The organism is Mesorhizobium delmotii (assembly GCF_900149755.1).
GTDB classification, from domain to species: Bacteria; Pseudomonadota; Alphaproteobacteria; order Rhizobiales; family Rhizobiaceae; genus Mesorhizobium; species Mesorhizobium delmotii.
The window spans coordinates 3,329-60,999 of the sequence record NZ_FUIG01000026.1 but is presented as its reverse complement, the minus strand read 5'-3'; the positions used below and the strand labels follow the sequence as shown (position 1 = coordinate 60,999).

Annotated in this window: 44 protein-coding genes and 2 pseudogenes (1 of these 46 cut by a window edge); 33 read left to right on the top strand and 13 right to left on the bottom strand. The window is 61.3% G+C overall.

Annotated elements, in window-relative coordinates:
- The 9 genes from BQ8482_RS16940 to BQ8482_RS16895 form a co-directional block, all read left to right on the top strand.
- Window positions 1-329, top strand: partial view of a GAF domain-containing protein gene (locus BQ8482_RS16940; protein ID WP_165848601.1) — the end only. The gene continues 2,257 nt to the left of window position 1, outside the view; 329 of the gene's 2,586 nt are visible here — the last part of the coding sequence; its start codon lies beyond the left edge, outside the window; it ends in the stop codon at window positions 327-329.
- A complete protein-coding gene (locus BQ8482_RS16935) occupies window positions 326-691 on the top strand; it encodes a response regulator (RefSeq protein WP_123148693.1) in 366 nt (121 codons plus the stop codon). Before BQ8482_RS16940 ends, BQ8482_RS16935 begins: the two co-directional genes overlap by 4 nt.
- A complete protein-coding gene (locus tag BQ8482_RS16930) occupies window positions 609-1,859 on the top strand; it encodes an adenylate/guanylate cyclase domain-containing protein (RefSeq protein ID WP_244602848.1) in 1,251 nt (416 codons plus the stop codon). Before BQ8482_RS16935 ends, BQ8482_RS16930 begins: the two co-directional genes overlap by 83 nt.
- Window positions 1,860-2,601: 742 nt before the next feature.
- Window positions 2,602-3,846 carry a phosphatase PAP2 family protein gene (locus BQ8482_RS16925; protein WP_244602847.1) on the top strand — a complete coding sequence of 415 codons (1,245 nt, stop codon included), beginning with the start codon at window positions 2,602-2,604 and terminating at the stop codon, window positions 3,844-3,846.
- 519 nt (window positions 3,847-4,365) lie between these two features.
- The gene (locus BQ8482_RS16920; protein ID WP_123148924.1) at window positions 4,366-5,343 is read left to right on the top strand and encodes a GlxA family transcriptional regulator; all 978 of its coding nucleotides are present in this window, start codon (window positions 4,366-4,368) and stop codon (window positions 5,341-5,343) included.
- Window positions 5,344-5,653: 310 nt separating this feature from the next.
- A complete protein-coding gene (locus tag BQ8482_RS16910; RefSeq protein WP_123148690.1) occupies window positions 5,654-6,958 on the top strand; it encodes a M24 family metallopeptidase in 1,305 nt (434 codons plus the stop codon).
- Window positions 6,959-7,187: 229 nt separating this feature from the next.
- Complete coding sequence (locus BQ8482_RS16905) at window positions 7,188-7,868, top strand: isochorismatase family protein (RefSeq protein ID WP_123148689.1); 681 nt, start codon at window positions 7,188-7,190, stop codon at window positions 7,866-7,868.
- Between the two features lie 34 nt (window positions 7,869-7,902).
- On the top strand, window positions 7,903-8,868 hold the full coding sequence (locus BQ8482_RS16900; protein ID WP_123148688.1) for an alpha/beta hydrolase: 966 nt from the start codon (window positions 7,903-7,905) through the stop codon (window positions 8,866-8,868).
- Between the two features lie 303 nt (window positions 8,869-9,171).
- Complete coding sequence (locus BQ8482_RS16895; RefSeq protein WP_123148923.1) at window positions 9,172-10,812, top strand: ABC transporter substrate-binding protein; 1,641 nt, start codon at window positions 9,172-9,174, stop codon at window positions 10,810-10,812.
- A gap of 438 nt (window positions 10,813-11,250) precedes the next feature.
- Here BQ8482_RS16895 and BQ8482_RS16890 read toward each other — a convergent pair whose 3' ends face one another.
- Window positions 11,251-12,522 carry an aminotransferase class I/II-fold pyridoxal phosphate-dependent enzyme gene (locus tag BQ8482_RS16890; protein ID WP_123148687.1) on the bottom strand — a complete coding sequence of 424 codons (1,272 nt, stop codon included), beginning with the start codon at window positions 12,520-12,522 and terminating at the stop codon, window positions 11,251-11,253.
- Between the two features lie 20 nt (window positions 12,523-12,542).
- Window positions 12,543-13,631 (bottom strand): PLP-dependent cysteine synthase family protein, encoded by a 1,089-nt coding sequence (locus BQ8482_RS16885; protein ID WP_123148686.1) that lies wholly within the window; start codon window positions 13,629-13,631, stop codon window positions 12,543-12,545.
- A 235-nt stretch (window positions 13,632-13,866) separates the two neighbouring features.
- Between BQ8482_RS16885 and BQ8482_RS16880 the strand changes: the two genes are divergently transcribed.
- Complete coding sequence (locus BQ8482_RS16880) at window positions 13,867-15,930, top strand: BTAD domain-containing putative transcriptional regulator (RefSeq protein WP_123148685.1); 2,064 nt, start codon at window positions 13,867-13,869, stop codon at window positions 15,928-15,930.
- Between the two features lie 107 nt (window positions 15,931-16,037).
- Here the strand turns inward: BQ8482_RS16880 and BQ8482_RS16875 are convergent, their stop codons facing one another.
- From BQ8482_RS16875 to BQ8482_RS16860, 4 genes are all read right to left on the bottom strand, one after another.
- Window positions 16,038-16,277 (bottom strand): hypothetical protein, encoded by a 240-nt coding sequence (locus BQ8482_RS16875; protein ID WP_123148684.1) that lies wholly within the window; start codon window positions 16,275-16,277, stop codon window positions 16,038-16,040.
- 191 nt (window positions 16,278-16,468) lie between these two features.
- The gene (locus tag BQ8482_RS16870; protein ID WP_425294107.1) at window positions 16,469-16,687 is read right to left on the bottom strand and encodes a hypothetical protein; all 219 of its coding nucleotides are present in this window, start codon (window positions 16,685-16,687) and stop codon (window positions 16,469-16,471) included.
- Between the two features lie 164 nt (window positions 16,688-16,851).
- Window positions 16,852-17,544, bottom strand: coding sequence for a L,D-transpeptidase (locus tag BQ8482_RS16865; RefSeq protein WP_123148682.1), 693 nt, complete (start codon window positions 17,542-17,544; stop codon window positions 16,852-16,854).
- Window positions 17,541-18,506: an ABC transporter substrate-binding protein gene (locus tag BQ8482_RS16860; RefSeq protein ID WP_123148681.1), complete on the bottom strand. Its 966-nt coding sequence runs from the start codon at window positions 18,504-18,506 to the stop codon at window positions 17,541-17,543. Before BQ8482_RS16860 ends, BQ8482_RS16865 begins: the two co-directional genes overlap by 4 nt.
- 482 nt (window positions 18,507-18,988) lie before the next feature.
- Here BQ8482_RS16860 and BQ8482_RS16855 point away from each other — a divergent pair, with 482 nt between their 5' ends.
- From BQ8482_RS16855 to BQ8482_RS16845, 3 genes are read left to right on the top strand one after another with little or no spacing between them, the layout of a single operon-like run.
- Window positions 18,989-20,203: a glycosyltransferase family protein gene (locus BQ8482_RS16855; protein ID WP_123148680.1), complete on the top strand. Its 1,215-nt coding sequence runs from the start codon at window positions 18,989-18,991 to the stop codon at window positions 20,201-20,203.
- Window position 20,204: 1 nt separating this feature from the next.
- Window positions 20,205-21,449, top strand: coding sequence for a glycosyltransferase (locus tag BQ8482_RS16850; protein WP_123148679.1), 1,245 nt, complete (start codon window positions 20,205-20,207; stop codon window positions 21,447-21,449).
- Window positions 21,446-22,642 carry a glycosyltransferase family protein gene (locus tag BQ8482_RS16845; protein WP_123148678.1) on the top strand — a complete coding sequence of 399 codons (1,197 nt, stop codon included), beginning with the start codon at window positions 21,446-21,448 and terminating at the stop codon, window positions 22,640-22,642. The genes BQ8482_RS16850 and BQ8482_RS16845 overlap by 4 nt, the downstream gene beginning before the upstream one ends.
- Before the next feature lie 58 nt (window positions 22,643-22,700).
- Here BQ8482_RS16845 and BQ8482_RS16840 read toward each other — a convergent pair whose 3' ends face one another.
- Together BQ8482_RS16840 and BQ8482_RS38150 are read right to left on the bottom strand one after the other, a co-directional pair.
- Window positions 22,701-23,372: a class I SAM-dependent methyltransferase gene (locus tag BQ8482_RS16840; protein WP_123148922.1), complete on the bottom strand. Its 672-nt coding sequence runs from the start codon at window positions 23,370-23,372 to the stop codon at window positions 22,701-22,703.
- Complete coding sequence (locus BQ8482_RS38150; RefSeq protein WP_165848600.1) at window positions 23,372-23,809, bottom strand: hypothetical protein; 438 nt, start codon at window positions 23,807-23,809, stop codon at window positions 23,372-23,374. Before BQ8482_RS38150 ends, BQ8482_RS16840 begins: the two co-directional genes overlap by 1 nt.
- A gap of 21 nt (window positions 23,810-23,830) precedes the next feature.
- Between BQ8482_RS38150 and BQ8482_RS16830 the strand changes: the two genes are divergently transcribed.
- The 3 genes from BQ8482_RS16830 (at window position 23,831) to BQ8482_RS16820 (ending at window position 28,133) form a co-directional block, all read left to right on the top strand.
- A complete protein-coding gene (locus BQ8482_RS16830; protein ID WP_123148676.1) occupies window positions 23,831-26,545 on the top strand; it encodes an ABC transporter transmembrane domain-containing protein in 2,715 nt (904 codons plus the stop codon).
- 161 nt (window positions 26,546-26,706) lie between these two features.
- Entirely contained in the window at window positions 26,707-27,156 is a 450-nt protein-coding gene (locus tag BQ8482_RS16825; protein WP_123148675.1) for a cyclic nucleotide-binding domain-containing protein, read from the top strand.
- Window positions 27,157-27,278: 122 nt separating this feature from the next.
- Window positions 27,279-28,133 (top strand): MBL fold metallo-hydrolase, encoded by an 855-nt coding sequence (locus BQ8482_RS16820; protein WP_123148674.1) that lies wholly within the window; start codon window positions 27,279-27,281, stop codon window positions 28,131-28,133.
- A 1-nt stretch (window position 28,134) separates the two neighbouring features.
- On the opposite strand, the gene BQ8482_RS16815 is transcribed toward BQ8482_RS16820, so the two are convergent.
- Both BQ8482_RS16815 and BQ8482_RS16810 read right to left on the bottom strand, forming a co-directional pair.
- Window positions 28,135-28,899, bottom strand: a complete 765-nt coding sequence (locus BQ8482_RS16815) for a polysaccharide deacetylase family protein (RefSeq protein WP_123148673.1) — start codon at window positions 28,897-28,899, stop codon at window positions 28,135-28,137.
- Window positions 28,896-29,984: a glycosyltransferase family 4 protein gene (locus BQ8482_RS16810; protein ID WP_123148672.1), complete on the bottom strand. Its 1,089-nt coding sequence runs from the start codon at window positions 29,982-29,984 to the stop codon at window positions 28,896-28,898. The genes BQ8482_RS16815 and BQ8482_RS16810 overlap by 4 nt, the downstream gene beginning before the upstream one ends.
- 93 nt (window positions 29,985-30,077) lie before the next feature.
- Here BQ8482_RS16810 and BQ8482_RS16805 point away from each other — a divergent pair, with 93 nt between their 5' ends.
- From BQ8482_RS16805 to BQ8482_RS16770, 8 genes are all read left to right on the top strand, one after another.
- Entirely contained in the window at window positions 30,078-31,238 is a 1,161-nt protein-coding gene (locus BQ8482_RS16805) for a DUF3095 domain-containing protein (protein ID WP_123148921.1), read from the top strand.
- A 111-nt stretch (window positions 31,239-31,349) separates the two neighbouring features.
- Window positions 31,350-32,693, top strand: coding sequence for a nucleotide sugar dehydrogenase (locus BQ8482_RS16800; RefSeq protein ID WP_123148920.1), 1,344 nt, complete (start codon window positions 31,350-31,352; stop codon window positions 32,691-32,693).
- A 206-nt stretch (window positions 32,694-32,899) separates the two neighbouring features.
- Window positions 32,900-34,240 carry an adenylate/guanylate cyclase domain-containing protein gene (locus BQ8482_RS16795; RefSeq protein WP_123148671.1) on the top strand — a complete coding sequence of 447 codons (1,341 nt, stop codon included), beginning with the start codon at window positions 32,900-32,902 and terminating at the stop codon, window positions 34,238-34,240.
- Between the two features lie 163 nt (window positions 34,241-34,403).
- Window positions 34,404-36,299: an ABC transporter ATP-binding protein gene (locus BQ8482_RS16790; protein ID WP_123148670.1), complete on the top strand. Its 1,896-nt coding sequence runs from the start codon at window positions 34,404-34,406 to the stop codon at window positions 36,297-36,299.
- On the top strand, window positions 36,296-38,194 hold the full coding sequence (locus BQ8482_RS16785) for an ABC transporter substrate-binding protein (protein WP_123148669.1): 1,899 nt from the start codon (window positions 36,296-36,298) through the stop codon (window positions 38,192-38,194). Before BQ8482_RS16790 ends, BQ8482_RS16785 begins: the two co-directional genes overlap by 4 nt.
- A 2-nt stretch (window positions 38,195-38,196) precedes the next feature.
- Window positions 38,197-39,195, top strand: coding sequence for an ABC transporter permease (locus BQ8482_RS16780; protein ID WP_095495745.1), 999 nt, complete (start codon window positions 38,197-38,199; stop codon window positions 39,193-39,195).
- Window positions 39,192-40,373, top strand: a complete 1,182-nt coding sequence (locus BQ8482_RS16775) for an ABC transporter permease (RefSeq protein ID WP_123148668.1) — start codon at window positions 39,192-39,194, stop codon at window positions 40,371-40,373. Before BQ8482_RS16780 ends, BQ8482_RS16775 begins: the two co-directional genes overlap by 4 nt.
- A 209-nt stretch (window positions 40,374-40,582) precedes the next feature.
- The gene (locus BQ8482_RS16770) at window positions 40,583-41,062 is read left to right on the top strand and encodes a class I SAM-dependent methyltransferase (RefSeq protein ID WP_123148667.1); all 480 of its coding nucleotides are present in this window, start codon (window positions 40,583-40,585) and stop codon (window positions 41,060-41,062) included.
- Window positions 41,063-41,099: 37 nt separating this feature from the next.
- On the opposite strand, the gene BQ8482_RS16765 is transcribed toward BQ8482_RS16770, so the two are convergent.
- Entirely contained in the window at window positions 41,100-42,515 is a 1,416-nt protein-coding gene (locus tag BQ8482_RS16765) for an adenylate/guanylate cyclase domain-containing protein (protein ID WP_123148666.1), read from the bottom strand.
- Window positions 42,516-42,705: 190 nt separating this feature from the next.
- Here BQ8482_RS16765 and BQ8482_RS39325 point away from each other — a divergent pair, with 190 nt between their 5' ends.
- From BQ8482_RS39325 to BQ8482_RS16750, 4 genes are all read left to right on the top strand, one after another.
- Window positions 42,706-43,206 (top strand): hypothetical protein, encoded by a 501-nt coding sequence (locus BQ8482_RS39325; protein ID WP_244602846.1) that lies wholly within the window; start codon window positions 42,706-42,708, stop codon window positions 43,204-43,206.
- A complete protein-coding gene (locus BQ8482_RS39320) occupies window positions 43,146-43,529 on the top strand; it encodes a hypothetical protein (RefSeq protein WP_244602845.1) in 384 nt (127 codons plus the stop codon). Before BQ8482_RS39325 ends, BQ8482_RS39320 begins: the two co-directional genes overlap by 61 nt.
- A 57-nt stretch (window positions 43,530-43,586) precedes the next feature.
- A complete protein-coding gene (locus BQ8482_RS16755; RefSeq protein WP_095483612.1) occupies window positions 43,587-44,111 on the top strand; it encodes a GNAT family N-acetyltransferase in 525 nt (174 codons plus the stop codon).
- Window positions 44,112-44,319: 208 nt separating this feature from the next.
- Window positions 44,320-45,705, top strand: coding sequence for a hypothetical protein (locus tag BQ8482_RS16750; protein ID WP_123148665.1), 1,386 nt, complete (start codon window positions 44,320-44,322; stop codon window positions 45,703-45,705).
- 207 nt (window positions 45,706-45,912) lie between these two features.
- Here the strand turns inward: BQ8482_RS16750 and BQ8482_RS16745 are convergent, their stop codons facing one another.
- Window positions 45,913-47,685, bottom strand: a complete 1,773-nt coding sequence (locus tag BQ8482_RS16745; protein WP_123148664.1) for an adenylate/guanylate cyclase domain-containing protein — start codon at window positions 47,683-47,685, stop codon at window positions 45,913-45,915.
- 243 nt (window positions 47,686-47,928) lie between these two features.
- Here BQ8482_RS16745 and BQ8482_RS16740 point away from each other — a divergent pair, with 243 nt between their 5' ends.
- The gene (locus tag BQ8482_RS16740; protein WP_123148663.1) at window positions 47,929-51,228 is read left to right on the top strand and encodes an ATP-binding protein; all 3,300 of its coding nucleotides are present in this window, start codon (window positions 47,929-47,931) and stop codon (window positions 51,226-51,228) included.
- 18 nt (window positions 51,229-51,246) lie between these two features.
- Window positions 51,247-51,927 carry a redoxin domain-containing protein gene (locus BQ8482_RS16735; protein ID WP_123148662.1) on the top strand — a complete coding sequence of 227 codons (681 nt, stop codon included), beginning with the start codon at window positions 51,247-51,249 and terminating at the stop codon, window positions 51,925-51,927.
- A gap of 51 nt (window positions 51,928-51,978) precedes the next feature.
- Here the strand turns inward: BQ8482_RS16735 and BQ8482_RS16730 are convergent, their stop codons facing one another.
- On the bottom strand, window positions 51,979-54,951 hold the full coding sequence (locus tag BQ8482_RS16730) for a trifunctional glycosyltransferase/class I SAM-dependent methyltransferase/polysaccharide deacetylase (RefSeq protein WP_123148661.1): 2,973 nt from the start codon (window positions 54,949-54,951) through the stop codon (window positions 51,979-51,981).
- 160 nt (window positions 54,952-55,111) lie between these two features.
- Here BQ8482_RS16730 and BQ8482_RS39315 point away from each other — a divergent pair.
- The 3 genes and pseudogenes from BQ8482_RS39315 to BQ8482_RS39310 all read left to right on the top strand — a co-directional run.
- Window positions 55,112-55,263, top strand: a pseudogene (locus BQ8482_RS39315) (IS110 family transposase); the annotation flags it as partial.
- Window positions 55,264-55,869: 606 nt separating this feature from the next.
- The gene (locus BQ8482_RS16720) at window positions 55,870-56,535 is read left to right on the top strand and encodes a coiled-coil domain-containing protein (protein WP_123148660.1); all 666 of its coding nucleotides are present in this window, start codon (window positions 55,870-55,872) and stop codon (window positions 56,533-56,535) included.
- A gap of 7 nt (window positions 56,536-56,542) precedes the next feature.
- Window positions 56,543-57,671, top strand: a pseudogene (locus BQ8482_RS39310) (OmpA family protein); the annotation flags it as partial.

The following is a 57,671-nucleotide window of genomic DNA, read 5'->3' as shown; positions in this document are numbered from 1 at the left end:
TCAACCTTGCAGGCAATGCCGTCAAGTTCACCGAAACGGGTGCGGTCGACATTCTTGCCGATGCGGTCGACGGGCACTTCGAGGTGACCGTCCGAGACACCGGTCCCGGCATCGCGTCCAAGGACCAGGCTCTCATCTTCGAAGAATTCCAGCAGGTCGACAACAGCAGTACTAGGCAGAAGGGCGGTACGGGTCTTGGCCTGGCGATCTCGAAGCGCATCGTCGAAATGCATGGCGGAACCATAGACGTCGAGTCCGTGATCGGGTCAGGGTCGACATTCCGTCTGAAGGTACCAATCCGGGTGAATGAGGACGTGAGGGCCGCATGAGCAAACGAATCCTGATGGTGGAAGACACCGAGGACAACCGCCAGATCATCCGCGATCTCATTGCCACCACCGAATACGAATTGATCGAGGCGGCGGACGGCGCCGCCGGCATCGCTGCAGCCGGAGCGCACAAGCCAGACCTGATCCTTATGGACATTCAGCTCCCGGTGATTGACGGGTACGAAGCCGCTCGCCGCATCAAGGCCGACCCGGCGCTCCGGCACATTCCGATTATCGCCGTCACCTCCTACGCGTTGTCGGGCGACGAGGCGAAAGCCCTTGCTGCTGGGTGCGATGGTTACATTGCCAAGCCATTCAGTCCGCGCCAGCTGCTTTCCGAGATTCGCGGGTTCCTTTCTTGAGGGAGGCAGCGCCGTGCACGATCCGCCTCGCATTCTCGCGGTCGACGATACTCCGGAAAACCTCGAGATCCTGCGCATGCGCCTCGAGGCGAATGGCTACGAAGTTGCAACCGCCGCCGACGGTGAAGAGGGGCTTGCGAAAGCCCGCGAACTCACGCCGGATCTGATCCTGCTCGACATCATGATGCCGAAGCTCGACGGCATCAGTGTGGTACGCATGCTCAAGCACGATCAATCGCTGCGATCGATCCCCGTTATTCTGGTCACCGCGAAAGCCGACACGCGCGACGTGGTCGAGGGGCTGGACGCCGGTGGCGACGACTATCTGACTAAGCCCTTCGAGCACAGGGCGCTGTTAGCGCGGGTGCGCTCGATGCTGCGCCAGAAGGCGCTTCACGACACTGTCGCGAGCCAAGCCAAACGCCTTGAGGACCAAGCCACGCAACTTTCCGACTGGAATCGCTCGCTCGAGCAAACCGTGGCTGAGCAGGTGACGGAGCTCGAGCGAATGGCGCGGCTTAGGCGGTTCCTGCCCGAACAGGTCGCCGACCTCATCGTTGCGGCGGGCAATGGAGATGCGCTCTTGCAGAGCCACCGTCGAGAAGTGACCGTTGTCTTTTGCGATTTGCGCGGCTTTACAGCCTTCGCGGAGACCGCCGAACCCGAAGAAGTCATGACAGTTCTTGCCGAGTATCATTCCTGTCTTGGTGAACAAATTGTCCGCCACGAGGGGACTCTCGAGCGGTTCGTGGGCGACGGTATCGTCGTGGTTTTCAACGATCCACTGCCATGCGCCGACCACAGCGAGAGAGCTGTCTCAATGGCTGCTGCGATGCGCGACGCGATTGACGGGCACTCAGAGCGATGGCGCAAGCGGGACTATTTGCTTGGCTTTGGGATTGGCATTGCCAGGGGCCACGCAACCATCGGGCGCATCGGTTTTGATCGGCGCTCGGACTATGCCGTCATTGGCACTGTGTCGAACCATGCCGCCCGATTGTGCGAGGCCGCCAAGTCCCGCCAGATTCTCGTTAGCCAACGGGTCCTCGGCGCTGTCGAGTCGCTGGTCGAATCCGTTCTTGTTGGCGAACTGACGCTGAAGGGTTTTCGCCGCCCGATGCCTGCCTATGAAATCGTACGGTGGATCGGTCGGCCAAGCTCACGTTAGACGCACTCCGGTCTCTTTTGGACGATACGGCCCGTCGAACCGTCGGCACAAAGCATCCCCGTCATCGACCGATCTCGAAATCGCCGCAACGGGGAGAAAGCGGTCGTTCCGCGAGTAACAACCTAATGGCAGCCCTATGGCGCGACCATGACCTCCAGCATTGTCACCCGCGATGTCCGCTTCCGGGCGGAGGCAAAGGTTGCCTCTATGGTGGAGATGCGGCGCATTGCTGCTCGGCAGCCTAGGGCCGAAAGCGGACTGGCAGCTTCGGGCATCAAAAAACGATGGCAGACATTCAATCAGGTGGGATTGAAGTCTCTAACTGACCCTAGCGCGGACGTTCCCGCAATCAAACCGGAACGTCTCGAAGGGCTGGGAAGCTGACGTTGCCCTGCGGCAGAAGCCATCAAACATCGACTTTGCGCGGGATTTTCATGCCGCTGACACAGCGGCAATCGGGCCTCAAGTCAGAAAGAAAGCGGTCACCAACAACGCTGCCCTATTCGCATATTTGATCCTTTTGCCCGGCGGTGTCCGGCGCTATAATCAGCGATCGCTAAAATTAGGACGGAGCAGCTGTAGAACCAGAAAAGCGCCCGTCTTTGGGCCGGGGACCAACCATGGGAGGCAAAACATGCTCAGCGCCTTATGCAAGGCTTGCGCAGTGGTCCTTTTGTCAGGGAACTGTGCTTTCGCCCAATCGGATCTGATAGAGCCAAAGGCTGGAACGTGGAAGACGTGGGTGATCACGTCGGGCGAGGACTTTCGAGTCCCGCCCCCACCGGATACTTCCACAGCCGAGCTGGAGCGGCTCCGAGATATTATCGCAAAGAACGATGCGCAGGTCGCCGCGAAGATCACGTTCTGGGATGCCGGCTCGCCTGGCTATCGATGGATCGACCTGGTCAACGACCGCCTTCTCGAAGGCCGGCAGATTCCCAACGCGCACCGCGTCTATACCTATTTGACGATGGCGATGTACGACGCCACCATCGCCGCGTGGGATGCAAAGTACTTCTACAATCGCCCGCGCCCGAGCGAGGCGGATGCGACACTGGCGACTGCGCTGCCGCCGCCGCGGAGTCCCTCCTATCCATCCGAGCATGCCGCAGCCGCCGGAGCTGCCGCGACTGTTCTTTCTTATTTTTTTCCCGAAGAAACATCGTCGTTCAAGGCAATGGCCGAAGAAGCGGCTCAGTCGCGTGTCCTTGCCGGCGTCCAGTTCCCAAGCGATTCTTCCGCCGGCCTGGAGTTAGGGCGGAGGGTCGCAGAGCAGGTGATTGCGCGGGCAAAGGCCGATGGCTCCGATGCAGCGTGGGCCGGTACTGTTCCGACCGGGCCGTGCATGTGGGTCGGGAACAAACCCGCCAATGTAACCATGCCAAACTGGAAGCCGATCGTGCTGGCAGCACCCGATGAATTCAGGCCGCCAGCGCCGCCCGACTGCCAGTCCCCGGCCGTAAAGGCCGAGATGGATGCAATCCGGCAGTTTGAACGAAAATTCCCTAACAGCTACAAAGCGTTCTACTGGCAAAGCCCATCCGGCCTGTTCACCGACTGGTACGACTATGCCAGCAAGTGGATGTTCGAGGACAAGACGGATACGAACCCGCCGCGCGCCGCGCGGGCTTACGCGATGCTCGCAACGGTCTACTACGACGCCTACATTGCAAGCAACGACGGGAAGTACGCTTATTGGTACCTGCGCCCCCACATGCTTGATCCGAGCATCACTCCCCTGTTTGCGGTGCCGGCCCATCCCAGTTATCCGTCCAACCACTCCACTCTTTCAACTGCTCGATGCGAGGTCCTGGCATACCTGTTTCCCAGCCATGCGGAATTCATCCGCAAGGTTGGCAAAGAGGCCGGCGATTCGCGCGTCTGGGCCGGCATCCACTACGAGATGGACAACAAGGCCGGTGCCGCACTCGGCAAAGCGGTCGCGGAGAAATTCATCGAGCGGGCGAGAAAGGACGGAGCAGACTAGCGGAAGGAGAGGACACCTGCTCGACCCGTTCGGAACCTTCTTTGCCGATCGCCGGTCGAGGCCAAGGGTAGAACGGAACTTTGTTCGCCACGTATCAGAAAGTTGCGGGCCCCACGCGCCTTAATCTTCTGACGCTTTGTGGACCTGAGACGCAACAAGGCTTCCAAGTTGCCGTTCCCCTACGCCCCGATCCATAGATCCGCTTCGGAGTCGACTCGTGACATTGGCTGCGTCCGGCGCAAACGTCTGCAGGTGGCGCAACCGCGACCTCAGCGTGGCATCAGCAATATCCGCATGTGGTAGGCGGTCAAGTCGGTCGGAATGACCCGGCCATTCGCTACACGCAAGACATAGGTCGCCTCGGGGTCAAAATGGTATTCCGTTTCGAGTACCAAGCGTCAGGTTTTAACCACTAGGCGCGGTGGAATTTTCAAACTGACCCACCACCGTCCGTTGACCTGAGTGGCATCCGGCGGAATTGTGGCCTTCCCTGCAATTGCCGACAGGCCGGTTGAAGTCATGACCACTCGAGAGCGAGACCAACCGATGGCAGCCGACACTCCGCTCACCTTCGCGGTGCTGGTCTTCCCCGGCTTTCCGATGATGGCGTTCAGCTCGGTGATCGAGCCGCTGCGTGCCGCCAATGTGCTGGCAAAGCGGGACTGCTACCGCTGGATCATCGTCGGCGCCGCCGCAGGCCCGGTCGAGGCCTCGAACGGCGTCGTCATCCAGCCCGGCTTTTTTGCCGGCGATGCGCCGAAGGTCGACCGCATCGTCGTCTGCTCGGGCGGCGACGCCGACCATCTCGTCGCCGACGACGCGGTGATCTGGATCCGCAGGAGCCTGCGCGGCGGCGCTCATATCGGCGCGGTGGCGGATGCTGCCTTCTTTCTGGCCCGGGCCGGCCTGCTCGACGGCCATGCCTGCACCTTGCACTGGACGAGCCAGGCGGCGTTCACCGAGGCGTTTCCGGACATCGAGTTGAGGCGCGATCTCTACGTCATCGACCGCAAGCGCTTCACCTCGGCCGGCGGCGTCGGCAGCCTCGACATGATGCTGGAGATCATCACCAACGATTTTGGCGCCGAACTCGCGGCCGGCGTCGCCGAATGGTTCGTGCACAGCCCGCTGCGCTCCAGCGTCGACCGCAAGCTGATGCCGCTGCGTTTACGCACCGGCGTCCAGAACGAACTGGTGCTGTCGGCCATCGCCATCATGGAGGATGCGGTGGAGGAGCGGCTCGGCATGGCGGATCTGGCGGAAAAGCTCGGCGTCTCCTCCGACAAGCTCGAACGAAACTTCCGCTCCGAGCTCAGCATCTCGCCCAACGGCTATTACCGCCGCCTGCGGCTGAAACGCGCCGCCGACCTCCTGGCGCATTCGACGCTGATGGTGCGCGACGTGGCGCTCGCCTGCGGTTTTGCTTCGATGTCGAGCTTTGCCCGGGCATTTCGGGAGGAGCATGGCCATGCGCCGAAGGTGGCGCGCAGGCATTAGGGCGTGGTCGCACTAGGCGCGCCTTGCCGAGTTCCTTCCCACCCCCTCTGTCCTGCCGGACATCTCCCCCGCAAGGGGGGGAGATTGGCTGTTGCCCCCGTTTCGCCAATCTCGGACGTCGAAGAAGAGGCATAGCACGCGAAGCTGCCGATCTCCCCCCTTGCGGGTCCCTTGCGGGGGAGATGGCCGGCAGGCCAGAGGGGGGTGCTGTCCCTCCAGCGCCTCTGCGGCATCCCGCACAACATCTGCGGTATCCCGCACAGCCTCTGAACGACGCCTGGGTCATCTTCCCCGCTTCAGGAGGCACCCCATGAGCATTGTCGTGTTCGACCCCGACAGCACTGAGGACGTCGACTTCAAAGACCGCATGCGCCACCCGGCGGCGGCCGATCCGGCCGGCGGCATGTGGCTGTCCGACACCGAGCCGTCCTTCATCGATGCGGACGCGCTGCGCAAGGGGCGGCTGGCGAAGCTGCGCGACTGGATGCGCGAGGCCGGTTATGGCGCCGTCGTGCTGTTCGATCCCTATAACCAGCGCTACGCCACCGGCTCGCGCAACATGTTCGGTTATTTCCTACGCAACTCGACCCGCTACTTCTTCATCCCGACCGAAGGGCCGATCGTGCTGTTCGAATATCCGCAGAGCTATCATGTCTCGATGGTGCTCGACACGATCGACGAGGCGCGGCCGTCCAAGCTGGTGTGGTCTTCGGTGTCGGGCCGCGACGACGAAACCGCGGGTCCCTTCGCCGACGAAATCGCCGAACTGCTCAAGGCGCATGGCGGCGGCTCGATGAAGCTCGGCCTCGACCGCTGCGGCCATCTGCAGGCGCTGGCGCTGGAGAAGCGCGGCTGCGAGGTCCGGGATTGCCAGGGCGAGATCCTCGCCGTCCGGGCGGTCAAGACGCCCGAAGAAGTAAAGTGCCTGCAGGTGTCGATGGCCGGCGCCGAGGCCGCCGTCTATGCGGTGCGCGAGGCGATCAGGCCCGGCGTTTCCGAAAACGATCTGTTCGCCATCATGTATCACGAGGTGATCCGGCAAGGCGGCGAGTTCATCGAAACCCGGCTCTTGACCTCGGGCCAGCGCACCAACCCATGGTTCAACGAAGCCAGCGGCCGCAAGATCAGGCCGGGCGAACTTTTGGCGTTGGATACCGATACGATCGGCTGCTACGGCTATTATTCGGACTTCTCGCGCACCTTCCGCTGCGGCCCGGGCAAGCCGACGGATTATCAGAAATCGCTTTACCGCATGGCCCACGACCAGGTTCAGCACAACATCTCGATCGTGAAGCCGGGCATGGCGTTTCGCGAGATTGCCGAAAAGGCCTGGAAGATCCCGGACCGCTTCGTCGACCAGCGCTATACGTCTGTCATGCACGGCGTCGGCATGCACGGCGAGACGCCGTTCATCGCGCACGCCATGGACTACGAGACCTACGGCCGTGACGGTTTTGTCGTGCCCGGCATGGTGGTCAGCGTCGAGAGCTATATCGGCGAGAAAGGCGGCCGCGAGGGTGTCAAGCTCGAGGACGAGATCCTGGTCACGGAGACCGGCACCGAACTTCTGTCGCGCTTTCCCTATGAGGACGATTTTCTGGAGAAACAAGTTTGACGCTCGTTCCCTCGCACAGAAGTTTTGATAGCCGGATGCGTTTGACCGGTCGCACGCTTTGGCGACTGTCGCAAACACCCTTCGCTTCGTCATCCCAGGGTCTCCGCGACGGAGCTTCGCTCCTGCTTCGCCCTGGGATGACGAAGCTGGCTAGGCGTCAGCCAATCTCCACGGCTTGCGGTAGCCCACCGAAAGGAACAGCGTTGGCCGGGAAGGCAGGCGCGGTCGCATGAAAACGCACATTTCCATCAAACGCGGCACGGCTGCCGCGGTGTTCGTCGACCTCCAGGAGGAGCATCGGCAGGACAAGCGCTATCTGGTCGAAGGTTTCGCCGACATCCTCGCCAACGTCCAGCGCCTGCAGGCGGCGGCGCGGGCCAACGATGTGCTGCTCTACCATTCGGCCTATATCGTCGATCTCACCAGGGAGGCGCGGCGGTTCCATCCGGTCGATGCGAATGGCAGGTCGGCTTTCTCCGACAAGGACGATCCGCTGACGGCGATCTGTCCGGAAGTGGCGCCGGTCGCCGGCGAGATGATGCTGGTCAAGACCGAGGCCAGCGCCTTCGGTGCGGGCCCTGCCGCCGGCCGGCTCAAGGCCGAAGGGATCGAGTGGCTGGTCGTTGCCGGCGTATGGACCGAGGCCTGCATCGACGCCACCGTCAGGGATGCGGTGTCATCAGGCTTTCGGGTGCTGCTGGTCAAGGATGCGTGCGGCAGCGGCAGCACGGCAATGCACCAGACCGCCATCCTCAACCTTGCCAACCGGCTCTATGGCGGCGCCGTCACCACCACCGACGGCGCCTGCCGGCTGATGGCAGGCGAGACGGTCGATGCATGGCAGGTCGTGGGCTCGGTGCCTTTGCGCTTCACCTATGAAAACGCCGCCCGGCTATACGACGAACTCTGACGCTTCCAGGGTCCAGAAACAAGGGTCCGGAAGGATGGCCACGACTGTCGATCAGCCCGAAACAAAACGGGAAAAATACGCGACGCTGCTCGACCCGGCGCTGTGGACCTATATCGACCGGGTCAACGCATGGTATCCGCCCGAAATGGATCTGCCGGTCGACAAGCAGCGGGCGGTCTATGACGCGATGTGCCGGGCATTCCACGAAGGCACTCCCGCAGGTGTCGAAGCAAGCGACGGCACGGTTGTTGCCGGCGGCCATGCGGTCGCGATCCGGCACTACCAGCTGGCAGGCAAGGCGCCGCAAGCGATGGTCGTCTATTATCACGGTGGCGGCTTTGTGCTTGGCGGGCTCGACAGCCATGACGACATCTGCGCCGAGATCTGTGCCGGCACCGGCTTTGCGGTCTTATCCGCCGACTACCGGCTGGCGCCCGAACATCTGCATCCGGCCGCCTTCGACGATGCGCTGGCGGTGTTCGAATGGGCGGCGACAAGCGGGCTGCCGGTTGTGCTGTGCGGCGAGAGCGCCGGCGGCAATCTTGCCGCAGGGGTGGCGCACGCGGCGCGCCGACATCCTCGCGCCGCAATTGGCCAGGTGCTGGTCTACCCCGAGCTGGGCGGTGACGAGAGCGCCGGCTCCTATGTTGAGCACGCCGAGGCGCCGCTGCTCACCCTCAGCGACATCGAATTCTATCGCCAGGTCCGCTCCGGCAAGGCACAGTCGCCGGACGACCCGACCTTCCTGCCGCTGCACGACAGCGACTTCTCCGGCCTGCCGCCGACGGTCATCGTCACAGCGCAATGCGATCCGCTGTCATCGGACGGCGAGGCCTATCGCGACCGCATCCTTGCCGCCGGCGGCCGCGCCTGGTGGTACGAGGAGCAGCGCCTCGTGCACAGTTTCCTGCGCGCCCGCAAAACCGTGCCGCGGGCCGGCGAAGCGTTCACCCGCATCGTCGCCGCCATCGCCACGCTCGGCAAGGGCGACTGGTTGTAGGGAACCCGCGAAGGCCCCCTCATCCGGCCGCTTCGCGGCCACCTTCTCCCCGAGGGGAGAAGAGATCGCCCACGCCGGTGCCAGCCTCTTCTCCCCGCCGGGGAGAAGGTGGCCCGAAGGGCCGGATGAGGGGGCCTTACAAGCACCCCACTCCACCTCTGCGGAACAGCGCACAACAACTGCGGAAACCCGAACACTTCCCCGCTAAAACCCGCACTATCATTGCCCATGGCCAAAGGCGCCCGGCGGCCGCATCCGCCCCCGCGACGCGGTCGGCCGGGCGCCGACAGGGAGGATTCGACGATGAAGTTCATGTTGACCGACAGAGCGTTGCATCCGCAGGCCGAGCCCGTCGCCGCCGGCTTCAAAAAAGGCGGCATGAACCGGCGCGAATATCTCGCTACCATGGCAGCACTTGGCGTCAGCGCCGCCGGCGCGCTGGCGCTTGGCGGCCTCGCGCCCTCCCCGGCCCGGGCGCAGGAGCCGAAGCGCGGCGGCGTCTTGCGCGTCGCCATGAACGTCAAGGGCTGGAAGGACCCGCGCACCTTCGATGGCGTCGAAATGTCCAACGTCGCCCGCCAGTGCAACGAGTATCTGGTGCGCTGGAACCGCGATTTCACCTTCGAGCCGTGGCTGCTCGAGAGCTGGGAGACCAGCGACGACGCCCGCGTGCTGACGCTGCATGTCCGCAAGGGCATCACCTGGTCGAACGGCGACACCTTCAATGCCGACGATGTCGTCCACAATCTGACGCGCTGGTGCGATGCGAGCGTTGCCGGCAATTCGGTCGCCGAGCGCATGGGGGCGCTGGTCGACGCCGCCACCAAGAAACCCATCGACGGCGGCATCGAGCGCGTCGACGACTTTACCGTCCGGCTCAATCTGCCGAAGCCCGACATTTCGCTGATTGCCGGCATGACCGACTATCCGGCGCTGATCATGCATCGCAGCTACGATGGCGACGGCGATCCGCTGAAGGCGCTGGCGATCACCACGGGACCTTGCGAGCTGGTGGCATGGGACGCCGAAGTCGGCGCCGAGGTCCGCCGCAAGGACAAGCCGTGGTGGAAAGGCGACTTCTGGCTCGACGGCATCCAATGGGTCGACTACGGCTCCGATCCCAATGCGATGTTTTCGGCATTTGAATCGGGCGAGATCGACACCAACCACGAAACCGCCGCCGATACGGTTTCGCAAACCGATGCCATGGATCTGAGCAATTCGGAACTTGCAACCGGCTCGACCATCGTCGCGCGTTTCAACGTCGGCAATCCGCCCTATGACGACGTCAGGGTGCGGCGGGCCGCCCAGCTCGCCGTCGACAATGCCGCGATCCTGAAGATCGGCATGGACGACAGGGGCAAGCCGGCCGAGAACCACCATGTTGGGCCGATGCATACCGAATACGCCGATATCGGGCCGGCCGTCCGCGACGTCGACGAAGCCAAGGCGCTGCTTGCCGAGGCCGGCAAGTCCGACCACGAATACGACCTGATCTCCGTCGATGTCGACTGGCAGAAGAACACCGGCGACGCTATCGCCGCGCAGATGCGCGACGCCGGGCTGAAGGTCAAACGCACCGTGCTGCCGGCGGCGACGTTCTGGAACGACTGGAGCAAATATCCCTTCTCCTGCACCGAGTGGCTCGGCCGGCCGCTGGGCGTCCAGGTGCTGGCGCTGGCCTACAGATCGGGTGCTGCCTGGAACGAGGCCGCTTATGCCAATCCGGAGTTCGACGCCTTGCTCGACAAGGCGCTGGCCACACCCGACGCCGGCGAGCGCCGCGAGATCATGGCCAAGATCGAGCAGAACCTGCGCGACTCCGGCATCATCATCCAGCCCTATTGGCGCTCGGTTTACCGGACGTTCCGCAAGGGCGTGCATGGCTGCGAGCAGCACCAGTCGCTGGAGCAGCATTTCGACAAGGTTTGGCTCGAGGCGTGATAGCGGGTGCCGTCCCTCCAGCCTCTCAAGACCTGGGTTCCTCGCCCACGCGAAGCGGGGGAGAGGTGGCCGCGAAGCGGCCGGAGAGGGGGCTTTCGTAGAGCGCGGTTCCCCCCTCTCCGTCTCGGCTTCGCCGAGCCACCTCTCCCCCACTCTCGTGGGGGCGAGGAACCCAAGCTGGAATGAAGCCGCTTTCCCCCCAATCTCGGAGCATTGACGATCATCGCGCCACACGGATCAGCGAGCGGCGCCCGATTTTGAAATCTCCTGTCCGAGGCGCACCGATTCCCGCACCAGCAGGTCCGGATCCTCGCGCCGGGTGCGGTGATTGTTGATCGCCACACGCAATTTGGCATTCAGCAGTCGATTGCAACGGCCGCCAGCCATCGCTCAAGCGATGGACCAGAAGCCCTTGTGTGAGCTCCTGCTCGCCAGGAGTTAGGCTGCGACTTCCCGGATCGCTCGCGCAAAGACGGGCAAAGAGCGCTCCACCATGCCGTCGTTTGCAGTCAAACTGATCCGCAGACGTCCAGGCAATTGGGCGACGCTGCCGGGCAGCACCCAGACACCGTCAGTTGCGAGGCGTGCCGCGAAGGCCATGTCGTCCGGTATTGGGGAGCGTGGAATGAGATAGAAGGTACCTTCAGGCACCGGCAGGTCGTATCCCGCTGCCCTCAAGCCTTCGACCATGCGATCGCGGCGCCGCGCGAGGGCTGCGACATCTATGCTGAGCTTCTCGAGATCAGGCAGTGCCCGCTGCAGGGTACGGCCGGCGAAAGCCCAACCGTGCGAAACCTGCGCTATGTCGACAGCCTCGCGCAACAGTATGCGATCGGCCTCGGGCATGTCCGCCCCGAGTGCGAGCCAGCCCAGGCGCTCGCCGGGCGCGAGCAAGGTCTTGCCGAAGGAATAGGCGATCAGCGTGTGCGGGTAGCTCTCGGCCGGACTGATATGCGCATGGCCGTCAAACACCAGTCGCGCATAGGGCTCGTCGGCAAGGAGATAAATCACCTTGCCAAATCTTTCGGACGCGGCCGCGAGCTTGTCGGCGAGCGCGTCGAGTTGAGCGCGGGGAAAGATGCGGCCGGTCGGGTTGTGCGGCGTGTTGACCACCACCACGCGGGTGCGCGGGGTGATCGCTGCCTCAATCCTTTCGAGATCGAGGTCATAGGTTCCCGGTGCTAGGTCGACGGCGACGGGTGTCCCTGCCGCGCCGCGAATCTGGGCACCATAGGCGAACCAGCCGGGACGCGGATAGATGACCTCCTCTCCCACCTCGAGCACGGCGAGCAGCGCAGCCGCTATCGCGCCGAACCCTCCCGCGGTGATCGCAATGTCGTCTGGCTTGTAGTTCCGGCTTCGCGCCTGGCTGAGCGAACGGGCCACCGTTTCGCGCGCCAGCGCATCGTACTTTTTATAACCGAACCAGTGAACATCCTGTGGCTCGACGTGGCGGATCAATGCATCGACAAATCCACGCAACGGCGTTTCCTGCGGATTGCCGAACATGAAATCGCAGGCATCGGGCCCCAGGCCGTCGCCCTCCAGGACGTTTCGCGCAAAATCCATGACCGTGCGCATTTCCTCGGTGACGGCGAGCATCCGGCTGGACACGGTGGCGATTGGCACGACGCACTCCCCCTGCTGCAGGCGGCGCATGTCGAGCGTTTCTTCGAAAGCCATGCCGGAGGATCTTGACGTCGCGTCCATGGTGGTTTCTCCCTCTCCCGCTACTCGGCCGGGTACTGGCAGCCTGGCGTCGAGCGCGACAGCGCGATCTCCTCGGCGTCCATCTCGGCTTCGATGCCGTCGAACAGCGGCGTCGTCATGTAGCGTTCGCCGGTGTCGGGAAGCATGCACAGGATCACCGAGCCGGGTGTGGCTCTTTCGGCGATCTGGCGCGCCACCGCAAAACTGGCTCCGCCGGAAATGCCGGTGAAAATCCCTTCCTTTTGCGCCAGCGCCTTGGCCCATTTGATGCCCTCCGGCCCGGCAATCGGCACCACCTCGTCATAGAGGCTGGCGTCGACCGCCTCCTGCAGCACGTCCGGAATGAAATCCGGCGTCCAGCCCTGGATCGGGTGCGGCTCGAAGGCCGGATGGCTGGCGGCGGGTGCGCCGTCGGCGCCGCGCTCCTGCGCCTTGCCGCTGCCGATGAGCTGGGCATTGGCCGGCTCGGCCAGCACGATCCGGATCTCCGGACGCTCCCGGCGCAGCACGCGCCCGACACCGACGACGGTGCCGCCGGTTCCATAGCCGGTGACGAAGCAGTCGAGCCGCGATCCGGCGAAGTCGTTGATGATCTCGCGCGCCGTCGTCGCCTCGTGAATGGCGGCATTGGCTTTGGTCTCGAACTGGCGGGCCAGGAACCAGCCATTGGCCTCGGCGAGTTCCACCGCCTTGTTGTACATGCCAAAACCCTTCTGGGCGCGCGGCGTCAGCACCACCTTGGCGCCCAGCATGCGCATCAGCTTGCGGCGCTCGATGGAGAAACTGTCGGCCATCGTCACCACCAGCGGATAACCCTTCTGCGCGCAGACCATGGCCAGCCCGATGCCGGTGTTGCCGCTGGTCGCCTCGACGACGGTCTGGCCCGGCTTCAAGGCGCCGCTGCGCTCGCCCTCCTCGATGATGTTGAGCGCCAGCCGGTCTTTCACCGACGCCGCCGGATTGAAGAACTCGGCCTTCACATAGATCGTCACATGATCGGGGCCGAGATTGTTGACCCTGATCACCGGCGTATCGCCGACCGTGTCGATAATGCTGTCGAACAGGCGGCCGCGCCCGGCCGTGGTTCTGATTTTCTGTCGTTGCAACATGTCTGCTCTCCTCTTTTTGTTGTTGTCACGAGTTGTTGTTGTCACGAGCCGGTTACAAACCGGCGGCTTGGGCGGCGAGGTTTCGAGACCTTGCCGCAGTACGGTTGCTTTGCCGGCATGTGGCCCGGAAAAGGGCGATGCCAGCAGCCGGCGCGGAAATTCGTTGCCGGATGCACTCTATCGCTTTCGATGGTAGAACAGAGGACAACTGGCCAGCGTGGGAGCAAGCGTGGAAATGCACGTGGAATCCGCTCGATCGAGCCTGAACGGCGCAACGGCCGGGCTGTCCGTGCGGCTGCTCGGACCGCTGACGATCATCCGCGACGGCGCCACAGTGCAGCTGCCGGCATCGCGCAAGGTGCGCGCGCTCTTCGCCTATCTGGCGCTCGCGCCGCATGCCGTCGGCCGCAGCCGCCTGTGCGAGCTGCTGTGGGATGTGCCGAATGACCCGCGGAGCGAGCTTCGCTGGTGCCTTAGCAAGCTCAGGGGCATTCTCGACGAACCGGATCGCCATAGGATCGAAACATCAGGCGACACGATCGCCCTTGATCTAGAAGGCGTTTGCGTTGACGCCGTTGACATCGCCTCGGCCACCGCCAAGGGCATCGAGACGCTCGATCTGCAGCGGCTGCAGGCCCTGTCCGGAATGTTCGTTGGCGATTTCCTCGACGGGCTGGAGATCGACCGCAGCCCGCATTTCAACAGCTGGCTGATCGCTCAGCGCCGCCGCTTCAGCGCCTGGCATGCCGCCATCCTGGAACATCTCGTCAGCAAGCTCCCGGCGGATGCCGACGAAATGTCCGCGCATCTGGAGAAATGGGTGGAACTCGCTCCGTTCGACGAGCGTGCGCATCTGGCTCTTCTGACAAGGCTGGCGCAGCGCGGCCAGATCGCCGCGTGCGAGGAACATCTCGCTTCCGCGGCGCAACTGTTTGCCTCGGAGGATCTGGATTTCGAACCCGTTCGTGAGGCATGGCGGACGATCCGCAGCGAACGACCTGCCGCGACGCTCTGGGCGCGACCGGCACTCTTGCCCGTGGTCCCGCAAGCGGAAATTGTGCTGCCCGATTCCGGTGTTGCTGCATCGTGCAAGACCTCGCTCGCGATAATGCCGTTTGTCGAGGAGGCGGCTGTCGACCCTCGCGGCGGCCTCTCTCGCGGTGGCCCCTCTCGCGGTGGATTGGCCGACGGCCTCACCCACGACATCATCACCCGTTTGGCCAAGCTCAGGGATTTCTTCGTCATCGCGCGCGGCTCGGTCTTTGCGCTGTCGGAAAAAAACATCGCGCCGGAAGATGCCGGCCGGCGGCTCAACGTCGACTATGTCGCCACTGGCACGGTGCGCAGCCAGGCGGGCCGCGTCGTGGTCAGCGTGGAACTTGTAGAGGTCCGCACGGCCAGGATCGTCTGGGCCGAGACGTTCGAACGCAAGCCCGACGATATCTTTGCCGTCCTTGACGATATCGGCAATAGCATCGTCTCGTCGATCTCAGCCGAGATCGAGATGGTTGAGCGCAACCGCGCCATGCTTAAAGCGCCCAACTCGCTGAATGCCTGGGAGGCTTATCACCGCGGTCTCTGGCACATGTATCGCTTCACCCGCACGGAAAACGAACAGGCTCGGCATTTCTTCGACATGGCCTTGAAGCTGGATCCGACCTTCGCCCGCGCCTATGCCGGCCTATCCTTCACCCATTGGCAGAACGCCTTTCAGCGCTGGGGGGACCGCGACCAGGAAAGTGCGCTAGCCTTCGAGGCCGCCGGCCAAAGTCTTTTGGTCGACGATCACAATCCGGCCGCCCACTGGGCCATGGGCCGGGCGCTGTGGCTGCGCGGTGAGCAGGACGGCTCTCTGATCGAGCTGGAACGGGCCGTGGACCTCAGCCCCAACTTTGCGCTCGGTCACTACGCGCTTTCGTTTGTGCACTCGCAGTCGGGCGATCCAAATGCCGCGATCGGTTCATCCGACCATTCGCGGCATCTGAGCCCGTTCGATCCGCTGCTGTTCGGCATGCTCGGCGCCAGGGCGATGGCGCATGTCCGGCTCGGCCAGTTCAACGAGGCCGCCGAATGGGCGCTGAAGGCAGCCGCCCGTCCCAACGCCCATGCCATCATCCTGGCGATCGCCGCCCACTGCCTCGCGCTGGCGGGACGGCTTGACGAGGCCCGCACTTTCGCGGCCGCCATCCGCAAGACTCTGCCGAACTACTGCGCCGACGATTTCATCGGCACCTTCCGCTTCGAGCCGGACGCCACGGCCCTGTTCCGGCAAGGCGCCAAGCGCATCGGGCTGGGGTGATCCAACCCCAGCCCTGGCCTGACAGTGCTTTAACCGGTCAAGACCGCGACCCTCGCCGGCCGACAACCGACAAAAGCCCCGCAATCGCGAAGCCGCGTTAGTCGCAGCTATATGCCGAGCATCGTCTTGGCTTGGTTGAGGGCAGCCTCCGACCCTGCATGATCACCGGCGGCGTGCAATTTCTCGCCTTGGGCGCGCAGTTCCTTGACTTTGTTCATATCGGCTTCGGCGAGCGTCGCGGTCGGTAACGCTGCATCGATCGCGGCCATGATGGTCGGGCATTTATTTGCAAAGGCTGTCGCAGGAATGACCGCCAGGAAAACCGCAAGCGAAATTGATCGTAACATGGACGTTTCTCCCTCGCCGGAACACGCCACGTCGACGACCGGCGTAGGAATGGTACAGCTAATGCCCGGACGTGCCAATCACGATGATGCCGCTGAGCGTCCGTTCACCGAATCCGGCAGGCGTGACTCGAAACCCGCGCCAGGTTCGCGGCAATCGTCAGATCCTCGCAAAATTCCTTGACCAGAGCGGATCAGGTGGGCTGAACGGATTTGACATTGCCGTCCGTATCCACCAGGCAACTCGTCTTTTTGCCGCTGGCATCGAGTTCGACCTGATAGGTTTTGAGATCGATCTTGCTCGATGAAACCGGAAGTATTTTGGTGCTATCGGCGCCGCTCGCCTTGGCGACCGCGTCGGCGCAAAGCAGCTGAAGGTCCGCCGGGGCCGTCTCGACCTGGGTCCTGGACATCTGGTCCTGAGGCGGCGGCGGCGCGCTGACGCAAGCGCTCAGGGTCCCCACCAAGAATCCAATTGCTGTTGCCCGGATCGAAGTTCTCACTGCACGTTTTGCCGACATTGCCTGGTCCCTCTCCGAATGCCGCTTCACACACCCCGGTTTCACACACCCCGGCTTCACACACCCTTGTAAAGTGCCGCCCCCTGCATGAGAACGATGACCTTGGCCCCAACCTTGACGCGGGATGCGAGATCGGTGATGTCGTCGTTCCTCATCCGGATACACCCTGATGACACGTCGAGCCCGATCGTCCACGGCTCCGGCGTGCCGTGTATCCGGTAGATCGTGTCCTGGTCGCGCTCATACAGATAGAGCGCCCTGGCGCCGAGCGGATTGTCAGGCCCTCCCGGCATGCCGCCCGCATGTTTGACCGCATTCGGATCACGAGCGATCATTTCGGCCGGCGGTGTCCAGGTCGGCCACTCCGCCATGCGGCCGACGCGCACGATTCCGGCCCATCCAAACCCTTCCCGGCCCACCCCGATACCGTAGCGCATGGCGCGCTGACCCGGCTGCACAAGATAGAGGAAATGCTGGTTGCCATCGATGATGATCGTACCGGGCACTTCCGCGGTGCGGAACTTGACCATCTGCGGGCGAAACGCCTCTGGCACTTCATTATGCGCGGCATAGTATTTGCGCGCCTTGGTACGGTCGTAGTCCACCCATTTGCGGGTTTTCGGATCGAAAACCTGTGTTCCCGCAGCCAGCGCCGCCACCGCGACAAGACCGAACGCTACCGCGACAATTGCCGTAAGGGATTTCCGCTGGAGAGCGGCGCGTCCCGCGATCATCAGCTTTCCGGTCATGGATTTGCCCAACCGTGCACCCGAGCGCCCTGCGCGGCAACCCATTGTTTGGCGTATTCGTAAGGATCCTGACGCTCCACCTGAAGCGCATAACTCATCTTTGTAACGTCCTCGGGCTTGAGGTCGACCTGTTCCAGGAACTCGACCACCTTCGGATATTTCTTGCGCAATGAGGTGGCATAAGCGATGTGGAAATGCGCGATATCCCATGACACCGGCGCGCTGGACTTGGAGACCCAGAGCGGGTCCTCGGAAGGCAGCACGATCTTCCACTTTGCCGGGTCAAAAGGCGGCTCGGTAAGCCGGACAATTTCATGCAATTTAAACACGTGATGCGGCGCGTAGCAGGCAAACACCATCGGATGAGCCGTAGCGACAGCGGCATCGACAGCCGCCATTCCGACATCCTCCGGCGTCTCCAGCAAAGTCATTGTTTTGGCATAGCCATAGCTGTTGGCGCGGACACGCTCGATCGCTGTGGAGGACCAACCCTCAGCGCCAATCCAGAGTTCCCCACGTCCGTCCCGATCAGTGTCCAGAGCGGCGGTTTTGCGCGGGTCGGTGAGGTCCGAAATGTCACGAATCCCAAACTTGTCGGCAGTTTCGCGGGTAGCGCATATGCCTTGCCATGCCGGCACACCGATGGGACTGATGGCTACCGTGCCGGCACCGTCGACATACTTCTTCACCAGATTGTCGAGGTTGGGTAGCCAGATTTCGGGATGAATATCCACCTCGCCCGAATTGAGGCCGGCAAAGGCGATAAGCGTCCCCATCTCGCGCACATCGGCATCGAGCCCGAAATGTTGCTTCAGGCTGACCTTGAGAATGTTTGCCGTCGCCTGGCCCGACGGCCAGTTCGGCATTGCAATGACGAGATCAGCCGCGTGGACCGGGGCCGCCAGCATCGTCAATGCCGCCAGCGACAATCTGCGCAGGCACTGCCGAAATCGGTTGTGCATTTTCTTCCCCCTCGCTTCGGTGCTAAAACGAACCGGGACGGGAACAATCTGTCACGGCAAGCACCGGGTTGTGACAGCAGCTCCCATCTGCCGACGGCAACTGCTGAAGGTGCGGCAGTGCATTCGCCAAAGAGAGCGCCGTCACATGCCGCCCCTGCACGCTACTCGATGACATTCCGTATGGGAAGATGCTCAAAACGCGGCCGCCGGGCCCAATGTTTAGGATGTCCGCGGTGGCGGTCAAGGCCGCCGAGAATCCGAGATGGTCAATACCAGTGAAATGATGCAGGTTCTTCTGGACCACGTGGCAAGCAGGCCGCTAAGTAGACGCAGCTTCCTAGTTTCAGCATATGCACCCTCTTGGGTAATACGAATTGAAAATTGCGCCCTCATGTTTCAAAACAGGTCGGTAGATTCGCGAGGATGGTTTCGTGCGGGTCACCAACGGTCCTCAAGCCGAGAATTCTAAAAGACTTTCAACAATGACCCAGCACGCACAAAATGCTCGAATTCTCATGTACAGCCACGACACGTTCGGGCTCGGCCACTTGCAGCGCTGCCGGACGATCGCGCATTCGCTGGTTGAGGATTTCCGCGGACTTCAGGTGCTTATCATTTCGGGTGCGACTATCGCTGGCGCCTTCGACTACCGCGCCCGTGTCGACTTCGTGAAGATCCCCAGCGTCATCAAGTTGCGCAACGGCGAATACACCTCGCTGGAAAAGGATATCGATCTACATGAGACGCTAAGAATGCGCCAGTCGATCATCCGCCACACAGCCGAGACCTTCCGGCCGGATATCTTCATCGTCGACAAGGAACCGCTCGGCCTGCGCGGTGAGATCGAGGACACGCTGTCCTACCTCAAGACGCGGGGCACCACGCTCGTGCTTGGCCTGCGCGAGGTGATGGACGCGCCGCATCTGCTCGAAGCAGAATGGGCACGCAGGGATGTGATGCGCAAGATAGGCCTGTTCTACGACAAGATCTGGGCCTATGGTCCGCCGGATTTCTACGATCCGTTGACCGGCTTGGATGTGCCGCCGGCTATCAGAGCAAAGATGAAGTTCGTCGGTTTCCTGCAACGGAGCCTGCAGAAGAACGAGTTGCCCGGCCACCGGCCCGAGGGCGACTATATCCTCGTTACCACCGGTGGCGGCGGTGACGGCGCCGAACTGATCCACAGCGTCATCGATGCCTATCAGCAGGATCCGCAATTGCAGCATAGGGCGCTGATCGTGCTTGGGCCTTACATGCCGGCGCGCAAGCGCAACAAGCTGCTCAAGAAGGGGTCCAAGATCCCCTATATCAAGATCATCGAGTTCGACAACCGCATGGAAGAGCTGATTGCCGGCGCCAAGGCAGTCGTGGCGATGGGCGGTTACAACACCTATTGCGAGATACTGTCTTTCGACAAGCCGGCGCTGATCGTGCCGCGCGTCAAGCCCCGCGAGGAACAACTGATCCGAGCACGGCGCGCAGCCGAACTAGGCCTCATCGAGATGCTTTTGCCGGAAGAAGCCGAGGATTCCCAGCGGTTTGCCAATGCACTGGAGGTGCTGCCGGACCGGCCCGGCCCATCGCAGAGCCATCCGCATCTGACGCTGGAAGGGCTGCCTCACATTTCCGAAATCGTCGCGGAACTGCTCGACCGGCGGGGCGGGCATCACCTTTCGGTCATTGAAGGCATGAACTGAGTTGCAACATCGCAAGATCGTCGTTGTTCTGAAGGGCTATCCGCGGCTGTCGGAAACCTTCATCGCGCAGGAACTGCTCGGCCTGGAGCGTGCGGGGTTCGACCTGATACTCGTCGCGCTCAGGCGGCCGACCGACGCAAAACGCCACCCCGTGCATGACGAGATCAAAGCGCCCGTCCATTATCTGCCGGAATATCTGCATGAAGAGCCGCTGCGCGTGGTTCGCTCGCTGTTTGCTTATCTGCTGCGGCCGGGCTTCTGGCGCGCGCTCGGATCGCTGGCTACCGATATCCGCCGCGACTTTACGCGCAATCGCGCGCGCCGCTTCGGGCAAGCGCTCGTGCTGGCGGCCGAATGGCCGGAAGGCGCGAGCTGGCTGCATGCACATTTCGCACACACACCGGCATCGGTGACGCGCTATGCCAGCCAGCTTCGTGGCCTGCCCTGGAGCTGCTCGGCCCATGCCAAGGACATCTGGACTTCGGCGGACTGGGATCTGGCTGGCAAGCTTTCCTCGGCGCGCTGGACGGTCACTTGCACGAAAGCCGGCTTCGACCGTCTGAAAAAACTCGCTAACGGCAACTCGTCTGTGCATCTGAGCTATCATGGGCTAGACCTTGATCGCTTCGGCGGTTTCGGCGAGGCGCGAAAACAGCATGACGGCTCGGCGCCGGCCGAACCGGTTATCGTTCTGAGTGTCGGGCGCGCCGTTGAAAAGAAAGGTTACGATACCTTGCTGGAGGCCCTTGCCCTCTTGCCTGGTGATTTGGCGTGGCGTTTCGAGCATATCGGCGGCGGCGAGGAACTGGAACGGTTCAAGGCGCTGGCGCAAAAGCTCGGCCTGGATGGTCGCGTCTCTTGGAAAGGCGCGCTTGCGCAGGAGGAGGTGCTTGAGCACTACCGCTGTGCCGATATCTTCGCCCTGGCCTGCAGGATCGCCGCAAATGGCGACCGGGACGGTCTGCCGAATGTTCTGGTGGAGGCGGCTAGCCAGCGGCTTGCCTGCGTATCGACCGATATTTCCGGCGTGCCGGAGCTTTTATCGCCGGATGAAACCGGGCTGCTGGTTCCGACGGAAGACCCAATTGCCCTGGCACAGGCGCTGGAGCGCCTGATCCGTGATCCCGTGTTGCGCGCCCGCCTCGGCGACGCCGCAGAGCGGCGCGTGCGCGGCAATTTCGATCATATGGCAAGCATTGGACAGCTCAAGGAACTGTTCGAGCGGGAGTGGCAGGCCGCCGAATGAAGCGGCTGCGCGCTTTCTTCTATGTCCAGCACCTGCTCGGTATCGGCCATCTCGCGCGCGCCAGCCGCATTGCGGCGGCTCTGGTCGATGACGGGTTTGACGTAACCGTCGTGACCGGCGGAGCGCCGATCGCGGGGTTTCCGGGACTGGGTGCAAAATCTGTAACCCTGCCACCTGTCACCTCCGGTGATGAAGGATTTTCCGGACTTGTCGACCTGCAGGGCAAACCCATCGACGATGATTTCAAGAAATGGCGTTCAGAGATGCTGCTGCAGGCATTCCGGGATTTCAGGCCTGATATCGTCATTGTCGAGGCGTTTCCATTTGGACGCCGGCAGATGCGTTTCGAACTCCTGCCGCTGATCGAGGCCATCGACGCGATGTCGCCCAGACCGCTGCTGGCGACGTCCGTCCGTGATATCCTTCAGGAGCGCGTCAAGCCGGGCCGGAACGAGGAAACGGTCGATCTGATCAACAGGCATTTCGACCTTGTTATGGTCCACGGCGATCCGGCTTTCGCAACCATCGACAAGACATTTCCACTGGCTGGGGCGATCAAGGCCGAGGTCACCTACACAGGGCTCGTTGCCGCGCCGCCATCGCCCGCGGCCTCCGAGCGCTTCGACGTTCTGGTGTCGGTTGGCGGCGGGGCTGCCGGAAAGAGCCTTGTCAGCTCCACCATCGCAGCGGCGCGGAATGCCAACGACGCTTGGAAATGGTGTTTGATCACCGGCCCAAACCTGCCGAAAGACGAGTTTGACGCGATCGCACGCGATGCCTCGCCGGTCCTGTCCATCTTCCGGTTCCGCGAGGATTTCGCCGGCCTGCTGACCGGCGCCCGCCTGTCAGTCTCGCAGGCGGGTTACAACACGGTCTGCGATGTCCTGCGCGCGGGTTGTCGCTCCCTGCTCGTTCCATTTGCGGCCGGCGGGGAAACCGAACAGACGGTTCGCACCCTGAGGCTCGAAGAACTCGGTCTTGCAACGGTGCTGATGGAAAGGGACCTAACGCCTAAAGGTTTGGCGCAAGCGATCGAACAGGCGCTTGTGGGACCGACGCCAGCCGCGCATCGTCTCGATCTGGAAGGCGCGCGTCGCTCGGCGCAAATCCTGCGCGAGCGGTATCGAACATGGTCCCTAAAAGTGAGGCCCGGTTTCGGAAAAGTTCATGATCAAACAGACGATGGATCCTAACGCGCGTCGCGTCTGGCGAGATTCGTGCGACGCGCTACGCACTTTTGGGCGAAATGCATTAAACAGTTCCAATCAGCATGAAGCGCGTATAATTTTTTGTCGGCAGTTCGCCGGAGAACCGCACCTCCCGTAGCGCCGCCATTGCTTCGAAGGCTGCAAGTGAAGCCACACAGTTGATGTGCGTCGGCTCGCTGAAATAATCGTTCGATTGCAGCAGTACAGTCGTGCCCCGCGGAAGCAGAGCAAGCCAGGCGCGCAGATCGGCTATGTGTTCGCAGCTCGTATTGACCATCAGGTCGGGCCGCCCGGCCGCATAGTCGAGTGCGTACATATCTGCCGTCAGCGCCCGGAACCGGTCGCCGGCTTCCCGGTTGAGGGTCCGGGCGACCGGCGCGACTTCGGGATCGATGTCGATGCTATCGACCGCCGCGATGTCGAAGCGGGCGTCGTTGAAAAGCATCGCCGGCAATACGCCGTACCATCCACCCAGAACCCATATGCGCCCGAACCGGCCACCGCAGCTTTCGAACAGCCTGTCGAGCGCCCACATCTTGCAGGCGACCTGCTTGTGGTTGAAGGCGTTGGCGATATCGGCCTTCGGATGCTTGGTGATGACGCGGGCCAGCCCTGCCACCACCGGGCAGTTGACATAGGCAGCAATTCCCCGCGTGAGGTCCAAGGCTTGCTCGTGCCATTCCATGCCGGCATTGCGTGGTTGCGTGACATCCATCATATTGGTCTTGTATGTTGGGATTTCGGGCGACACAACGCAATCTTGCCTGCCGCAAGGCTGTTTAATTCGCGGACGTGATTATGCTGCAAGCGGCTTCGCCATTGCCCGGTGCCGGAGAGAACCTGTTGCATCTGTCCGGACCATCGGCGTCCATCCGCCAGCACCAGCGGCGCAGCTGCGGCCTCGTGCTGCTCGGCTATTCGCCAAAACACTACGGAAGCCGCGAACCGTTTGGCCAGCTGCTTTCTTCGCTGATCAACAATGCCTGTGACGTTCTCATCGACCATGCGCCGGAACTGGATCGCGCCGCCTCGCAGGTTCCTTCCATCGTTGAGCGCAGGACAATCTCCGTGCGCTGCAGCTTCGAGCTTGTTGTTGGCGATGAAGAAATTGCCGATACGCCATTCGCCAGCAGGTGCTTTTACATCCTGCATCCTTCCAACTGAGGGGTCCATATGGAACCCAGCATAGCCCGCTATATCTGGACGCACACCAAGAAGCAGCAGCTCTGGATATTGATGATCGTCGTGCTTTCGATGATCCCGTATTTCATGTCCTTCGACCTGCCGAAGCTGATCGTCAACGGCCCGATCCAAGGTAGCGGCTTCGGGCAACCGGGCGCGACCCAGCCATTCATGAGGCTACACTATGACCTGCCGTTCATCGGAGAGGTCCAGTTCTTCTCCGGTTTTCAGCTCGACCGCAAGGCGACGCTGTTTGCCCTGAGCCTTGTGTTCCTCTTGCTAGTCGTCATCAACGGCCTGTTCAAACTCTACATCAACACCTACAAGGGCCGCCTCGGCGAACGCATGCTGCGGCGTATCCGCTTCGATCTGATCGATCGTGTGCTGCGGTTTCCGCCGTTTTACTTCAAGCGGGTGAAATCCGCCGAAGTGGCGACCATGGTGAAGGACGAGGTGGAGCCGCTGGGCGGCTTCATCGGCGATGCCTTCGTGCAGCCGGTGCTGCTCGGCGGCCAGGCGCTGACGGCCATGCTGTTCATCGTGGTCCAGAACTTCTGGCTCGGAATGATAGCGGCCGTGATCGTGGTGATCCAGATCGCGCTCATCCCGCGAATGCGGCGGCGGCTGATCGTGCTCGGGCGCGAACGGCAGTTGACGGCGCGCGCGCTTTCGGGCCGGGTTGGCGAAATCGTCGACGGCATCGGCGCGGTTCACGTCCACGACACATCAAACTACGAGCGCGCCGACATAGCTGCCCGGCTCGGGCTCATCTTTAAGATCCGCTTCGATCTTTACCAATGGAAATTCATGGTGAAGTTCCTCAACAATTTTCTCGCGCAGGTCACGCCCTTTCTGTTTTACATGATCGGCGGGTATCTGGTCATCCAGGGGCGGCTGGACGTCGGTCAGCTCGTGGCCGTGATCGGCGCCTACAAGGATCTGCCCGGACCGATGAAAGAACTGATCGACTGGGATCAGGCGCGGCAGGATATCCAGGTCAAATATCAGCAGGTTGTTGAACAGTTCACCGCCGAGGGTCTCATTGCGCCGAGAATCGAGGCGTTGACGATCGACGATCCCGATCCGATGACCAACCCCCTGTCGGCGATCAGTCTGTCCATAGCAGACGATGGCGGTGCAATGCTCCTCGACCGTATCTCCCTCCAGATCAAGCCGGGTGAGACGGTGGCGCTGGTCAGTACCGCAACAGGTGGAGCCGAGGCGCTTGCAGAAGCCTTCGCGCGGCTGAACTGGCCGGACAGCGGAAGGGTCGCTTCGGGCGCCGACGACCTGCTTGAACTCCCCGAAGCAGTGACCGGCCGGCGCATGTCCTATGCCTCGTCGGACGTTTTCCTGTTCCAGGCAAGTCTCCGCGATAACCTGCTCTATGGGTTGAAGCATGCGCCGCTGACATCGGTGCCTTATGACGGTGCTGCGGCAGACCAGCACCGCTGGAACATCAACGAGGCGCGCCGGTCGGGCAATCCGGATTTTGATATCCACAGCGACTGGATCAACTATGCTTCCGCCGGCGCTACCGGCCCGCACGACCTCTTTGAAGCCGTGCGCCGGGTGCTCGACGCGGTTGTTCTATCGCGCGACATTCTGGATCTTGGCTTGCGCTCTTCGGCCGACCTCACGCGTCACACGGAGCTTGCCAGGCGGATCGTCGAACTGCGTGCGGCGCTGCGAACCCGGCTGGAACACGAAGGGCTGAGCGAACTGGTGGTTCCTTTCGAACCGGGAGCCTACAACAAGGAAGCAACGATCGGCCAAAACCTGCTCTTCGGCGCTGCCGCCGGCCCCGAACTGGCCGACAGGGCTCTAGCGGCCAATCCCTATTTTGCTTCTGTGCTGAGGCAAGCCGGCCTCGACCGCACGCTCTACGAAATGGGCATGGAGATCGCCGAACAGGCGATCGAGCTGTTTGCCGACCTGCCGCCCGATCACCCGTTCTTCCAGCAGCTCGCCTTCATGAGCGCCGAGGAGATACCCAGCTACGAAACCTTGCTGCAACGGCTCAAGAACCGTCCCCACGAGGCGGTTTCGGAGAACGACCGCGCCATGATCGTCACCTTGAGCTTTGCCTATATCGAGCCCCGGCACCGCTTCGGCCTGCTGAGCGACGAGCTGATGAGCAAGATCGTCGCTGCACGCAACCGGTTCTATGAAAACCTGCCGCCCGAGCTGCAAAATGCGATCGAACGGTATGATCCTGCCAAATACATTGCCGCGGCCACCGTCATGGATAATGTCCTGTTCGGGCGTGTGGGCATCAACCATCCCGACGCGCCGGACCGCATACGCTCCATCGTCTATGACATTCTTGACGAACTGGGGCTTTATGCCGAACTTCTGGATGTCGGCCTGGACTTCAACGTCGGCTCCGGCGGCAGGCGGCTGACCGGTGGACAGCGACAGAAGCTCGATGTTGCCCGGGCCCTGCTCAAGCGTCCTGATTTTCTCATTCTCAACCGGCCGCTGTCGGCGCTCGACCAGCGCATGCAGGATAAGGTGCTGCGAAACGTGCTCGAGGAAGCCAGGCGCGACGACCATTCGCCGGCAATTGTGTGGGTCGTGACGAATCCGGCGATGGGGATGATGTTCGATCGCGTTATCGTCTTCGACTCGGGTAAATTGGTGGAAGACGGAACACCCGAGACACTTTTGTCAGGGAACGGTATCTTCAAGGAACTGTTGTCATAGAGCAACGGACATTCAGATGGGATCATTCTGCCGGTGGGAATTTACTGCAAGCTCAAGGGATTCAGCGAAGGGCGTCTCGCCATCCCGGAAACAGAATTCATTTCATCTGGGCGTCCGTTGCTCTAGTCTGGCAAACGCGAATTTTGGGAAGGTTTGCGACAATGCTGCTCAAGGATGAAGTTGCAATGCTGCAACGCGTTCCCTTGTTCTCTGCCATCGAGCCGACAAAGCTCAAGCTGCTTGCGTTCACATCCGATCGTGTGAGCTACAGCGCCGGTCAGATCCTTTTCCGGCAGGGCGACGAGGGAGACGCCGCCTATGTCATCCTTTCAGGCAGGGCGGATATTCTGGTCGATTCCGACAGCGGACCGATAAAAGTTGCCGAACTGGAGCCAAATTCGATTGTTGGCGAGATCGCCATATTGTGCAACAGCTCCCGCACTGCCACCGTAAGAGCGGCAAGTCCGCTGGAAGCCTTGAGAATCCGCAAGGATCATTTCCTGAGGCTTATGAGGGAGTTCCCGGAAATGACCATCGAGATATTGCGGGTTCTTGCCGATCGCCTAAGCCATACGACCGCGGATCTGATCGACGCACGAAGCGCCAAATAACGAATGACGTGCGCTCGATCCTCGCCGTCGTGATGGGACTGTCCTCTTGCTGAGAAGGTCACCCGGAGAAAGCCTGTCTCGCCTAGCAGCAGTTGTTTGGCTAAGATGGGCGAAGGGGTAGCATGGACGACGACGTTTTCCTGGTCAGGTTTTGGGGTGTGCGCGGCAGCATTTCGGTATCAGGGCCAGAATTCTCTCGCTATGGCGGCAACACAGTCTGCATTGAGATGCGATGCGGTAAGCATACGCTTCTGTTCGACGCAGGCTCTGGCCTAAGGCCTGCCGGCGGGGCGCTTCAGGCGTTGGCCGTGACCGATTTCGACCTGCTTTTCACCCATTGCCATTACGATCACATCATCGGGCTGCCATCTTTTGCGCCGATCTATGACCGGAGCGTCAAGGTTACGCTTTGGTCCGGGCATCTTGCAGGACACATGACGACCCGGCAGATGGTCGATGAGTTCATGCGGCCGCCGTGGTTTCCGGTGAAACTGGAGATCTGCAAGGCAAGCCTCGACTATCGCGATTTCGTATCCGGAGACGTGCTTCGGCCGCGCGAAGGGGTGGTGGTCCGAACCGGCAGTCTTATCCATCCGGGCGGCTGCATAGGCTACCGAGTCGAATGGGGCGGCCGCGTCGTGGCGGTGATCACAGACACTGAGCACGAACCGGACAAACTCGATCAGGCGGTGCTCGGCCTGATCGAAGATGCCGACCTCGTCATTTACGATTGCACCTACACCGAGGAGGAAATGGAACGCCGCCGCGGTTACGGGCACTCGACATGGCAACAGGGCGTCAAGCTCTGTGAGGCGGCCGGTGCGCGGGGGCTTGCGCTGTTTCACCACGATCCGACACGGACCGACGCGGAACTGGACGAGATCGAGAAACTGGCCAAAGACAGGTTTGCCGGCGCTTTTGCCGCGCGGGATGGCCAGACGCTCAAATTTCCAGTCTCATTGCGCAAAAAGCGCTGAGCTATTTTCCTCTACCGGCGCTGCGCCCGATCAATGTCCTGATCGGAAGCCATGCGCAGGCTTCAGTCTGAGCGGTGACTGTGAACAGCCGTTCGAGGAAGAGCCAGGCCGATTCGTCATGTACGAGATGGTGGGTGAGCAGGCCGACCGGTTCGCCGCCGTCGATTGCATGCTGCAATTGCGCGATGATAGCCTGAACCAATAGGCCATGGTCGCGGCAGCCGCGCGTGCCATGCCAATCCATGATGTCGACATTGCTGTTGATGACCGCAAGTGAAGCCGGCACCGGCGGCCCATAGACCGACAATGCCGAAAATCCTATCGATCCAAGGTCGGATACCAAGCCGGCGTCGATCCTGTTCCAGGGTGGCACCAGCATCGGAACGGCACGTGCGCCGTGCAGGTCGGTTACATGCGTCAGCCCGCGAGCCAGATCATCGAGCACCGCCTCGCGCGGCCGATGCGCGCCGAGCTCCTGCTTTTTCTGGTGCTCGGGCGCATGATTTCGGTGCGCCCAGCCATGGATGGCGACCGTGGCATGCGGCGCCTCGCCAAGCCGGACGACAAGCTTCTCATCAGTCAGGGCCGGAATGACGGCCAGAGTGACCGGAACCGCGAATTCACCGGTGAGGTCGAGCAGCCGATCAAGCGCAGGCGTCGGATCCACGGCGTCGTCGTCGCGCAGCCAAAACTCTGCCTTACGGTCCGCCCGTTGCCGGCACGCCAGTTCTTCCACCAAGGGCCGCCAGATCTGATCGGATGTCATGAACCCGGGATCCTCGCAAGAAGTTCGGCCAGACGCGCCACTGCAGGACCGAGGGAACGTTCTTCGAGGATGAAACGTCTGGCTTCCGCGGCCATGATGGTTCTTTCGTCGTTACGGGCGAGAAGCCTTTCAATGGCAGAAGCGAACGCCGCTACATCGCCCGGCGGGGTGAGAAACCCGGTCTGGCCATCCCGCACGACCTCCGGCACGCCGGCGATGTCCTGTGCCACCACCGGAAGGCCGGCGGCCTGTGCTTCAAGATAGGCAATGCCATAGGCCTCGCCGTAACCCGGCCAGACGTAAATTCCCCCACTGTAGAGGACATCCGGCACGGCGGCTGGCTCAATCGCGCCAAGCCATTCGATACGGTCGGCGGGCAAGCCGGCGAATTGCGCTTTGACCTCGTCACGGGCAGGCCCATCCCCGACGACCGACATGGTCCAGGGCAGGTGGCCGATCGGACCGAGCGCCTGCGCCAGCATGCGATAGCTTTCGGCTTTGTCACCCGGGCGCATCATGGCGACGGTAACGAGGCGCGTCGGACAACCCCGTGCCGGCATTTCCCGGAATACCGATGTATCGATGAAGGGCGAAAGCATACCGAGAGCGGCGTCGGGAATCGCATCCGTCAGTCCCTGACGATCCCTTTGCGTGAAGCAGATGTTCAGCGCTGCCTGTTCGACCGCTCGCGCCACCAACGCTTGCGTATCGGCCCACAAACCGGCATTGCGCCGCCTCGAATAGGAGGCTTCCGCTGTCACATAGGGGATAGCAAAGGCCGACGCCAGCTCGGGTCCGATCAGGTCGGGCGCCTTGTAATAGGGATGATAGGAGAACCAGAGATCGGGCTTGCCGTCACGATCCCAAAGCTTTGCCAGCCGCGCGGCTTCCTCTCGGGCCTCGATCTTGAGCGCATCGAAACTTTTCGACTCCGGTTCGCGTAGATAGAAGCGCAATTCGGATGCTAGTTCGACGCTATGCCCTCCATGCTCCAGCGCCTTGACCAGCATCCGTGCCATCTGGCGGTCGCCGGAGGCAACGGGATGGTTGGGCGACTTCAGCGGCGCGTAGAAGGCAATTCGCATCGCCGGAACCCTATCATCGGAAAGCCTGCGCAAGTCAATTTCGAAGCATGATCGACTTCACCTTCAAGCAGTGGAATGTGCTATCTGATGCTTATGGAAACAGCTGCCGCGTCCGACCCATTTGTCGCTTCTTTGCCGGTTTTCGCAAAATTCGAAAGCGTTGCCGATATCGATAACTATCGGCCTCTTCCGGATGGCTGGGCGCTGGCCACCGCCGACATCGTCGGCTCGACCAAGGCGATCGGCGCTGGGCGCTATAAAACCGTCAATATGGCCGGCGCCAGCGTCATTTCGGCGCTGCTCAATGCGCTGGGTCGGAAAGATCTTCCCTTTGTCTTCGGCGGCGACGGCGCGCTCGTGGCGTTTCCCGGCTCGGCGCTGGAGATCACCCGCAACGCGCTGGCGGCTGTCCAGAGATGGGTGGCGGACGAACTGGACCTGACCTTGCGTGCCGCAATCGTGCCGATAAAGGATATAAGAGCGCAAGGCCTCGACGTTCGCGTGGCGAGGTTCCGGGCCTCCGAAGCGGTCTTCTATGCCATGTTCGCCGGCGGTGGCGGCAGTTGGGCGGAAGCCGAGATGAAAGCGGGGCGCTACCGCATCGATCCTGCGCCAGCCGGCGCGCGGCCGGATCTGACCGGCCTCTCCTGCCGCTGGAACCCGATCGAAGCCCGGCATGGCGAAATCGTCTCGATCATAGCCATACCGGGGGCGTCGCGCGACTTGCGCGGTTTTCAGTTTCTGGCTTCCGACATCATCGCCCTTGCCGGCGGGCAGGAACGCGAAGGCCACCCGTTGCCGGTGAACGGGCCGGCCTACAGTTTTTCGCCCGCCGGCATCGATATCGAGGCGCGGGCCATGGCACCGGCAGGTTGGCGGTGGCTGTCGAAGCTGTGGATATTGTTCCTGCTGACGCTTACGGCTGTCACCGACAGATATGGCTGGACGATCGGCAGTTTCGATCCGAAGATCTACAAACGCGACGTGGCCAGCAATTCGGATTTCCGGAAGTTCGACGACGGCTTGAAGATGACTATCGACGTTGACGCGGATGTGTTGCAACGGATCGAGAACCGGCTGAAACAGGCGGAAGAGGCGGGCATCTGCAACTATGGCCTGCACCGCCAGAAATCGGCCTTGATGACATGCCTCGTCGCCTCGCCGCTGCAGCGCGATCACGTTCATTTCATCGATGGCGCCGCCGGCGGCTATGCGATGGCTGCCGCAAGCCTGAAGGCGAAGGTGGCGGTCTGACGACGACTTGCGGAAATCGATTTTCCGCAATATGCCTCGTGGTTCTTGGGGAACCAGGTGAGCTTCGCCATGGGAGCGGACGGCCTGTCCGAATTGACGGAAAGCAGATTTTTGGACGCCTCACGATCGGCATATGACCGTCTTCTGAACCTGATTTCGACGCGCGCCGCGCAAGTCGGCGTGATCGGGCTGGGCTATGTCGGGTTGCCGCTGGCGGTTGCGATCGCACGCGCCGGCTTCCCGGTTTCCGGCTTCGACATCGAAGCCCAGAAGGTCGAGAGCCTGAACAACGGCCAATCCTATATTGAGGCGGTGATGTCGACAGCCCTTGCCGGCCAGGTGGCGAGCGGACGGTTCCGCGCCACTGCGGATTTTGCCGAACTGGCCGTCTGCGATGTCATCATCATTTGCGTTCCGACACCGCTGACGAAAAACCGTGAGCCGGACCTCTCCTTTGTCAGGAACACGGCAGGCACCATCGCGAAGCATCTGCGTCTCGGCCAGCTGATCGTGCTGGAATCGACCACCTATCCCGGCACCACCGACGACGTGATCAAGCCCATACTGGAAGAAACCGGCTTGCAGTCGAAGATAGACTTCTTCCTCGGCTTCTCGCCCGAACGCGAGGATCCCGGCAACCGCAGCTTTGAAGTCGCGACGATCCCCAAGGTCGTGGCAGGCGACGGCATTGAAGCGGCGACACTCGTGCAGGCTTTCTACCAGGGCGTGGTCAAGACCGTCGTTCCGGTTTCCACCACGGCGACCGCCGAGGCGGTCAAGCTGACGGAAAACATCTTCCGCTCGGTCAACATAGCCCTGGTCAACGAGTTGAAGGTCGTGCTCGGTGCGATGGGCATCGACATCTGGGAGGTGATCGAGGCGGCAAAGAGCAAGCCCTTCGGCTACATGCCTTTCTATCCTGGCCCCGGACTTGGCGGGCACTGCGTTCCGATCGATCCCTTCTACCTGACGTGGAAGGCGCGCGAATACGAACTGCCGACCCGCTTCATCGAGCTGGCGGCAGAGATCAACACGGCCATGCCGCGTCATGTGGTCGATGAACTGGCGAAGGCGCTGGACCGGCGCTGCGGCAAGGCGCTCAGCCGCTCGCGCATTCTCATCATCGGACTCGCCTATAAGAAGAATGTGCCCGACATCCGCGAAAGCCCTTCATTGCGGCTCATTGAACTCATCGAGGAATGGGGCGGCAAGGCGGAATTCCACGATCCGCATGTTACCGAGATCCCGACCACACGGGAGCATATGGCGATCAAGGGGCGGCGCTCGGTCGAATTGACCGAGACGGCCTTGAAGGATTTCGATGCTGTCGTCGTTGCAACCGACCACGACGCGATCGACTATCAGGCGATCGCTGATCACGCTCTTCTGATCGTCGACACACGCAATGTTTTTGGCCGTCTCGGGCTAGCCCGAGAGATGGTGGTGAAGGCCTGACGGCGTCTGAGCCGGCGAATTTTTTGCCTGATGTCAGGATCGTGATTGCACTCCGCCGGCAGCCTCGCCACATAATGCCCCTTCGCCGGCTTTTACCGCCGAAGCCGGCTTTATTGACTTCGAGGGTCTTGTCTTTGGGTCGTTAGCGGACCGTGTCGTGGCGGATTAAAGGAGAATGGCTCGTCTTTGACGGGTCTCAAGATAGCATGAGCACAGCGCAAGCAGAAATTTCCACCATTCTCATGGATAAGGTTGCCGATTGGCTGACCCAATCGGCGCTGGCGGGCAACGACCTGGAAACATTGGTAAAGGGCTTTTGTGAACGGCTGGCTGCTGCCGGCCTGCCGCTGAAGCGGGTGCATTTGAGCTTTTCGATGCTTCATCCGCTTTATGACGCGCTTGGCTTCACCTGGGTTCGTGGCCAGGGCATGGAAGTGGAAGGCTTCCGCAAAGAGGACGGCGTTCATTCTGACAGATTCCTGACCAGCCCATACTACCATCTGCTCAGCAACAAGCTCGACCATCTGCGGCGCCGGTTAGACCCGTCGGTGCCGTCGGAGTTTCCTGTTTTCGATGACCTCAGGCTTATGGGCGTCACCGATTACATGGCTTTCGTCCATCCCTTCAGCGGCAATACCAGTCAGGGCATGATCGGGTCCTGGTCCACCGACAGTGCTTCAGGCTTCAGCGACAGCATGATTTCGGCGCTGCTGCGCATCCAGAACCATCTCGCTATTGCAACCAAGATGGCGGTGCTCACCAAGCTCGCCGACAACATGATGATCACTTATCTCGGCGGCGACGCCGGCAGGCGCGTGCTGGACGGCCAGATCAAGCGCGGCGAGGGCGACACAATCCGGGCCGCACTGGTCATGGCCGATATGCGCGGGTCGACAAGGCTTGCCGAAACTTCCGGCCGCGAAATCTACATCGATACGCTGAACCAGTTTTTCGATGCCATCGCTGCACCTTTCAATCGCAGAGGCGGGCAGATCATGAGTTTCATAGGGGATGGCTTCATTGCGGTCTACCCTTGCGAAAGGCACCGTGCGCAGTCCGAGACCGCCTGCCAGGCTGCTCTTGCGGCAACGCACAAGGCCACCGCGCGCATGATGGATCTCAACCTGCGCAGAAAGGAGCAGGGATTGGGCGACATAAAATTTGGCATCGGCCTGCATGTCGGCAATGTGATGTTCGGCAATGTCGGACTTACCGACCGGCTAACATTCTCTGTCTTCGGCTCGGCTGTAAACGAGGTCCAGCGCCTCCAGACCCTGACCAAGAAATATCCGCACAGCGTTCTCGCCAGCAAAGACTTCGCCAGCTATTGCGGCGCCAACAGCTGGCTGACGCTCGGCAACGAGGAACTGGCGGGCATCAAGCAGAAGCTGACGGTGCTTTCACCCGATCTGTCGGGTGCTCTCGCACTCGATGAGGACGGTGCGCTGGAGCCGATTTACGACCGAATATCGGACGCCGAACAGGTCATGCTGCTTCATCGCGATGCCGCGCGGCTGTCGGCGGGCGACCCGAGGAAGCTCCAGTAACCGCCACGATCTGATCCGAACGCCTTGGTATGCAGTCAGGTCGCCGGTTCCGTCAGGGAACTGGCGACCGATTCGAATCCAAGTTGCTCTAGGCTGGCAATGCGCTAGTCTCGCTTTCTGGGTCTGCCGCCCGGCAGGCTGCCAGAGTGGGGCTGGTGTGAGAATGAATTCGGGTGTTGATCTGCTGCGGATCGAGGATGTTGGCATCTCTTTTGCCATTATCGGGGGACCGTTGCATGCCGTCAGGCGTGCAAACCTTCGCGTCCTGCCCGGCAAGGTTACCGCGCTTGTGGGCGAGTCCGGTTCCGGAAAATCGGTTATAAGCCAGGCAGTGATGGGCATTTTGCCGAAGACAGCCCATGTTCGCGGCCGTATTCTGTTTTCCGATCCTGAAAAGCCCGGCACGACGCAGGATATCCTGCAGATGCCGCGTGACGGCCCCGATATCCGGGCGTTGAGAGGCAGCCGCATCGGCAAGATCTTTCAAGAGCCGATGACATCGCTGTCGCCGCTGCACACGATCGGCAACCAGGTCAGCGAATCCCTGCAGATTCATAAGCCCATGGCTCGGGCAGAGCGCAAGGCGCGGACCGAGGAAATGCTCGGCCTTGTCGGCTTTCCCAATCCCGAGCGCGCCTACGACATGTATCCCTTTGAACTTTCGGGAGGATTGCGTCAACGCGCCATGATCGCCATGGCGCTTATCTGCCGGCCCGCCTTGTTGATCGCCGACGAGCCGACGACGGCGTTGGATGTCACCATCCAGGCGCAAATCCTGCAATTGCTGCGCGAGCTTCAGACCAAGCTGAACATGGCGATGCTGCTGATCACGCACGACCTTGGCGTGGTCGCCAATGTCGCCGACGAGGTGGTGGTCATCTACCAAGGCGAGATCATGGAAGCGGGACCTGTCGAGGCGATATTCCGTCGGCCAGGTCACCCTTACCTGAAGGGCCTGATGGCAGCCGTTCCGCATTTCGACCTGAAGCCTGGCGAAAGGCTAAAGGCGCTCCGCGAGGTGCCGGTGAATGTCGAGAACCTGCTCGGCGAGCAGACGGCGCCGGCATCGAAGGGGCCGGACGACATCCTGCTGTCGGTCAGGGATCTGAAAAAGACCTTCACCACCCGCAAGTCCGGATGGTTCGGCGGGGATCATCAAACCTCTGTTCGCGCCGTGGACAGCGTGAGCTTCGATATCAGGCGGGGTGAGTGCCTGGGTCTGGTCGGCGAAAGCGGCTCCGGCAAAACCACCGTCAGCAAGATCCTCATGCGGGCTGTCACCCCTAGCGGCGGCTCTTTGATCTTCAACGGCCGCGATGGACCGATCGACGTCTTGGAAGCCGAGGGTGACGCCCTGCGCATGCTGCGCGCGAAAATCCAGATGGTCTTCCAGGATCCGGTTTCGTCGCTTTCACCTCGCATGACGGTGGAGAATATCTTGAGCGAGCCGCTGGAAATCCATCAGCGTGGCAATGCCGCGTCCCGACTCGCCACGGTCAAGAGCCTGATGCAGGCAATCGGGCTCGATCCGCGCTTCATCAAGCGTTATCCGCACAGTTTCTCCGGCGGGCAGCGTCAGCGTATCGGCATCGCGCGCGCGTTGGCTCTGGGGCCTGAGCTCCTGATCTGCGACGAGCCGGTTTCGGCGCTCGATGTCTCTGTCCAGGCGCAGATCCTGAACCTTCTGAAGGACCTGCAGAAGGAATTGGGCCTGACCTACCTGTTCATATCCCACAACCTGGCGGTGGTGGACTACATGGCAGACCGCATCGCGGTGATGTGCGGCGGGCGTATCGTCGAGCTTGCGCCGCGCGAAATTCTGCTTAGGAAACCGGTCCACCCCTACACGCGCTCACTGGTCGCCGCAGTACCTTTCGCCGATCTCGACAGGCCGATGGATTTCAAGACGCTGAAGCTCAGCGGCGCTTCCGACACCAGCGCATGGGGATCGCAATTCCGCGACGAGGGCGACGAGGATATGCTGTCGCCGCTCGACCTTGGCGGCGGCCACCTCGTGCTGGCCCGGCGTACGGCCGATGTCAGCGAGTTACGCCATTGATCAGCCGGCGCACCGTTCTTGGACTTATGGCTTCGGCATTTCTGCCGGGCACGTCGCGCGCCGGCGATCTGGAGCCGGAATTTCTTCAGCCGCAGCTGAAGGCCAGGGCGCTGCCGGCACTCGCCGAACGCTTGCCCAAGAGCCCGCGCGCGTTGAACCTCGCCGCGATGGGCCGGCAGCCCGGCCAGTATGGCGGCACGCTGCGCACGATCATCGGCAGCCAGAAAGATATCCGAATGATGACGATCTACGGGTATGCTCGCCTGGTCGGCTATGACGAAAAGCTTAACTTGCAACCCGACATTCTCGAAAGTTTCGACGTAGCGGATGATCGCGTCTTCACTTTCAAGATTCGGGAAGGGCATAAATGGTCTGACGGTAGCCTGCTGACGCCGGAGGATTTTCGCTATTGCTGGGAAGATGTCTGGCTGAACGATGAGCTTTCGCAAGGCGGGCTTGCCCCGGCCCTGCTGGCGGACGGCAAGCCGCCACGTTTCGAGATCGTCGATCCGTCGACGGTCCGCTATAGTTGGGATGCGCCCAATCCCGACTTCCTGCCCAAGCTTGCTGCTGCTTCGCCGCTATCGCTTGTTCTGCCGGCCGCCTATCTCAAGCAGTTCCACAAGAAATACCAGGATCCATCCCGACTCGCCGGCCTAATGAAGGAGAACCGGGCCCGGAAATGGACGCTCCTGCATATCCGCATGTCGCGGCAGTATCGCCCGGAGAACCCGGAACTGCCGACGCTCGATCCCTGGCAGAACCGGACCAAGCCGCCGGCTGAGCAGTTCGTCTTCGAGCGCAACCCGTTCTTTCATCGAATAGACGAGAATGGCCGGCAACTGCCCTATGTTGACCGGATTGTCATGAATGTCAGCTCGCCGGCGATCATTTCCGCCAAGACCGGTGCGGGCGAGAGCGACCTGCAAAGCATGGGAATTGACTTCACCGACTACTCCTTCCTGAAGGATGCGGAGAAGCGCTACCCGGTGAAGATGCATCTCTGGAAACGCACACAGGGTTCGCGGCTGGCGCTGCTGCCCAATCTGAATTGTGCCGACCAGGTGTGGCGTGGCCTTCTTCGTGACGTGCGCGTGCGCCGCGCCCTTTCGCTCGCTGTGGACAGGCGCGAGATCAATTTGGCCGTGTTCTACGGATTGGCGCAGGAAAGTGCCGATACGGTCCTGCCGGAGAGCCCGCTCTACCGGCCGGAATTCGCGAAAGCCTGGGTCGCCCATGATCCCGACCGGGCCAATGCGCTGCTCGACGAGGCCGGGCTTCAGACGCGTGACGATGACGGCCTGCGGATACTTCCCGATGGACGCCCTGCGCAGGTCATAGTGGAAACGGCCGGCGAAAGCACGCTGGAAACCGACGCGCTCGAACTCATCACCGATCACTGGCGCAAGATCGGGATCGCCCTGTTCATCCGGACTTCGCAGCGCGATATCTTCCGCAGCCGCGCGCTTGGCGGCCAGATCATGATGTCGATGTGGTCGGGCATCGACAATGGCGTGCCGACCGCCGACATGAACCCGTACCAGCTGGCCCCCACCATCGACGACCAGCTGCAATGGCCGCTCTGGGGTGCTCACTACTTGTCTCATGGCAAGGTCGGTGAGGCGCCCGATCTTCCGCCTGTCGTCGAGTTGATGGCTTTACTCAAGCGCTGGAAGGCATCGACCGAAGCCACGGAGCGCGCCGAAATCTGGAATTCAATGCTGTCGATCTACACTGATCAGGTGTTTTCGATCGGCACCGTGAACGGAACGCATCAGCCGATTCTGGCGTCCTCGCGGCTGCGCAATCTGCCTGACAAGGCGCTTTACGGCTACGACCCGACCGCCTATTTCGGTGTCTACATGCCGGATACATTCTGGCTTGGAGAGTCCTGAGCGTGTTTCGATATTTTGTCTGGCGCATCGCCGTGATGGTTCCAACGCTGCTGGTCATATCGGCGCTGGTGTTCACGATCATCGAACTTCCCCCAGGCGACTATTTCGACAGCTATGTTGCCGAGCTTCGGGCTCAGGGCGAAGCGGTGGATTCCGATCGCATCGAGATGATGCGCAGGGACTATGGTTTCGACCAGCCACCGGTCATTCGCTACTTCTACTGGGTCGGCGGCATGCTGCACGGCGATTTCGGCTATTCCTTCGAATATGAGATGCCGGTTCGCGACGTCGTCGGGGACCGAATGTGGCTGACCGTGCTGGTTTCCTTCGTCACGATCATCTTCACCTGGCTCATCGCCTTTCCGATCGGCATGTACTCCGCCACGCACCAATACAGCTGGGGCGACTACGGCCTGACTTTCTTCGGCCTTCTCGGCCTTGCCATTCCAAACTTCATGCTGGCGCTGATCCTGATGTATTTCGCCAACATCTGGTTCGGCACATCCATCGGCCATCTCATGGACCAGCAATATCTCGGCGAGCCAATGAGCTGGGCCAAGGCGAAGTCGATCCTCGCCCATCTCTGGATTCCGGTCTTGATCATTGGCACCGGGGGCACGGCAAGCATGATCCGGCGGCTGCGCGCCAATCTTCTCGACGAGCTACACAAGCAATATGTCGTGACCGCGCGCGCCAAAGGACTTCATCCGTTCAAGGCGCTGGTCAAATATCCGCTGCGCATGGCGCTCAATTTCTTCATTTCCGACATCGGCTCGATCCTGCCGGCCATCATCTCCGGCGCCGAAATCACGGCGATCGTGCTGTCTTTGGAAACGACCGGGCCGATGCTGATCAAGGCGCTGCAAAGTCAGGACATGTACCTGGCAGGGTCGTTCCTGATGTTCCTCGCCTTCCTGACGGTCATCGGTGTCCTGATTTCCGACCTGGCGCTGGCGCTGCTTGATCCACGAATTCGTTTGCAGGGCGGCAGCACCAAATGAACACGCATTCGCCGCTGCCCGCTCCGGGTGCTCCACTTCAACACTACGTTTCCACCGCGCCCATTGACCTGCAGTCGGTCGAGGCGATGACGCCGGAGCAGTCGAAGGTCTTTCAGGCGTCGCAGTTACGGCTGATGTGGTGGAAATTCCGGATGCACCGGCTTGCCGTTATATCCGGCATATTCCTGGCAGCGCTTTATTTCGGGATACTGATTTGCGAGTTCCTGGCGCCCTACAATCTGCACACGCGCAACATGGACTACATCTATTCGCCGCCGCAGCGGGTGCACCTGTTCCACAACGGCCAGCTCGTCGGGCCGTTCGTCTATGGCCGCCAGATGACGCTTGATATGGACACGCTCAAGCGGAACTACATCGAGAATCAGGATGATGTTCAGCGGATCCGTTTCTTCTGCAAGGGCGACAGTTATCAGTTCTGGGGCCTGATCGAAGGTGACAGGCATTTTGTCTGCCCTGCCGAAAACGGCCAGCTCTTTCTAGCCGGCACTGACAGGCTGGGGCGCGATGTGCTCTCGCGCATCATCTATGGCGCACGCATTTCACTGACAATCGGTCTCGTCGGCATCAGTTTCAGCTTCCTGCTCGGCATTGTCATCGGCGGACTGGCCGGCTATCACGGCGGTATCTTCGACCTGATCGTTCAACGGATAATCGAAGTTCTGCAATCGATCCCCAGCATTCCGCTATGGCTGGCTCTGGCGGCGATCATGCCGATAACCTGGAGTCCGATCCTGATCTATTTCGGCATCACCGTCATCCTCGGGCTGCTCGACTGGACTGGACTGGCGCGGGCCGTGCGTTCAAAGCTTCTAGCCTTGCGCGAGGAGGATTACGTTCTGGCCGCGCAATTGATGGGCGCCAGAAGCAGCCGCATCATCGGGCGGCATCTCATTCCCGGCTTCATGTCGCATCTGATCGCGACGGCGACGATCTCCGTACCCGGCATGATTCTGGGCGAGACGGCGCTGAGCTTCCTCGGGCTCGGCCTGAGGGCGCCGATAACCAGCTGGGGCATCCTGCTCACCGAGGCGCGCAGCGTCAGCGTGATCGCGTTCTATCCATGGCTGCTTTTGCCGATGCTCCCCGTCATTCTCGTCATCTTGGCGTTCAATTTCCTCGGCGACGGCTTGCGGGACGCCGCAGACCCCTACAAGTGAGATCGCTATTCCGCCGCGCGCCGGGCCGCCGACTCCACCCAGTATGATCCTTGTCGGCGGCCTGTGCGGTTATTGCAGTGTTCATCGTTCGCCTCTATATGTGGCGAGACGCGATCGGGGTTTAACACGTCGCCCTCGGGTTCACCCGTGAACCGTTCTGGTCGCGGGCATTGCCGATCTCTTGAGCTGGTTCAGACACACAAACGCATATGACTCGCCTCGAGAATTTCATCAGCAGGATGACCGCACAGCGCGACATTCTCGATCAAGTCTGCCCCGAGGTGGCGAAGATGGAAGGGCTGGTGCTTGAGCTCGGCCTCGGCAATGGCCGGACGTTCCACCATCTGCGCGAGCGCCTGCCCGGACGCCGGATCGTGGTGTTCGACCGCGCACTTGGCGCACACGCCAGCTCAATTCCCGAAGCTGAAAACCTCGTGCTCGGCGAAATACGCGAGACGGCGAGCAGGTTCATTGGCATCGACGCTGCTCTTGTTCATGCCGACATCGGCACCGGCTATGACGATCGCGATGCAGTGACCTCTACCTGGCTTCCCGATCTGATCGCGCGCCTGCTTCGCGTCGGTGGCATCGCGGTCAGCGGCACGCCGCTCGATCACCCGCTGTTGCAACGCCTCCCGCCACCGCCTTCGGTGCCCGCCGATCGTTATTTTGTCTGCAGGCGCGTGTGAGGGGCCGAGACGACTCAAATCTTCAGGGGCCAAATCTTCAGGGGATCGTATATACTGCTATCTCCCGCGCAATGCCGCGCAGCGAGACCTCGTGGGGCACGGGCGTCAGCGCGTTCCTGTGCAACAGATCGGCGGTGAGATTGTCGTCGACCACCGCACGAGTGGCGAAGATCGCCTGTGCGTTGGCAAGGTTCTGGACCCGCGAAGCAATATTGACCGTCTGGCCGAAATAGTCCTGTCGCTCGTTCATAGACACGGCGATGCAGGGGCCGGCATGGACTCCGATCTTGAGCAGCAGATCCTCGCGCCCGCTTTTGTCGTTGAGCGCACGCATGGCATCGCGCATCCTGAGGGCCGCAGCAATCGCACGATCAGGCGTCGCGAAGGTCGCCATCACCGCATCACCGATCGTCTTCACCACCGCGCCTGCCTCCGCCGCGACGATCTCGTGCAGAACCTGGAAATGCACGCGCACGAGATCGAAGGCTGAAAGATCGCCCACCCGCTCGTAAAGCTCGGTCGATCCGCGCAGGTCGGTGAACAGGAAGGTCAGGCTGGTGATCTTCAGGCGCTGGTTGATGTCGAGTGTATCCGTGCGATAGAGATCGCGGAACGTCTGGTTGGTGAGCAGGCGCTTGGCAGTCAGGAAGGGCCGGCGTTTACCCAGGAAATCATGCAATTCCTGGCCGGCGATGAAGACCGTCGGCAGCACGCGGGTGTCGGTCCTGTTCTCCAGTGAAATGCGCAACGGGCCGGGTTGCATCTCCAGCGTCTGGTTCTGGACATGGTCGCGATCGAAGACCAAAGAGAGGCTTCGGCGCTCTTTTGTGGGTTCGCCCTTCCCGTCTATGAACTGCACTGAATGGGTGACCGGCTCGAAGACGATGATGAATTCAGACGGAAGCTGTATGGGCAGAACCGCCTTTTCACCGGGGGCAAGCTCGATATCCTCCAGCGAGAACGCTTCTATCTTTTTCGCGAAATCCTCTTCCGGCAGATCGACGCCGGACCCCCAGTAGATCTGGCGGAAATATTCCACCAACGGCAGTTCGTGTGGATTGTGGGCGGCAATCCTGCGCACGCGGGGACTGACGGTGAATGTCACCTCGACCATCTCGTCGAGGGTCGGCGAATAGCCCTCGGAGCACAGCGCGCAGGTGTATTCGTCCTTCTGCAGGGTTTTCAGCGTGGCGTTGGTGTCGAGCACGCCGCCACAGCCGGGGCATAGAACATTCCAGGAAATGTCGAAGATGCCCACCCGTGCCGCATGGAGAAAGGCGCTTATGGCGCGTTCCTCGTCGAGGCCATGCTTGCTGGCGAAGGCTGGCGCATTGATGCGGCAAAGTTCGCGGTCCTTGCCCTCCGCGATGGTTCGCTTGATCGCGTCGATTGCCTGCGGATCGACATCGGTCGATTGCCGCAGAAGCGAGAACAGATCCTGAGCTTCGTTCATCGTGCAGGCTCCAGAAAATGCGACCCGGAGGCGTCTTTGCTCCGAGTGCTCCATCTTACTGCGAAACGGATCGTACGGCCATTCGAATGGATAAGCCTGCTGACAGTTCAATTTCCATTCGGCGGATTTTCACCGGCCGCAAGCGGCACTATGATGGTCCATGGGGCATTCATCTTTGGGACTTTCTCCCATGCCGACATCCAGCAACCCGCCATTTCACGCGGCCCTGCGCCTTTTCTCTGTGGTTGTCATCATCGTCCTGATCGTCGGCGCCGGCCTGTTTTTCGCGCCTGTGCTGGTCAAGCCGCGCTGGCCTTGGGCCGTCACGCCGTTCAATGCCCGCTTCCTCGGCGGCTTCTACACCGCCGAAATGGTCGTGATGGCGGCGCTGCTGGTCTGGAATCGCTGGTCGCCCGGCAGGCTCGTGCTCGTCATGGCGTTCATCTTCACCGTCATCGTGTCGGTGGCTTCGTTCATCAATCTCGGCTATTTCAACTTCGAGCGCAATGCGCCCTGGCTCTGGTTTTTAGTCTATCTCGCTTCGGTCGCGGTATCCGGGCTGTTGCTGTGGCGGGCCAGGGCCCGTCCTTCTGCAAAAGGCGTGACCTTAACCCCGCATGGCGCGGCTACATGCCGGTGGAATCGGCGATCGTTGGGCTCTATGGCGTCGGCCTGTTGCTGTTTCCCCTGACATTCGGCAGCATCTGGCCATGGCCGATCGATGCCTTCCACGCTCAGGTCTACAGCGCCATCTTCCTTGCCGGTGCGGGCGGCATATATCTCGTCTGGAGAAGCGCGCCGCGCGAGGAACTGCTGGTGCTCGGCTTGGCGCAGTTTCTGGTTGGCCCGCTTGCCATCCTTGGCCTCGTTATCACCGACGCTGCGGTGCACCGGATCGACTGGACAGCGACCGGGACATTGTGCTGGCTCACCCTTTTTGGCTGGATCGGCATCAGCGGCGTCTTCAAACTCTACGCCGCCTACCGGTATTTTAGCTCGCAATCGGCATCATAGTTGCAGAGACGGCTGGATTTTCAGGTAAGGTCCGGTGCATCGTTCGCCGGGAACGCCATGACCAGCACGACCTCGCCATCCTCGGAGAAAATCCAGCCGCAGCTCCGGTCCGTCCGGCTAAGCGATGCGGAGGCGCTTTGCGCTATCTTCAACATGCCGGGCTTCCGCTGGGGCACGCTGAGGATGCCCTTCGAGATGGTGGAGCAGGTGGAGCGGCGCATCGCCAAGTCCGGCCAGGAAACCACCTGGATCGTTGCCGAGTTGGACGGCAAGGTCGTCGGCCATGGCAGCCTGGTCGTGCAGGGTTCGCCGCGCCGTTCGCATATCGGCGAGATCAATATCGGCCTTGACGATGCCTTTGTCGGCAAGGGTATCGGCTCTGCCATACTCGGCGCGCTGCTTGACGTGGCCGACAACTGGCGCGCCCTGAAGCGGGTCGAATTGACCGTCTATGCCGACAACGAACCGGCCGTCCGTCTCTACACAAGCCACGGCTTCGAGGTCGAAGGCCGGCATGTGAAGGCTGGTTTTACCGACGGGCAGTACCACGACCTCCTGAGCATGGCCCGGCTGCGGTTCTGAGATCCGCTGTTTGGCCTTAACTGTTTAGCCAATCTAACAATTCGTGCCGAGTCGACGAACCGGCGATTGCTCATGGAGAACTCCGTTGGATACGGTCAATTTCGTCTCACACCATCTTGATCGAGTTGACAATCTATCTGTGGGCCGGTCGCATCCAGCAAGTCTGGTCTCCCTTGGCGTTTGCACTGCAAGCGGCTAGACGGGACCAATGACCGCCGTCTTTGACCCAACCCCTACGCCTCCGGTGGAAATTCTGGCTGTGCTGTCGCTGCTCTGCCCGGAAGTCGTGCGTGACATCGAGCAGAACTGGAATGCACCAGTTTCCGATTACGCTCGCCATCTGTGGCGGCCGGTGGCAAGGCCTGCATCGGGCCCGGCGATCGCTGCCCGCTCGATTCTGCGCGAAGTCCTGCATCAGCGCCTTGGTGTGATCATGCAGCCTGAAGAGATCGGCAAGGCCCTTGAAGAGTTCGAGCACAGACCGGTGATTCAGTCCGGCCTGCACTGCCTGCTTCTGATGGACCGGATCACCTTCGATGCCCTCCTGCTTGCCTGGCTCGGCGCGGTCGAAAACGGGCTGTCGGCCTTCTTCGGCTTCATGGGAACGACGATGACCATGGAGACAATTGGCCGGGAGGGGCCGGGATGGCTCGATGTCGGTGACGACAAGGTCAACCTGTTTGGCATGGGGCGCCACAAACTGTGCCGCAAAAGCGCCTGCGTGGCCGGTCCCGTCTCCCTCAACAAGCGCGCGCTCGAGGCGGTGGGCGATGAAACGGATGCCAGCCGCTGGCTGGGCACACTGCTTGCCAGCCAGGACAAGGTGTTTGGAACCGCCGCCGATGCGCTGACAGCCCTCAACGAGGATCTGGTCGCCGATTGGGATCGTTCCGGCATGGCCCTCCCGGTTTTCATCGATGATCGGCTCGCCGCGGCTGCCATGGCGCGGCATCTAGAATATGACGGCAGCCTTCTTTCCAGGCTGCTCATTGAGCCCGCAAGGCGCCAGCGTCTCGAACGTGCCTTGCAAGAGGCCGCATCAAGCACATTTGGCAGATTCCTGCCCAATGCCACGGCCTATTTCTGGGGCATCCGCGAGGAGCGCGTGCGCAAGCTCGTCCTCGAGAACGGGCACCTGATCGAGCCTGGCAGGCCGCATGGTCTTTCCATCCCGTTCGAGCGGCCGCATCTCAGGCAGGCGCTGCTGGACGGCGTGCTGCTGCCGAACTTGTTCCTGATGTTCCTCGTCCTTGCCATATTGCCGCGCGTGCGGGTTGTGGGCGGCCTGAGACAGATTGGTTATGTAGCGCTTTTCCACTCGATCCTGCTGGCTGCGCTAGACGAAAACGCGCCGGAAGAACGCGATCTGGCTGCGGAGCTGCAGGTTCGGGAAAATGCCTGGGGCATGCGGGTCATCGACGAAAAGATCTCGGTCCGCGAGCAGCTTGCCGGCCTGCCGGAAGGGGCGCTCTTCCCGAACCTGCTCCGGCAGTACCGTTTGCAGACATTTGCCGAGACGACCGACGACCTGAAGCTGGTTCGCGAAAACGCCCGATGGCGCAAGATCGGCCAGGCCGAGATCAAGGCGACCTGAGCCTCACTTCAGGCCTTATTGCAGGTTGATTTGCGGTGTGGGTCACCGTTTCACGGAAACGCAGAACCGCTATTCTCTTTGCTTTGACGCCATTCCTGACGGGAAACCGGTACCTACTTTTGCTGGAATTGCTCTAGTGCGCAACCGCAGCGACGGCGATCTATCGGTGAGCCTCTGGCGTCGGACCGGCCGCATGGGCCTCACCTGTCATTGCACGACACCGGCCTTGCGGAGCCCATCCACCACGTGTTCGAAATCGGCAGGGTTCTTGTAGGGCAAGACTTTGCGACGGTATTCCAGCGAATAGTCGGGATTGACGCGAAGCACCTCCTGCCATGCTTCGCGGGCCTCGGCGAAACGGCCCAGATGGCCGTAGCTGGCGGCCAGAAGCGCGCGCGAGACGTCGGTGACAGCGTTGCGAGCCAGCCGTTGCATCAAGAGGTCAACGGCCTCTTCGTACCTTCCTAGTTGAAACAAGGCCAAAGCCTGGAAGTGCAGAAGCACATCCGGAAAGTACGGATTCAAGGTCTTCCCCCGGCCGAAACTCTCGAGGGCCTCCTCGGATCTGCCCGAATAGTACAGCGCCTCGCCGAGGATGACGTGCCCTTCGGCGAAGTTCGGATTGAGGACTATCGCGCGCTCGGCCTCGTTGATGGCCCCATCGTGCCGTCGTGTGTACAGCTTGACTATAGCCAGCGCCCAGTGCGCCCAAGGATCGCTGCCATCCAGCGTTACCGCTCGCCTTGCGGCCTCTTCCGCCTGCACCATCGATTCCGGCGGCGACGCGCTCCATCTGTTCAGGTAATCGAGTCCGTGCGTGAGGGCGAGGAAAGCGTGGGCAGAGGCAAACTTCGGGTCCAGTTCGATGGCACGTTGCAAGAGGTCGCGGGCCGCGATGTTCGTCTCCTTCGTCAGCCGGTGCCACAGCTCCCGGCCCCGCAGGAAATAGTCGTACGCCTCCGTGTTGCGCGGGTGCTCGGGTGCCAGCCGCTGACGGTCACCCTCAGTCAGATTGAGCGCCAGCGCACCAACGATCTGCTGCGTCACGTCGTCCTGCACGGCGAATATGTCGGTCAGCTCGCGATCGAACCGCTCCGCCCAAAGATGGCCGCCCGAGGTTGCATCGATGAGCTGCGCGGTGATGCGCACCCTGTTCCCCGACTTGCGTACGCTGCCCTCAAGCACATGCCGCACGCCGAGCTTCGTGCCCACCTCCTGCACATGGACGTTCTGGCCCTTGAAGGTGAACGACGAATTGCGTGCGATGACGAAGAGCTGCGACAGTTTGGACAGCGCCGTGATGATATCTTCAGAGATGCCGTCGGCGAAGTAGTCCTGTTCGGCGTCACCGCTCATGTTGGCGAACGGCAAGACGGCGATCGACAGCTTTGGCGGCGCTGCCGTCGCCGGCCGGCTCCTCGCGGTTTCCGTTGTCGCGGCCACCTTGGTCCCGGCGCTGCCGACTTGCAGCGAATAGACCCGGATCGGCTCGGCGATGTTCTTGAGCTGTGTGCTACCGAGATCGCTGACCGAGAGGTCGAGCCTCGCCTTGACCTGGCGATAGGCATCCTCGGACAGGCAGATGGCGCCTGGCGCCGCGACGCCCTCCAAACGCGAGGCGATGTTGACGCCGTCGCCCATCAGGTCGCCGTCGCTTTCTTCGACCACATCCCCCAGATGGATGCCGATCCTGAACTCGATGCGGCGGTCCTGCGGCACGCCGGCATTGCGCTCAACCATAGCATTCTGAAGCTCAACGGCGCAGCGCACGGCATCCACCACACTGCGGAACTCAACCAGCGCCCCATCCCCGGTGCGCTTGATCACCCGCCCGTGGTGCACTGCGATGGTCGGATCGATCAGGTCGCTGCGCAGTGCCCGCAACCTCGCCAAAGTACGATCTTCGTCCGCGCTCGCGAGCCGGCTGTATCCGACCACATCTGCAGCCAGGATTGCGACTAGCTTACGATTCTCGCTCATAGGTCCGTGTCCTCATCTCCATAATAGCAGGAAGACGGAGGGTAAGAGGGAACTTTCGCAAACAACGGCCAGGCAGCCGCCCGAATCGGCAGCGCTCTGCCACCGGACCCACACGGATCGCTCGATGCCCATTTGCGCTGCCGCTTGCTGGTCGACGGCTATCGGTGCATCCTTGTGAATAGCCTGGCCGTGAAGTGCGTAGCGAGATCACCCCCGTCACGGCCCCTAGTGAGGTCTGGTTCGATGGACTGCCCGGGCTGCGGTTTAGAGGTTGAGGGCGGCTATGCCTTCTGTCCGAGGTGTGGCAGGCGCCAGCCCGTGTCATGCGCCAGTTGCGGCTACCCCTGCGCACCTGATTTCGAGTTCTGTCCGAAATGTGGGGTACGCGTCGGTGCGCCCGCAAAAGCCGTCGAACGGCCTGCTCCGACACCAAGCCGGACCATCGTGCCGCCTTCTCGAACTCCGTCGCTGCTTCCGAACATCGAAAGCGAAGAGGGGCTGCATCCCGTCTCTGACGCCGATCGCCGGACGGTAACGGTCCTGTTCGCCGACCTTTGCGGCTTCACGACACTCAGCGAGCAGCTCGACCCCGAGGTGATGCAAGCGCTGCAGAACCAACTGTTCAAGGAATTGACGGCGGCCGTGCGAAACTTTGGTGGTTTCGTCGACAAATTCATCGGCGATGCACTGCTCGCTTTGTTCGGTGCCCCGGTCGCGCATGAGGACGATCCGGAACGTGCGCTTCGCGCCGCTCTCGATATGATCGCCCGGACGGCGCGGCTCGGCGAAAGCACCCCCCACTCCGGCTCGCCTCTGTTACTCCATATCGGCATAAACACTGGTCCGGTCGTTACTGGCGGATTGGGCATCGGCACCGCCAAATCCTATTCAGTGACCGGCGACACAGTGAATACGGCACAACGCCTGCAATCGCTTGCCGCACCGGGTGAGGTGCTGGTAGGCGAGCTCACTCACAGGCTGACCCGGCATGCCTTCTCTTACGAGTCGCTGGGTGATGTCATGTTTCGTGGCAAGGCTGGCAGTGTGCTCGTCCATCGACTGGATGCACCGCTTGCGACGCCGCGTCCAGCGCGTGGGCTCGAGGCGCTCGGCCTCAGTGCGCCGATGATAGGTCGTGGTGCGGAGCTCAATAGAATGCTGGCGAGCCTTGACCAGGCGTGCGGCGGCTCGGCCCAACTTGTCCGCCTCGTCGGAGAAGCCGGTATCGGGAAATCGCGGCTGGTGAAGGAGTTCGTCGCCCGCATCGGCGACGAGGATCGTTTTCGCAACGTCGCCGTGCGGCTGGCCACGTGCTCACCGCTGGGCGAACAATCATTTGGCGCCTTGGGCGCAGTGGTGCGCAGCGCTGCCGGGATGATGCAAAACGACAATGGGGACGAAATGCGGGGGAAGCTCGCAGGCTTGCTTACCGATCTCGGCCTGCAGGGCGAGGAGGCGAAGCGGCTGATGCCTTTGCTCTACCATGTGCTCGGCCTTGGCGACCCCGATGCCACCTTGCAGCATGTCGAGCCCGAGCAGCTGCGGCGGCAAATTCTCTACGCAGTCCGCACAATCGTCGAACGGCGGCTTGCGTTGTCGCCGCTGTTGATTGTCGTCGAAGACCTGCACTGGGCCGACGCCGTGTCGCTCGAGGCACTGCGTTTCGTGATGGACAGGTTGGAACGCACGCGGTTGATGTTGCTGGTCACGCATCGTCCGGCGCCGGACAACGGCCAGCTCGATTCAAGTCGGGTCAGTCACACAGCGCTCAGGCTTTCGCCGCTCAACAATGATGACGGACGCAGCCTGCTGGCGATGCTTTTCGGCGAGAGCTGGGTAAACTCCGCAGGGGGGCTTCTTGACCAGATCCTCGAGCGCGCGGGCGGCAACCCCCTTTTTGTAGAGGAGATCGTCCGCGGCCTTATCGATCGCGGTGTACTGATGCGCGAGGGCCAGCGATGGCGGACTGTGGCAGGCGAAGTCGCAACCGGCATTCCCGCCACTATCCAGGCAATGTTGCTTGCTCGCGTCGACCGGCTGCCCCAAGAGGTGCGCCGGTTGGCCCAGGAAGCCGCGGTAATCGGCCCGCGCTTCGATGCCACACTTCTGAAAGCCGTGACATCCGATCCCGGCCGGCTAGAAGCCGGCTGCGAACTGCTTTGCGATGCGGAAATCATCGAGGAAGTTGCCGGATCAGGCTCGGTCTCGTCGCAAAGCTACCGCTTTACGCAAACATTGCTGCAGGACGTGATCTACCAGAACCTCCTCCTGCAACGCCGGACCGACATCCACGGGCGGGTCGGTGCTGCCTTGGAGCAACTGTGCGGCGACAAGCCGGAACGGCTTGAGGATTTGACCGTGCTCGGTCATCATTTCGCACAGAGCGCCGAGCGGGAGAAGGGCGCGCATTACCTGCAGGCGGCAGGCGATCGCGCTCGCATGATATACGCCAACGACGACGCCCTTCGTTTCTACGAACGAGCACTGACTGCGTTGGGCGCGACCGGGCAAACACCGCTCAAACTGGCAATTGCAGAGCGCATTGCCGATTTGAGCGGCCCGGCGGGCCGCCGCGAGATCGCGCACCACCATTACGAGACGGTGTTGCAGGCATACCGCGAGTCAGCCAATCGTGTCGCGTCGGCGCGAGTTTTGCGTAAGATCGGTCGGCTGCTCTGGGACGTCGGCAAGCGCGACAAGGCCGAATCCCGCTATGCTGAAGCGACAGCGCTCCTCGATGGAGCGGATGCCCCGATCGAGCAGGCGCATCTCTGGCAAGAACGTGGCCGACAGGCGTTCCGTAGCGGAGATCACGCTCTCGCGGCAAAATGGGCAGACGCGGCGCTGGATTGCGTACGCTCTCTGACAACGGAGTATGTCTCCGAGGTAGGGTGTGATGCCACTCTTGTGACCGCCGAGGCACTTAATACCAAGGCTGTTGCGCTGGCTCGCCTTGGGCGAAACCGTGAAGCCGTGCGTCAGGTTGAGCGTAGCATTGAATTGGCCGAAGCCGCCGGTCTACTGGGCGCGGCCTGCCGCGGCTACACCAATCTCGGGGTGCTTTACACGACCATCGATCCGGCACAGGCGATGGAGGTCTGTCGGCGCGGTCTTGAAGTGGCGTGCCATATTGGTGATTTGGGTTTCCAGGCGCGCCTCCTCGCCAACCTGGCGGTCGCTTGTTGCACTTTCACGGATCGCTGTCCAACGGAGGGCGTGCCTGCTGCCGAGAAGGCCATCGAGATCGACCGGGCGCTCGACCAGCGCGAGCACCTGCCGGTGCCGTTGATCGTGCTTGGGCAGATCCACCAGTGCAACGGCCGTCCGGAACTGGCGGTTGGCTTGTTCCAGGAAGCGCTGGACGTAGCCCGCGAAACGGGCGAGCCCCAACTGCTGTTTCCGTGCTATGATGGTCTCGCAACGCTTAATCTCGACCTCGACAATCTGGCCGAGGCCGAACGCTACTTTTCCCTGGCGCAGGATATATGCGCCCAGCACGGGCTCGACCCGGAAGCGCTTGTGGTGCTGCCTTTTCTCGACTAGCTGGGTTGGAGGTTGGAAATGTCCGCGCGTAGTGACTTGGTACCCCTTCAACCGGGCGACCGTGCGCCGAACTTGGTACTCGACGCGATTACCCAGGAAGGCAAGATCGCGCTTGACGACTTTCGCGGACAAAAACCGGTGCTGGTCGGCCTGTTTCGAGGTCTGCATTGTGCGTTTTGCCGGCGCTATATCGCCGCCCAGGCGCGGCTTGATCCGGAGCTGCGCGAAAAGGGCGTGGAGAGCCTGACGGTGGTCAACACGCCGATCGAACGGGCGCGTCTCTATTTCCGCTACCACCCGATGCCGAATCTGCTTGCGGCCTCCGACCCTGAACGCGCTTCACATCGTGCTTTTGGACTGCCCAATCTCGAATTCACCCAAAACGAGACGATCTGGCCGTACAAGGTCTCGATGGCAGCGGCAAAGGACATGCGGGTCGACATACCAGGCGAGTTGCCCGGTCCGATGGATCCTTTTGCGGCCACCGAAATTCTCAACAAGAAGGACAAGTACGAAGTGACCGAAGCCGACGAGCAGATGATGGCAACGGGACACGGACAACTGGTCGGTCAGTTCCTACTGGACCGGCAGGGGATCGTCCGCTGGACCTTCACGGAGGTTCCAGAGGGTGGGCGATACATGTTTAGGGCGCCAAACCCGCAGGAGCTGATGTCAGCGGTATCCCAAGTCGCCCAATAGACTTGCGAACGAGGTAACCGGGCGGGAAATTGACACTGACACGTTCACCGTTCATTCGAGCACGGCCTCGACCCTGGCAACAAAGTCATCGAGCGAGCGATCCCCGCGAATCTCGATGCGCGGAAGGTCGATGGGATCGCCATCGAGGTCCGCCGGCCCGTGTCTGCCGCCGAAGCCGATCCGATAGCCGCACTCCTTGGCCAGCCGGCCAAGCCGTCGGTCGGTGACAGAAAAGGGTGCCGCGAACGCCGTGGTTGGCCGACCGGTCCACCGTTCGATGAACATACGCGAGCGAAGCAGCTCGCTGGCCAAGTCAGAGCTCGACAGACCATCTATCGCGCGATGCGTCGCCAGATGGCTTCCGAAGAACGCACCTTCGGCGGCGAGGCGTCGCACCATCCCGGCGTCCATAAGCTGCGTTGGCGGACCGCTGTCGGCGTCCCACTGTGCGCTTGCGCCCACCAGGTCCGTCACCAGGAACACTTCCGCGGTCAGGTCGTTCGCGCGCAAGATCGGCCAGGCATGGTCGGCAAAGTTCTGGAAGCCGTCGTCGAAGGTGATGAGCACTGGGCGGCCAACGAAAGGTTGACGGTTGGCGATGAACCATTCCAGCTGCTCGGACCTAATCGCGTGAAAGCCATTGGCGCGCAGCCATGCCATCTGGCTGTGGAATGCGGCGGGCGTGAGCCGAAAACGGGCGAGCGCGGCCGGACCTTCATCGGAGACGCTGTGATACATGAGGACAGGGATACGCTGCCGCCGCTCGCCACGCGCAACGTCGCGGCGCAAGGCCCGCGCCCCGCCCCAGACGATATTTCGCGCGACCCCGATTTCGAGGGGCGCGCGGATTGGCGCATGATCAATCATCGGTTCCGTCGCCACATCTCCAGGTGACAGGCGGCGGAAGCGGTCTATGCGATAGAGCTCGGTCTGGATCGATCGCTCGAGGACGAGGCCTTCGGTCGCTGCCAGCGTCTCTGAGATCGCTTGTGCACCGAATGTGTTCCAGTCGAAGCCGGTCCTTTCAACATTGTCACGTAGCACGAATGCGTGTGCGTTGATGAAACTGCCGCCAGGCGCCAATGCCTCAACGATTTTTTTGGCGATGCGCCGCAACTCGGCGAGATCATCCAGATAGTAGAGCACTTCCGAACAGACGATCAGGTCCATCTCACCAGGCAGCGTGTCGGCGCAGAAATCCAGTACGCCGAACTCAACATTCGGCTGATCGCTGCATCGCGCGCGCGCCCGCCCGATGGCTACGGCGGAGATGTCAGTTGCCGTCAAATGGCCCACTCGCGGCGCCAGCTGCCGCGTGAAGTGCCCCTCTGCGCAGGCCAGTTCAAGCGCCCGTCCGATGGGACCGGCAGGCAGAATTTCGAGCTGCCGCTCATATTTTTCCTGCTCATAGGACGAACCATAGTTCCAGGGATCCTCGGTCGCGAAACGGCGATTCCAGAACGACGTGCGATCATTGTCGTGCCCATCCGCGGCCGATGCGCGGCGCGGCGCTGCAAGCGGCTCTGCAGCTTCGGCGCTCGACCGAACCAGCCGCCGCGCTTCCGCGGCCAACCGCGCGAGTTTGCCGAAGTGGCTGTCCCGATCAGACCGGCGTCCCGCGATGGACAACAATGCCTCGGCTGCAAACATGTTTGACTTGTCGGCACCGGCGCCCTGTTGCGGGGCATGTACAGGCGATCGCCTTGCAAGCCGCGCGGCACTGTCTATAAGCCGCTCAGGGGGCACGAAATTTCGGATCAATTCAATCCAATGGCGCCTTGTCACTTTCCCAAGTACGCCGAACTGCACGACAGCCTCGATCTGGCCATCCATCATCAGATAGGCATAAATTTGATCGATTCCTTCCGGAAGTTCGATCGAGGCCGGATTTCGAATATCGACGCGAATTCCAAGTGTCCGCGCCAGCCTGCGCGGCGCGGCAAGATCGTCGACGTCGAGAAGCATTTGCTCAAGGTGATACTGGACGCGGCGACCCGCGACGGGATTGTCCCAGGCTTTGCCGAGTTCGATGATCAACTCGGTGAGGGAGCCGCCGAACCTGTCCCACCTGGCAGCCAATTGCGCTGGCACCGATAGGCTTCCTGCCATAAGGCCATCGAAGGCCACCTTGGCGATCTCACGCGCCCACTTACGTCCTGCCGGGAGCGCGCGCAGGGACTGTGGGTTGATCGAGCGTGAGCCGCAGCCGCAATCCGACGCGGCGTTCCACAACGCGAACCACGCGAGTGCTTCGGAAGCGGTGCGGCCGTTCGCCTCGATCGCTCCATTGGCGTGAGCCGATGCTGGCTGTTTGACCCTGGGATCAGCAGAAAAGCCGCGGGCGATCACGATTTCCGCATCTATCAGCATCTGCGTCGAATTGCGGCTGAGCGAGTTGGGGCTGGTCCGATAGAAAGCGAGCGGCTCGTCGACCATCACCCAACGTTTGCCTAGACGTGCGAGGCGCTGCCACAGATCCCAGTCCTCGCAGGTGCGCAGCGACACATCGAAACCGCCCAACTCGACAATTGTCTCCCGGTCGACTAGCAGCGCGTGACTGCGGATGGCGCACCGGCGCGCGAATGTTTCGAAGGGCTGGATCGCAACCTCCGTCGGGATGCTCGATGGGGTGAGTTCGCCATCGGGCATCACGCGCCGGGAACCGCAATAGGCGGCGACCGCATCGGGCGCGGCTTCAAGTGCGGCCAGCATTTTCGCAAGGAAGCTGGCATCCACCCAATCGTCCGCATCCAGGAACATGAGCCAGCGGCCGCGCGCTGTCGAAATCCCGCTATTGCGCGCGCCGGCGGCGCTATACGCGCAAGAGCTCAACATCCGAAACCGGGCATCGTGCTCCAAATAACCGGTGACAATCGCGGCGGTAGCGTCCGTGGAGGCGTCGTCGACGATGATCGCCTCCCAGTCCATTATTTCCTGATCGAGAAGGCAATCGAGTGCGCGCGCCAGCGTTACCTCCGCGTTGTGCGCAGGAACCACGATTGAAACCAAGGGATTATGCGTCACGCCGTCTTACCCGCGCCTGGTTCGAAGGTCGAACAAGAGTCCCGAAACATAGCCGGCGATTTCCTGCCAAAGGGAACGGTCCTCAGGGACGCTGCGCCCAAACAGTCTCCTGCGAACTCTCCCGAGCCGCCGCGACGCCGCCATTTGGCTGCAGAGCGAGCTTGCTCCTGTCGTGCTACCGGTGTTGGAAGCCTGGCGCAGCATTCCCATCCGTGCCGCCGAGCTTGGGCGCCAGCTGTCGCAGATGCACGTCAAAGCCAAGCATGCCGCATACTCATGTCGATCCCCGGAGTCGGCGCCATGACCACAAGCTGCGGTCCCTGGCTCCGTATGAGTGCAATAGCTATGGCAACCTGACGTCTTTTGCAATCGGCGGCGCAATAAATGCAAGCCCACTGAAGCTTTGGTGTGAATGACTGCAGTTATTGGGACTATTGCTCCCCTCTATCGACCGAAACGCCTCGATTCCGAGGTGCATTCTCGAACAGCCATTCTCCGTGCCAAAGAACGCCTTCCTTCTACCGTTGGGCACGCATCGGAAGCTGATCGTCGCAGTATACAGCCGGGTGCGAAACAGTATGTGCACCGCCAGACCAGCTAATTTAGATACTTCTAATGAATCTGCGCTACTTAATTGCGCTACAGTAGCTATAGCCTGACATTGTATTACTCATTTCGATAGTAGATTGCGTCCAATGGTCGATTAGATTAGCCGGTTATGGCTGCTATCACAAAGAGATGCCAGAGCGACACCAATCGGAACTCGTGCATTTGCTGCTAGTCCAAGAGATGTAAAAGGGACGCACGATTTGGTTTAAGTCAAGAAGATTCCGGCTTGCGAGCCGGGTATTTTGCTGACATGCTTGGGTGTTTTTGAGTTTTGCACTGTGACAGGTGCTCAAATGAAGGGGCATAAGGATGGCTAAGGAATCTTCGAATACCGCTTCTTCAGCAAATAAAGCGGACGGAAATCTGATAAGTAATGCAGACGGAAATGGGCTGACCTTGATGGGGGTCCAGGCTCGCGAGGGCGGGGTCTCCGGCGACGCTGTAGGTGTCGACAAGATACGTGATCTGCTGTTCGGCAACCAGATGCAGGACTATGACCGCCGTTTTTCCAAGCTTGAAGAACGGTTCTTACAGCGCTTCAAGGATGTCGAATCCGAAGCCAAGCGCAATCTTGAAATGTATGAGTCAAATGCAAAGAAGCAGGTCGAATCGCTCGCGGCGCAATTGCGGAACGAAAAAGATGCACGAGCCGAGGCCGACAAGGAGATTGACCGGAATCTTCGCGAGCAAAATCAGGCGCTTGAAAAGCAGGTGCGCGCGTTGTCGGATCAATTGAGCGAGCTTGAGCGCGAAGTCGCGGACCGGATAAATCGAAGCGATCAATTGCTGCGTGAGGAAATCAAGCAAAAGAATGAAAGCATGCAGATGCTAATGGAAAAAATGTTTTCCGATCTCAGCAACGTAAAGACCGACCGAAATCTTTTGGCTGGCCTGTTTGTCGAGGTTGCAAAATGTCTAAATCAGGATCCCGCCGGCAGCAAGAGCAACTCGGAACGTAGTTGGAAAGTGAGTTGATCGGAACTTGACGTCGACCGTCGACCCAATCAGCCTTCCTCAAAGAGCAGCTTCGAACGATACAGAGATTGATCGCGAGGCTCTGGCTACTCTTTTGGTCGAAATTGCCCGGAACGTTGATCCGGACTATCGTGCGCGTTTCCACGGAGTTCCAACCGCCGATCCTCGCATGGAAACGCTGCGCCAGTTGCTGGTCGGCCGCGAAATTTCGGAGCTTTCACGCGTTACGCACCTGCTCGACGAACCTGAGCAGCTTGCGGCTGCAGTTGGGGGTGTTCTCCCCAGTGCAGCCGCACGTGCGCCTCATGCGCAACTCGGCGAGGCACTTGCGCCAGCTGTCGAGAGGGCTGTGCAACGGTCCATCCAGAAGAGCCCGCGAACGCTTACGGATATATTATACCCGGTGTTTCTGCCGGCAATTCGCAAGTCGATCGGGGAAAAGATCGACCAGACCTTTCAGTCGCTGAATGAAACTTTAAGACATATATTTACCTGGCATGGTCTCAAGTGGAGATTTGAAGCATGGAGAACGGGCGCAAGCTTCTCAGAAGTTGTTCTTAAGCATTCTCTTGTCTATCGTGTAGAACATGTCTTTCTAATTAACCGAAATTCCGGGCTTTTGATAGCGCATGTAACTGCCGATAATGCAACGAGCGAAGATCCTCAGCTCATTTCGTCGATGCTTAGTGCAATTCAAGATTTTGTGAAAGACTCATTTAACGAGAAAGAACAGAGCGGCCTGGACACTATCCGTTTTGGGGAACTTCGTCTCTGGTCAGAAGTTGGACCGTTTGCGACCTTGGTTGCGGTGATCCGGGGAAATCCGCCAGAGGAATTACATGAAATAGTTCGCGATGTGTTGCTTCGCATCCATGATGAATGCTCACAGGCTTTAGAGCAGTTTGACGGCGACAGTTCGCAGTTGGCCGGCGTAGAGACGCAGTTGCAGACCTGCGTTGAACTGAAGCAGGAGGACTCAAACCAGGGATTTCCGTGGCTGGTGGTGGCTGCAGTCCTGCTGGTTTTGATTCCGGCAGGCGGTTGGTTCCTTCTTTCCTGGCAATCCGGGCAACGCTGGCAGACTTATGTGTCGCGACTGGAGACCCAGCCGGGCATCATCGTCGCCCAACAAACGG

Bases quoted from the DNA above. Each gene is read 5' to 3' on its own strand.
- BQ8482_RS16720 (WP_123148660.1), top strand. From the start codon at position 55,870: ATGGCTAAGGAATCTTCGAATACCGCTTCTTCAGCAAATAAAGCGGAC.
- BQ8482_RS16905 (WP_123148689.1), top strand. From the start codon at position 7,188: ATGAAAACGCACATTTCCATCAAACGCGGCACGGCTGCCGCGGTGTTC.
- BQ8482_RS16920 (WP_123148924.1), top strand. From the start codon at position 4,366: ATGACCACTCGAGAGCGAGACCAACCGATGGCAGCCGACACTCCGCTC.
- BQ8482_RS16870 (WP_425294107.1), bottom strand. From the start codon at position 16,687: ATGTCCAGGACCCAGGTCGAGACGGCCCCGGCGGACCTTCAGCTGCTT.
- BQ8482_RS16890 (WP_123148687.1), bottom strand. From the start codon at position 12,522: ATGGACGCGACGTCAAGATCCTCCGGCATGGCTTTCGAAGAAACGCTC.
- BQ8482_RS16810 (WP_123148672.1), bottom strand. From the start codon at position 29,984: ATGCGAATTGCCTTCTACGCGCCGCTGAAGTCGCCCAACCATCCCGTT.
- BQ8482_RS16795 (WP_123148671.1), top strand. From the start codon at position 32,900: ATGAGCACAGCGCAAGCAGAAATTTCCACCATTCTCATGGATAAGGTT.
- BQ8482_RS16755 (WP_095483612.1), top strand. From the start codon at position 43,587: ATGACCAGCACGACCTCGCCATCCTCGGAGAAAATCCAGCCGCAGCTC.
- BQ8482_RS38150 (WP_165848600.1), bottom strand. From the start codon at position 23,809: ATGCAGGATGTAAAAGCACCTGCTGGCGAATGGCGTATCGGCAATTTC.
- BQ8482_RS16765 (WP_123148666.1), bottom strand. From the start codon at position 42,515: ATGAACGAAGCTCAGGATCTGTTCTCGCTTCTGCGGCAATCGACCGAT.
- BQ8482_RS16790 (WP_123148670.1), top strand. From the start codon at position 34,404: ATGAATTCGGGTGTTGATCTGCTGCGGATCGAGGATGTTGGCATCTCT.
- BQ8482_RS39325 (WP_244602846.1), top strand. From the start codon at position 42,706: ATGCCGACATCCAGCAACCCGCCATTTCACGCGGCCCTGCGCCTTTTC.
- BQ8482_RS16840 (WP_123148922.1), bottom strand. From the start codon at position 23,372: ATGGATGTCACGCAACCACGCAATGCCGGCATGGAATGGCACGAGCAA.
- BQ8482_RS39320 (WP_244602845.1), top strand. From the start codon at position 43,146: ATGCCGGTGGAATCGGCGATCGTTGGGCTCTATGGCGTCGGCCTGTTG.
- BQ8482_RS16805 (WP_123148921.1), top strand. From the start codon at position 30,078: ATGGAAACAGCTGCCGCGTCCGACCCATTTGTCGCTTCTTTGCCGGTT.
- BQ8482_RS16750 (WP_123148665.1), top strand. From the start codon at position 44,320: ATGACCGCCGTCTTTGACCCAACCCCTACGCCTCCGGTGGAAATTCTG.
- BQ8482_RS16855 (WP_123148680.1), top strand. From the start codon at position 18,989: ATGACCCAGCACGCACAAAATGCTCGAATTCTCATGTACAGCCACGAC.
- BQ8482_RS16820 (WP_123148674.1), top strand. From the start codon at position 27,279: ATGGACGACGACGTTTTCCTGGTCAGGTTTTGGGGTGTGCGCGGCAGC.
- BQ8482_RS16900 (WP_123148688.1), top strand. From the start codon at position 7,903: ATGGCCACGACTGTCGATCAGCCCGAAACAAAACGGGAAAAATACGCG.
- BQ8482_RS16845 (WP_123148678.1), top strand. From the start codon at position 21,446: ATGAAGCGGCTGCGCGCTTTCTTCTATGTCCAGCACCTGCTCGGTATC.
- BQ8482_RS16775 (WP_123148668.1), top strand. From the start codon at position 39,192: ATGAACACGCATTCGCCGCTGCCCGCTCCGGGTGCTCCACTTCAACAC.
- BQ8482_RS16935 (WP_123148693.1), top strand. From the start codon at position 326: ATGAGCAAACGAATCCTGATGGTGGAAGACACCGAGGACAACCGCCAG.
- BQ8482_RS16815 (WP_123148673.1), bottom strand. From the start codon at position 28,899: ATGACATCCGATCAGATCTGGCGGCCCTTGGTGGAAGAACTGGCGTGC.
- BQ8482_RS16895 (WP_123148923.1), top strand. From the start codon at position 9,172: ATGAAGTTCATGTTGACCGACAGAGCGTTGCATCCGCAGGCCGAGCCC.
- BQ8482_RS16860 (WP_123148681.1), bottom strand. From the start codon at position 18,506: ATGCACAACCGATTTCGGCAGTGCCTGCGCAGATTGTCGCTGGCGGCA.
- BQ8482_RS16875 (WP_123148684.1), bottom strand. From the start codon at position 16,277: ATGTTACGATCAATTTCGCTTGCGGTTTTCCTGGCGGTCATTCCTGCG.
- BQ8482_RS16825 (WP_123148675.1), top strand. From the start codon at position 26,707: ATGCTGCTCAAGGATGAAGTTGCAATGCTGCAACGCGTTCCCTTGTTC.
- BQ8482_RS16735 (WP_123148662.1), top strand. From the start codon at position 51,247: ATGTCCGCGCGTAGTGACTTGGTACCCCTTCAACCGGGCGACCGTGCG.
- BQ8482_RS16830 (WP_123148676.1), top strand. From the start codon at position 23,831: ATGGAACCCAGCATAGCCCGCTATATCTGGACGCACACCAAGAAGCAG.
- BQ8482_RS16745 (WP_123148664.1), bottom strand. From the start codon at position 47,685: ATGAGCGAGAATCGTAAGCTAGTCGCAATCCTGGCTGCAGATGTGGTC.
- BQ8482_RS16880 (WP_123148685.1), top strand. From the start codon at position 13,867: ATGCACGTGGAATCCGCTCGATCGAGCCTGAACGGCGCAACGGCCGGG.
- BQ8482_RS16865 (WP_123148682.1), bottom strand. From the start codon at position 17,544: ATGACCGGAAAGCTGATGATCGCGGGACGCGCCGCTCTCCAGCGGAAA.
- BQ8482_RS16910 (WP_123148690.1), top strand. From the start codon at position 5,654: ATGAGCATTGTCGTGTTCGACCCCGACAGCACTGAGGACGTCGACTTC.
- BQ8482_RS16770 (WP_123148667.1), top strand. From the start codon at position 40,583: ATGACTCGCCTCGAGAATTTCATCAGCAGGATGACCGCACAGCGCGAC.
- BQ8482_RS16885 (WP_123148686.1), bottom strand. From the start codon at position 13,631: ATGTTGCAACGACAGAAAATCAGAACCACGGCCGGGCGCGGCCGCCTG.
- BQ8482_RS16740 (WP_123148663.1), top strand. From the start codon at position 47,929: ATGGACTGCCCGGGCTGCGGTTTAGAGGTTGAGGGCGGCTATGCCTTC.